We start from the raw sequence: 57671 nt of genomic DNA on the forward strand, positions 1-57671 counted from the left end.
GTCTTTTCTGACCCAGGTTGGGACGGTCTACCACTTCTTCTAACATACCTCTAAGATACAAGGTTGGGTAGAAAGAAGTGAAACCCAATCTACAACTTTTTTGAACCTTGTAGAATGAATTTTGGAGTAACAAATGCTAAATCTTGAATATCTTACCAACACAGAAGGAAATACGATTGCAGTTGTAATTCCTATTGACATCTGGAGACAATTACTACCTACAGAAAATGCTTCTTTGGATGAACTTGCTGAAGCAGTAGAAGACTATTGTATGAACAAAGCTATGAATGAATCTATGAATACACCATTACTAAATCGAGCTAAAGCCTTAGCTTATCTTGAGGAACAATTATCTTGACAAGTTAAAACTCTCTGCGACTCTGCGCCTCTGCGTGCAAAAAAATCACTTTTCTACTCAACAAAATTCCAAAACTTCTCACTCAAAAGCGCATCAACATTCAGACTAAAATCCCACACATCAGGAAATTGAAAACTAGGATAATCTTCCCTAACTTCCATCAGCGCCTCTTCCCAAGCTTGATCTAATACTGCTGTAAAATATCGCTTCAAACTAGGGGATTGTTTGAGAAGAATTCTTAACTGACGACGTTGTTCTCGAATTGTCACTTCCCATCCACGATTATCATATTCACTATTAACATAAATCCGTTTTAATAAATGCACCCATAGTACAATTAGGCGGCTTTCAACCTCAGCCCTATCCCTACTCGCCAAGATTTCCATCTCCTCAATTAAATGTTCCACATCCAAACCGTGAAAATCTCGCGCCTTGAGTTTTAGGATTGTCTCCTCTAACCAGAGGTACTGATCTCGATTATAAAGACCTGTTTTAGCCAATTGAATTTCAGTCATTGATTTAACAGTACGTCTAACACCTTATTTTAAATCATCGGGGAGACAAAGAAAAACGTTTCAATCTACTCAATCCTAAGCATAAGATTTATTTAGGTATATATTCTCCTATGCTAAACTGAGGTAAAAACTTATAAAGAAATTGTTAAAAAGTTTAGTACAATAACATCATTAACCAATAAGTATTTTTTCCTATTGACATGATAGCGGCTCAATTTCCTTGGCTTACCGCGATTGTCCTATTTCCACTTGTAGCATCTTTTCTCATCCCTGTATTGCCAGATAAAGATGGCAAACTCGTCAGATGGTATGCACTGGGCGTAGGTATTGCCGACTTTATTTTAATGTGTTGTGCCTTTTGGCAACATTACGATGCCAGTAATGCGAATTTTCAACTGGTAGAAAATTATGTCTGGATGCCCCAATTGGGCTTAAACTGGGCTGTTTCTGTGGATGGTATTTCCGCCCCGTTGGTACTTTTAGCGGGCTTTGTTACCACACTGGCGATGTTTTCAGCTTGGCAAGTTGACCGCAGACCAAAGCTTTTCTATTTTCTCATGCTTGTGTTGTATTCTGCACAGGTTGGGGTATTTGTCGCCCAAGACTTGCTGTTATTTTTCATTATGTGGGAAGTCGAACTAATCCCCGTATATTTACTAGTTTGTATTTGGGGTGGACAACGACGACGCTACGCAGCTACAAAATTTTTACTTTATACCGCAGCAGCTTCTATATTTATCTTGGTAGCAGCCCTAGCAATGGGGCTATATGGCGGCGGAAATGTCACTTTTGATATTGCAGAACTCGCACAGAAAGAATATCCTCTCACTCTGCAACTCCTACTATATGCGGGTTTGTTAATTGCCTTTGGCGTAAAATTGGCGATTTTCCCCTTGCATACTTGGCTACCGGATGCTCACGGTGAAGCATCTTCTCCAGTATCCATGATTTTGGCGGGTGTGCTGTTGAAAATGGGCGGTTATGGACTAATTCGCCTGAATCTTGACTTACTTGCCGATGCTCACGTTTACTTTGCGCCGGTTCTGGCTATTCTCGGTGTTGTCAACATTATCTATGGTGCTTTAAATTCCTTCGCCCAAAGGAATATGAAACGGCGTTTGGCTTATTCGTCAATTTCCCATATGGGTTTTGTATTAATAGGAATTGCTTCTTTCACCGATTTGGGTATCAACGGTGCAATGTTGCAGATGATATCACATGGTTTAATTGCTTCCGTGTTATTCTTCTTGGCTGGTGTAACTTACGATCGCTCCCACACGATGATGATGGCAGAAATGGGCGGTATTGGTCAAGCCATGCCAAAAGTGTTTGCCCTGTTTACAATGGGGGCTATGGCATCTTTGGCTTTACCGGGAATGAGTGGCTTTGTTGGTGAACTTTCGGTTTTCGTGGGAATAGCAACTAGTGATGTTTACACCTCTACATTCTGCACCGTCACAGTTTTCCTAGCGGCTGTGGGAGTTATCCTCACACCTATTTATCTACTTTCTATGCTGCGTGAAGTATTTTATGGTTCTAGTGCAGCCCTGATTTGCGATATTAACAATGCTGATTTAGAAAATCAGGAAGATGAAGGAACGGCTTGTTTTGGTACAGATTGCCTTTTACCAACGGAAACTGTATATAGTGATGCCAGACCCCGTGAAGTGTTTATTGCTGCCTGTTTTCTGGTGTTGATTATTGGTATTGGTTTCTACCCCAAGGCGGCTATGCAAATGTATGATGCAAAAACTGTAGCTGTCAATGCTCATGTTCGTCAATCTTATACGATTATTTCCCAAACCAATCCTCATATTTATGCGAGTGGATTCTTAAATCCGCAGATTCCAGCGACTGAGTTAACACCTGTTTTGGGAACTTTAAAATAGGTAATTGACGACTAACAAAAAGTATGGAGAATATATCCTCTAGTAGTCTGTCAAATTTATTTTGACGGGTAATGATCGGAAAAAACTTCTGTTCTTCCCTCCCCCACCTCCCCCACCTCCCCCACCTCCCCTACCTCCCTTGCCCCCTACTTGCCTTCACCCGTCATTTTTGGGTTGACAGACTACTAGCGGTAGTTGGGGGTTCTTTTTAGGAACTACGGTCAGAAACGGTAAGTTCTACCGAGATTGTCTGTGGAGCGGGCAAAACCTCTTGGAAGTCATTCTAAGACCGCGATGAAGCAGGAAATAAACACTAAGAGACTTCCAAATAAAAAAATGTCCCAAAACTGATGCAGAAATTCTCTCTCTGTGTACTCTGTGCCTCTGTGGTTCGTTTCTTAGGATAATTTATTTCTTGGAAGTCTCTAAGATTATCGCTGTCCAGATGTGTCTAGACTTTGGTAATTTTGGGTAAGTTTTATAGAACGGATTTTTTCTTCAGCTTTTGGAATAAGTAATTGGACAAAAATATTTACAGTCATTGCGAGCGAAGGGAAGCAATCACAACCCTGGCGATTGCTTCATTTCACTTCGTTCCATATGGCTAACGCCACGCTGCGCTAACGCAATGACATTGTGTAATTAATTCTCTCTCACTACTTAGTTATCAAGTAACTGACTTTATCTCTAGGACAAAGAGAGTTAAGATACACAAGGTTTCCCAACTTTTTCTATAGAATTGTTGCCCTAATTAAACTCATGAATGCTGCTACCTTAATTCGCTTAACATCTTTATCACTCATAGTATCTTTGGGACTGCTATCACCTACCTATGCTGAAGGGAAAAAGGTATCCAATCCTATTAGTCAAGCCAAACCAAAACCGATTGATACAGATAAACCTAATACTCTTACTCCTACAGGAACAAGCAATAATCTTTTAAGTATAGAGGGGGGCGATCGCTTGATGAAAGAATCAACCGAAGCGGTTTCTAGTCAAAACTACGCCCTAGCAGCCAAAAAACTCCAAGAAGCCCGCCAAGTTTATAATCAATTATCAAGCTTTTACCAAGACCTCAACTCTAGTTTTGCCGGTATTGACATTCGTGCCGCCGATGCCTACCGCAAAAATGCTTTAACAACTGCTCAAAAGCGAGATGAAGCCACCTATCAATTAGCCCTAGTACATCGAGCGCAAAATCAGCCAGAATTAGCCATACCTTTACTAGTGCAAATCATCAAAAGTCAAAACCCCACCAGAGAACTAGGCACAAAAGCATACCAACAATTATTTGAACTAGGTTTTGTAGATGTCCCCTTTCCGCGTCAAGGTAAAAAATAATCGGCAAATGCTAACAGGCAACAGCCAACCCCTACATATCTGTTAATAATAGAGAAGTAAGTTTTTCAGGAATGGCGGTCAGTAACTCAGCCCTAAAGGGACTGAGCTTGTAAGAAATTGCAAGCTGTACTGACCAGTCTAAGTCTTCACTGACTACGTTTTTTGAGTCACGACACCCCGGAATGCGTAGCTAGTTCCCTGCTCTGTCATTTGCAATTAAACAGTTTTAAAGTCACTGAAACAGTGTTGCAAGTCTAAAAAGCTCTTAAAACATTGACGAAGCTAACATTACCCCAGAAATGGGAGGCTCTTCGGAGCAACACATTATGCGTACAGAGTTGGGAATTTTGAATCGGTAATTGTCCCGTTGAAAGTACATTACAAAAGTACACCGAATTTACCAACTCCAAGGCGGTAATGAAAAAATATTCAAGGCGGTTAAAACCGCACGAGTCGTTTCCCTCTCAGCACTGAAGTGTCTGAGTTTCCCACTTACCGGGTATTTTTATGATAAGTCCGCAACAGGTAGAGGCAATGATCAAGGCAGAAATGCCAGATGCCCAAGTGCAAGTACAAGACTTGACAGGTGGTGGTGATCACTATCAAGTAACAGTAGTTTCATCGCAGTTTGCAGGTAAGGGACTAGTGCAACAACACCAACTAGTTTATAGCGCATTGCAAGAAGCCATGTCCACAGAAGCGATTCATGCTTTAGCACTTAAAACCTCCACTCCCTAAGCTTGACAAACAACAAACTAATTTTAGATTTGGGATTTTGGATTCAGAAAACAAAATCTAAAATCGGATCAACTCTTGAATTTCAGTAACATAAGGAAATAACTAATCATGACCCCAGAACTTAAAGAAAGAATTGATACTTTGGTAGAAGAAAACAAAATTATGGTTTTCATGAAGGGCAATAAATTAATGCCCCAATGTGGTTTCTCTAATAACGTTGTCCAAATTCTCAATACCTTGGGAGTTCCCTTTGAAACCATTGACGTACTTGCAGATTCTGAAATTCGTCAAGGCATCAAAGAATATTCCAACTGGCCAACAATTCCCCAAGTATACGTTGCTGGTAAATTCATTGGCGGTTCTGATATTTTGATTGAAATGTACAACAAAGGTGAATTACAGGAAGTGGTAGAAGTAGCACTAGCTTCTTAATATCAACACAAGATAAAGATCCCCGACTTCTTAGAGAAGTCGGGGATCTGATTCCTTATTTATTACAAAAACTATGAATAATAAAACGAAGATAGAAGATTGTGGTTATACATTCATAGGTTCAGCAGTTGATAATTTAGTTCGCCATTTTGAAGGTCAATCATCCCTACAATTATATCCTGACTTTCGAGAACGACGAGAACGTGCCAATGAATTATTATTTGATTTAGTTGGTAAACAACCAGGTTTATTTTATATTCGTCGTCAAGGAACAGGAAAAGAATCAGGAGAAGAGATTTGGGAACTAACTATAGCCACAGACCAAGATAACTTTCAACTCCCAAAAAAATTAAAAAAGCTAGGAAAGACCCTAGCATTTAAAGCTGCTATTCGTCAAGATGGACATGGCGGATTTAAAATTTTATCAGCTTATTTACTACATGAATTGCGAGGAAATATTGATGGCTATGCCTTACCCTATTGGTTGCGACTAAGCCCAAATCATCAACATCATTTGGATATTCCCAAACCATTATTGGCAAAAATAAAAAATATGCCAATTTGCGGAAATCATGTCCCCACAGAAGATCAACTTAAAGCCTGGAAAGCCTTTTTAAAAGTAGAAGAACGTATTGCTAAATCACGCCAATTTTGTGTATCTTTTCTGATTGCTAACAATAGCTCAAATTCTCGACAAATCGCGTTAGAAATTAAAGTTAATTCAGCTACGCTTAACGGTTCTGAAGAGAATATTTTAGGTGTGGAGAATTTCTGGGAACGGGTCAAAAAAGCCAAAAATCAGGAAGTCAACTTTCTCGATTCCGTACCGACAGATAAAAATCGTCGCCACAGTCGTCAATTAGGAACTATTGAAAAAATTGATCAAAAACATAATCTTATTCATATTCGCCTAGAACGAGAACTAATCGAATATATAGCCAAAGGTAATTATCAACTTCCCAATAAAGGCTACTTATTTTTTGATGCTGCTGGAGACATCAAACAAATCGAACGTAAAGAAAAAGCTCTAGAACAATTAAGACAAGGACGCACTCAAAATCCCTATTTAGGTAACTTTTTATTCGACGCTTCCCAAGCCAGACCGATTATCAAAAGGATTAAACTTAACTCAAAAGACTTATTATTATCCTCCGCAAATGCTGGACAAAAAGCCGCAGTTGAAAAAGTCCTGTCCGCAGAGGACTTAGTGCTAATTCAGGGACCACCAGGTACAGGAAAAACTACCGTAATTGCGGAAATTTGCTATCAGGTAGCTTTGCGTGGAGGACGGACATTAATTACCTCTCAAGCCAATTTAGCCGTTGATAACGCCCTCAGTCGCTTAGTACATAATCCCGTTATTCGCGCTATTAGGAAGGGACGAGCCGAAAAAGTTGGTGAAGAAGGACAGCCATTTTTAGAAGATCAAGTAATTGGTACATGGCTACAAAATACCGCCACTGACTGTGAACATAATCTCAGTCAACGTCACGAAAATATCAGAATTCTCAATCAATTATTACTGTTATTACCACGATTCACAGACTATTTTCTGGCAGAAGCAGAAATAAATCAGCAACAGAATGAACTCAAAACCGAAAAACAAAATTTAGAAGCAGCTTATCAAAATCAACAGCTTGAATATCATCAAACTTTAGTCAAGAAAAAAGAAATTGAATATTTAATTACTGGTTTAGAAAACATTCTCAAAAATTCCACAAATATAGACTGGGAATCTTCAGAAATTAACAATTTTTTACCACAAATTAAACCTTATACAGAAAATAACCAACAAGTAGAAGATTTTCGAGAAAATGTGCGTCAAGCTATCAAATTTATTGAAGAACTTGGTTTTGTCCGTCCAGGTTTTGGCGCATTTGGGTTAGCAGTTTGGTTACAGGAAAATATCACAACACATCTTTCTGGATTTAAACCAGGATTAAAAAATGCCAATGATGTAGGTTTAGCTATTTCCGAAGTAGCAAAATTAGTTTATATTTTCCAACAGCATTCTTTATCCTTGGAGAAATTAGAAACAGATTATCAAAAATTTAATAACCAAAACGATTTACAGCCAACAATCCAAATTTGGGAAAATCGCAAACGGGAAATTGATTATATTATTGAAGCTGTTGTCGAATGGAAGTCTACAGCTAACAACAACTTGTATCAAGTCTTAAAAGAATGTCAACAATCTAATTTAGTTTTAACAGAAAACATGGTAGATTTACCATTAGGTTTATTGATGTTTGCTAAGACATTAAAATTAACTATTGTTCCTAAAAACTATCAAATCAGTTTACCAGATTGGGGAGTATTAACAAAAGCCATAGCTTATGAAATAGAAGGTAATTTTATAGATAGGAAAGGTAAAAAACATGATTTTAGTTATTTTTTACAGCAAAGTTTTAGTCAAATTCCGATAGTATTATCAAAACCGGATCAAATTCAATGGCAAACAACCTATCAAAAACTCCAAAATTATCAACTCCTCAATCCTAAACAGCGAAAATTGCTAGTTGAAAATACTCAAGTCTTTTTAATTAGATTGGAAAAAACATACAGTAATTCCTTTGAATGGAACAATGTTGAAGCTACTCTTACCCGCATTACCCAAGAATTACTAGATATTATCTTAGTTCATGCCCGTCAATGTGTTTTAAGAGTTAAAACTGAAGCTGAACAACAATTACAAATTTTAAACCAGCAATTTCAAGAACTTCCGCAAAATGCAATTTCTTCAGAACAAATATCTGAAGCTAAATCTCAGGTAAGAAAAAGCAAAGAAGCTGCTAATTTAAACCTGGCAGAAGTTATTCATAACTTACAATTACTTCATAAACAGCAAAATATCCCTGCGCCATTAAGGATTATAGCAGAAAAATATCTGACTAGACAAGCAAATATTTGGGAACAACCGCAGGAGTTTTCCCAGCAAGTCAAATTTTGGGAAAATCGCGTCAATGAAATGGAAACTCTGATTTCCTCATTAGCACCTTTTACTATTTTAGCAACAATTAAAGACTCTTTAAATCAGGAGTTCATAAATTTGCAAGCAGAAGCTGATATTTATCAACAAGAAATTGCAGAATTACAAATAAAAATAGCTGATTTAGAACAGAAATTACAATTACAGTTATCAGCTAGTTTAATTAGCGAACGGAATTGGTGGCAGTCAATTTGGCAAACAATCCCAGATAAACTCAAACCAGAATTATCTAATGATAATTTATTTGATTCAGACTCTTTATGCAGTATTCAAAATAAATTTAAATCATGGAAACGACAGCTAAAAAGTGAAGAAAATTATCTGCAAAAATATCAAAACTTTGTGCAAGATTGGGTTGCAAAACTTCGTAAACCTTCAGAACAAGATAGTAAAGATTTAAGGGGAATCTATTTAGATAATGCTAACGTTGTTGGTATTACTTGCGTCCAAGCGGCAAATTATAATTTCTCAGAAGAATTTCAATCTTTTGATGTTGTGATTATTGATGAAGTTAGTAAATGCACTCCTCCAGAATTGCTAATTCCGGCTTTGAAAGGTAAAAAATTAGTCATGGTAGGAGATCATCGGCAATTACCACCTATGCTTGATACTAGCACTGTGGAAGAAGTTGCGAAAACAATGGGTAATACCAGAGAAGAATTGCAATTTTTAGAAGAGTCATTATTTAAAAGTCAGTTTGAAACCGCAGATAAAAGCATTAAAAAAATGCTGAATACTCAATATCGAATGCACCCAATGATTATGGGCGCAATCAATCAATTTTATCATGGTAAATTGGAATGTGGGATTTTAGAACCTGATACAAAACGCGCTCATAATTTAGCAGGAGAAATTATTCAACCGTATCATCATCTATGTTGGGTGAAAATGCCTAGAGAAAATGAATTTCAAGAAGAACGAAATGGAACTTCATTTTTGAATACTAAAGAAATTGATGTGATTGAAAGTATCTGTCAGCAATTTGAGCAGGTTTGGGTGCATAAAGTTGCAAATGGAGAACCAAGAAAAGAAATAGCTGTAATTACATTTTATGGCGCTCAATTACGAAAAATTGATGAACGGTTGCAATCTGAATTTTTCCCTTCTTTACAAATCAGAACAGGTACAGTTGATAGATTTCAAGGTATGGAAAGACCAGTAGTAATTGTCAGTATGGTGCGGAATAATCATCAAGGAGATGTGGGATTTGCAAATAAACCAGAACGGGTAAACGTGGCTTTTTCCCGCGCTCAAGAATTATTGGTAATTGTCGGTTGTCACGATTTATTTACCGCTAAACCCGGTACAGTGGGTAATATGTATTCTGAAGTTGCCAACACTGTTAATTATCATGGAGGTTTTATTGATGTTTCCTGCTTCTGTAGTTAAACAGATTGATGAAAATCTAAAATATATAGTTGAGAAAATTGAAACTGAAAATTCTGGTTTGTTAGTTTTAGCTGCACGTCTATTTGGCTATACAGTAACTCAAAATTTCTTAGAATTAACTATTAAAGAATCTCGCAAATTTAATGTCTTAGAAGAGTTTATTATTCGTGCTGGTATGGAGTTTAATCCTCCACCTACCGCTAATGATTTAGCGTCTATCTTAGGACTAGATTCTGTATTTGTTAAAAGCACCATTGCTAATCTGCAATCTTTACAAACTCTAGCAGATACATCTCAAATCACTGTCACAGCAGAGGGGAGTTTATTCTATGCACAGGGTTCTGTACCTAAACCTCCATACTCTATGCAAATTTATGCAATTACTGATAATTTAGCCGGGAAAATTACATTTCAATATGAGTCATTAGAAGATGTTGTAATTAAGCAACCAGACTTAGCAGAATTTGTGAATATAGAAGTGAAAATTACCCCAATTTCTAGGTTACAACTTGCAGATATTCAGGACATTATTCAATCTTGCAATTTACCTCTTCATGTCCCCACAGAAGGTAAATTTGTGACTGATTTTAAGGTGAAAGGTAGTACACAAACTATTGGGAGAAATATATCGCTATTTGTGGTTTTTGATGAAAATCTAAATAAATTAAACATCGAAATCAGAAGTGGTCAGGAAATTTTAGAAGCTGCTACCAAGAAGATTGAAGAATTATACAATGACAAAAAGATATCCCTAGAAGAATTGTGTCAATTATCTGAGGAAACCATCCATTTAAAATCCAATCCAGATTAATGACTTCTTAAATAAGTAGGTTGGCGTTGAAAATTGTCGTTATGGCAAGGGAACAGGGAACAGGGAGAGAGTTTTGGGCGATTTTACGTTTCTTTACACAGTTTGGTTTTATTGTGTTCACCTACTTAGGGAACACCAAAAAATAAATTACCCAATTTTGTGGGATGGGCATCCTGCCCGTCCTTGATGGTTAGCGGGCTTTTCGGCCCGCACCACAAGAAATTTTTGGGTATTTTTTTAATTGGAAGTCCCTTAAGTCAGGTATCTAAGTAGGTTAGCATTGAAAATTGTCGTTTTGGGAAGGCAAGAGGCAAAAGGCAAGAGGCAAGAGTGAAGAAGCTTTAGGCGATTTTACTTTTCTTTACACACTTTGGTTTTATTGTGTTCACCTACTTATATCAGAAATGAGTTTTTCCATTGATACTCGCTTTTGTTTAATCCACCATAAATAAATTGCAAATATTGTAGAAATAACTAAGAGAATAGTAATGAAGCGAAAAGTAATTTGTGTACCTAAAACTAATGATGCAACAGGTGCATTAGTGATATTAATATTTGTGTTTAGTTGAGTATTGTTAAGAGTCACAAATGAAAATATAGCTCCCACTAATGGCACACTTATAGTTTGTCCTAATATTCGTGACAAGGATAATAAACCCGAAGCAATCCCTAAACTATCTTGTGGTGCTGCTCCCATAATGGCGCTATTGTTGGGAGATTGAAACATTCCTATACCCAACCCATAGGGAATAATTGCAATTATATAATTGATTATCGTTAATTCTGCGTTAAATGTGCTGATTAAAAAGCAGCCAATAGCCATTAATAATAATCCTGTTATGCTAATAATCCGTGAGCCAAATTTATCAGAAAGCGTCCCAGCCATAGGTGCGGTTAAAACAATGATAATCGGTGGAATTGCTAATAGAAAACCAGCTTTATTAGTAGGATATTGTTTGACTAGTTTGAAAAAGAAAGGGAGGATAAAGATTGATCCGGCAATCACGAAGTTACCTATAAACCGCAATCCTAAACCTAAACTTAAGTCTAAAGATCTAAAAATTTTCCAATCTAAAATAGGGGTGACAGTCCGCATTTCTATGAAGATGAGAAAAGCTAAACTAATCATAGATAAAAATAGTAAAGCTAGAATGATATTTAAGTCATGATTCTGTTCTTCTAATAAGGTTATTGCCAATATAAAGCAAGTTAATATAAATGTGATAACTATAGTTCCTATGATATCAAACTGTTGTTTTTCTCCATTAACAATAGAAGGGGGGACAAAATAAGCCATAATTAAAATCCCTATAATCCCAATTGGCACATTAATAAAGAAAATTAAAGGCCAATCTCCGATACTAACTAATAAACCTCCTATTGTTGGTCCCAACATCATTCCTAAACCAAATACTCCAGCGCGAATACCTAAACCCAGCCCTCGTTCTTCCACTGGGAAAGCTTCTACAATCATCGCTGTTCCTAGTCCTGAGATAAATGCAGCCCCTACTCCTTGAATGGCACGAAAAGCTATTAAAAAGCCTATATTTGGGGCAAGTCCACATAGCAAAGAACTAATTGTAAACACTATCATACCGATAATGTACAACTTCTTTTTACTCCATATATCGCCTAATTTAGAAGCACTCAAAACAAAAATAGATATTGCTAACAGGTAACTCAATACTACCCATTGACTATTTGCAAAGGTCGTATGTAGTGATTCCAGCATTATTGGTAGAGCTAGATTAACTATATAAACATCTAAGGAAAAGATAAATACACCAATACTAACGCTCAGTATAGTCCACCATTTTGCAGATGGTTTGATTTCAGTTTTGAGACAATTAAATTCAGGTTCTTGAGTTTTTAACATATTGTAAGTAGGTTAGCATTGAAAATCGTCGTTATGGCAAGGCAAGAGGCAAGAGTGAAGAGGGTTTGGGCGATTTTACTTTTCTTTAAGTAGGTTGGTGTTGAAAATTGTCGTTATGGCAAGGCAAAAGGCAAAAGGCAAGAGGCAAGAGGCAAGAGTGAAGAGGGTTTGGGCGATTTTACATTTCTTTACACAGTTTGGTTTTATTGTGTTCACCTACTTACACAGATTGGTTTTATTGTGTTCACCTACTTATATCAGGAGTCAAAAAGAAGCAGTAGGAATAATTAAGACAAAATAAGCAAGGGTGAACTTAATTCTTAATTCATTCCTGAACTCAAACAGATAAATTACAAATATCGTTCCCGAATGGATGTGTTGCTACACTAAATTGTTCTATAATTTTCGGTAGTTCTGCTTCGATATCAATGGGAGTTCCTCTTTTGGCAATTACTTTAATCTCTTGGAGAATTTTATCTACAAGGTCTTTATTTTCAGCTAGTTCTCCTTGACCAATTTGCTTCAGTGCCATTTGCACAGCAGTATATCCTGATTGCATTCCTAATGCAAAACTACTTTGTTTGCCGAGAAGTTGCGGATTTAAACTTTGATAAAGTTCCTCATTTTTGGCTACAGCTTTAACATGAACTCCAGCATAGTGGGTAAAGGCATTTTTTCCGGTGATAGCTTGATGGGGAGGAATGGGAATATGAGAGTGCTGACTCACGAATTTATATAACTCTTCTAGATAGTTAAGTTGCCATTTTTTTTCTTTTTCACCCATATCTATTAAATTGATTAATAGTTCAGCTAAATCAACAATTCCTGCTCTTTCTCCTAATCCCATTGTGGCTACATCAATAATGTCTGCGCCTCCTCTATAGGCATCTAAGGCATTGGCTAAAGCTAAACCTTTATCATTATGACAATGCACCTCTATCTGTGGATATAAACCACGATTTCCTAATTCTTCTTTTAGGGTTTTGACATAAAAATACATACTACGCTGGGGATGGAAAGGTGTGGAGTAGCCAGTTGTATCTGCTATACTAATGATATTCACTCCTGCTTTGACTGCGGCACTGGCTGCGGCAATGACATTTTCTATAGGCGATCGCACTGTATCTTCTGCTGTATATCTAATTAATAAGTCATGCTTCTGTTCTTTGGCAAAAGTAACTACTTCAATAATCTTTTCAATTGCTACATCTAAATCAATATTATAATCTTGTTCTAATCGCTTTTTAGAAACACTAAAAAATATCCCTAAAAAATCAATACCACAATCTAAAGCTTTTTGCACATGATCTATTTTACAAAGAGAATGAGCGCCTATTTTCGCCTTAAGTCCTGCTTGAGAAATGCGCGTGATAGCTAAAGCTATTTCTCGATCTACTGCGGGATTACCCACTTCAATAATATCAACTCCTATCTGATCTAAAAACTGGGCAATTATCATTTTTTTGTCTGGAGAAAAATAAACTCCAGGAGTTTGTTCTCCTTCTCTTAAAGTAGAGTCAAGAATTTGCAACATATTTACCCTAAGTTTCAACCTATTCAATGTCAATTTTACTCAAGAATATTCGTAAACTGTATTCTATTAATGCTCATATACCCCATCCATCTTGAAAACTTGGGTTTTCGCCATAGAAAAACTATAGGTTTCAAGACGCATGGTGTTTAGCTTATACTTTCCATGATTTACCATATTTTATACACAAGTGAAAATTATAGTAATTACCATTCAAGTGAGGTAAAAGAAGAAAGAATTAACCGCAGATGAAAGAGGATAAATTGTACCTCGTTAAATTAAGAAGCGCTATAAAAGAAAGACCATGAAGGGCGTAAAACCGACACCTCTATAGTTTAAGTTAAGTTTCTAGGGGCAAAAAATGCTTAGAGACTTCCAAGAAATAAATTATCCTAAGAAACGAACCACAGAGGCACAGAGTACACAGAGAGAGAATTTCTGCATCAGTTTTGGGACATTTTTTTATTTGGAAGTCTCTTAGAGGATGTTTGAAAAGTTTTTAATGTATAAACAAACCCCTCTGGTAAACCTCTCCCCGCTTCGGGGAGAGGCTTTGAAACCCCCCTTCCCAGCCTTCGGCACGCTGCGCTAACGTAGGGAAGGGAGGCAAGGGGGTTAGGTTTTTGGAGATTATCGGTTTCATCTAAGAGAACTCCACAAAAAGAAATGCCCAATGTCATTCTGTTCGCGCAGCGTGCAAGAGGCATTACGAAACGAAGTGTAGTGAAGAATCTCTTGAGATGCTTCGTTTCGCTATGGCTAACGCCACGCTCCGCGAACGCTACACTCAGCATGACAAAACAGGATCATTTATTTTGTAGCTTACAGAAGTATCCGGTAAGCGTAAAGCTCAGTGGCTTCAGAGAAAGAGATATAAGCGACACGATAGGTTTTAACCTATTTAAATCTTGTACCGCTAAATATCTTGACAATCTTACGCCATGAAGAGTAGTATAAGGTTGGAGGTAAAAGCGATGCTAGTTTTTGAGTTCAAAACTTACGGGAAATCAGTTCAATTTAGCGCAGTAGATGATGCAATTCGCACCGCTCAATTCGTTCGGAATAGCTGTATTCGGCTATGGATGGACGTAAAAGATACGGGCAAAAACGACTTGCAGAAATATTGCGCTGTTTTGGCGGCTAATTTTCCATTCGCTAATGAACTTAACTCAATGGCACGACAAGCCAGCGCCGAACGAGCATGGTCTTCTATTTCTCGGTTTTACGATAACTGTAAAAAGAATATTCCTGGATTAAAGGGATATCCTCAGTTTCAAAAAGACTGCCGTTCTGTCGAATACAAAACATCAGGATGGAAGCTTTCAGAAGATCGTAAATCTATCACATTCACTGATAAAAAAGGTATTGGTAGATTAAAGATCAAAGGGACTCGTGATTTGCATTTTTATCAAATAAATCAAATTAAACGAGTTAGGTTAGTTAAACGGGCTGATGGCTATTATTGTCAGTTTTGCATTGATGTTAATCGCCAAGAAGATATAACTCCATCAGGAAATACAGTTGGATTAGATGTAGGCTTGAAAGAATACTACACTGACTCCAATGGTGTGATGATTGAGAATCCTAAATTTCTGCGTATTGGAGAAAAGATTCTTAAACGTTCACAACGTCGTGTTTCCAGAAAAGTCAAAGGTTCAAAAAATAGAGGCAAAGCTAGACAGATTTTAGGTAAACGTCACCTCAAAATAAGTAGGAAACGTAAAGACCATGCTGTGAAATTAGCACGGTGCGTAGTTCAGTCAAACGACTTGATATCCTACGAAGATTTGAGAATTAAAAATATGGTGAAAAATCATTGTCTAGCCAAGTCTATCAACGACGCATCTTGGTATCACCTGAGTTCGATGTAAGAAAACCAGCTAAAAATGAGTATTCAAAAGGGTTAGAGGCTTTTCTGGAAAGAGCCTATATTCTCAATAAGCCTTAATTATTGAGAATTAATAGGAAACCAGCCTAGATTTAAGTAAATTTTCATAACAAAATCTAAATTTATATTACGAATACTATTTGAATACAAACTCAAAGTACCTCAGATTAGGGACAATAGAAGAGGTTTAATTAAAGAAAATTAATGATTATAACTCATGGAATTAGAAACTATTTTCTGTGAAATTGATGATTTTTGTACCTATTTTGAGCCAATATTTCAAGCTCAACTTATCCCATCCCAAATAAAAAAAAGAATTAGACCCAGCCGATTATGTCTAAGTGAAATTATGACAATAATTGTGTATTTTCATCGCTCTAGTTACCGCAATTTTAAAGATTATTACCTGAAACATATCTTCAAATATTGCCAAGGTGAATTTCCCAATTTAGTGAGTTATCAAAGATTTGTTGAATTAATGCCAAATGCTTTAATTCCCTTGATGTATTATCTGAATACACGAAAAGGACTCAATACAGGTATAAGTTTTATTGATAGTACCTCTATTCCCATTTGTCATTCTAAAAGAGCCAAGACAAATAAGGTCTTTAAAGATTTAGCTGGCTGGGGGAAAAGTTCTATTTGTTGGTATTTTGGGTTTAAACTTCATTTGATTATTAATGATCAAGGAGAGTTACTTGCGTTTCAAATTACTCCTGGAAATACAGATGACCGAAAACCTGTTCCCACTTTGACTAAGAACTTATTTGGGAAAATATTTGGAGACAAAGGATATATTTCTCAAAAACTCTGGCTTGAACTTTGGTCTAATGGACTCAAATTAATCACTCCTTTCAAGAAAAATATGCGGAATAAGCTCTTGTCCCTGGAGGAGAAATTAATGCTCCGAAAACGCTCTTTAATTGAAACTGTTAATGACCAACTCAAAAATATTTCACAACTTGCTCATTCTCGACATCGAAGTGTTACTAATTTCATGGTTAATGTTGTTGCTGCAATAATAGCTTATACTTGGCAACCTAAAAAACCTTCTTTAAGATTTGATGAAAATGAAATTGAAACCTTACCAGTTTTATTAGCTTAATTACCAATTAAATATCAATATTACCTAATAGTAAATACATTTCAAAAAATTAATTTTTTGAGAACTTTTTGGCGTGGGCTTTAATTCTCAATAACCAATACTTATTGACAGAACTGTTGCTGTTACGTACTTTTAGACTTTTTATTTACATCGAACTCAGGTGGTATCAGTTTCGTGTCTGGCTTGAATATTTCGGGAAAGTATTCAAGAGAGTCACAGTAGCGGTCAATCCGCAATATACAAGCCAAGAATGCTCTGGCTGTGGTGAAATTGTCAAAAAATCTCTATCCACCAGAACGCATATTTGTAAATGCGGTTGTGTGATGGATAGAGATGAAAATGCAGCTAGAAATATCCTGAGTCGAGGATTGAGTACGGTAGGGCATACCGGAACTTTCATGCTAGACATGAGCAACGCTTTGGGAGATAAGACCTCTACTTGTGCTGGAGAAATCCTGGACGAGCAAGTCATGTCTTTGATCAAAGAATCTCAGCGGCTTTAGCCCTGAGAGTGTCAATCTAAATAATAATGTATGGTTAATCTGCCTTTAAACATAAAATGTTTTAATTTCTAAATTGACAAATAAACAAAAAAATTCCCCTTGGTGATGTAAAACTAAGGGGTTTGATTTCATATCAATTGCAGTAGTTCCCAAATTTAGTCCCCCATACCCCATTGACCAAGCCAAAAATCGTGCTATGATCATCGGCGGTAATGGGCTAGTTAGTAAAATCCGATAGTACCTTTAGTAGTAGCCATGTTGTTTTTCAGGTTCCGGCTGAACCATTGCGAAGTTAGATACATCATACAAATAACGGCTGGCTTCCTCTTCTAAGCGATGAATCCAATATGGTTCCATGATGTTACTATGTCGAAGTGCGGCAAGGTATCCATCCAAATACATCCGCATATCATCCATACGATAACCGCGATTCCATAATTCGACGAAGGCGTCGGTAAGTCTTTGGTAGTAGCGGATGGTTTGTGTGTCTTGGAGCATAACTGCTGTATTAATCTCTTTGCGATGAGAATTGTAGATGATTATTCACGCTTAATGAAGTATCACTTCCCTCTTCTGTATTAACTTATAAGTTAATATTTTCACCTTGGGTGAGACCCCCCAGCAGCTAAAAACTTAATTAAATCCTACGCCAAAAAATTGGAAATATGCTGATTTTGTAAGGTATTTTTACGATTTTTTGTCAGGATTTTGATCTGATAGCTTGAGTTTAGCTATCTATTTGTAACCACAAGGGTAATTTATTTTTATCCAATTTTTTAGACGTTGTTCACTGGGAATACAAATCTAGCCATTAGTGGATAAATCTGTAAAATCAAGTTTTAGAATTTACTAGTTGTTTCCGGGCTAAATAACAACCTGTCTCTACCTTTGGTTATAATCGGGTGTGATTTTTGTGCTACTCCCTTTGGTAAATGATTGTCCTATTGAGTTTACCATATCTCTTAAGGAGTAAGACAGATTGCTAAAAATAAACTTTAATGATATGGGGTAGGAGTCAGGAATCACTCGATTTTGGATTTTGGATTGATTCCGCCCCCAAGTGTAGAGCTTGAAAATTTGGGATTGACGTTAGCGAAGCGTACGCAGCGCAGCGCAGCGAGGATTTTTCCGTCCTCACGGACGGGGATTTGTACCAAATTTTTTTCATCTAAAATCCAAAATTCCCGGTCAGAAGTCAGAGGTCAGCACTTCGACTTCGCTCAGTGACTAGCAGTTCGTCAAATTTATTTTGATGGGTAATGATCGGAAAAAACTTCTGTTCTTCCCTCCCCCACCTCCCCTACCTCCCCTACCTCCCCCACCTCCCCCACCTCCCCCACCCCTGCCCCCTGCTTGCCTTCACCCGTCATTTTCGGGTTGACAGACTACTAGTTCATGTCGCTACAATTAATAGAAAAGTAATTTTATTTACCTATTATGGATATAATGTAAACGTAATAAAAACTTAATAAAGCTACTAGCTTGGCTGTAAATAAAGTAAAAAATAAATTTTCTGCAAGGTTTTTGAGGGAAATGTGAAGAATATGTCTATTGAAGTAACAAAAACTACAAAACCTTAACCATGAGATTGTTAATTTGAGATTCATCAACGCTAAGGGGTCTTACCACTGTGGGTTCGGTTTGTATAGAAATTGTTGAGGGGAATCCCCATCTGAGGTCGTTGTTGGGTTGGCACTTGCAACAACTAGAATACCGAGTTCATCAAGCTGCCAGTATTTATCAAGCAAAAGAAGTGTTTATCAGCCATCAACCCACTCTAGTCATTCTAGATGCGGATTTATCGGATGGTGATGGGGTCGAGTTTTGCCGCTGGTTACATCGTCAACAACAGCCTTTAATTCTCATGCTATCTGCTCGTACGAATGAAGCCGATATTGTGACGGGATTAAAAGCGGGGGCGGATGATTATTTAAGCAAACCTTTCGGAATGCAGGAATTTTTGGCTAGGGTTGAGGCAATTATCCGCCGTAACCGGACACCTACTGCACCAGCCTATTTAGATTATGGCAGTTTGCAAATTGATTTAGTTCAGCGTCGGGTGCGGTTTCAAGGGGAGTTTATTGATTTAACGCCCCAGGAGTTCAGCTTATTATACGTTTTAGCACAAGCTGGAGGAGTGCCTTTAAGTAGATCGGAATTATTACGTCGTGCTTGGCCTGATGCTATTGATAATCCACGCACCATTGATACTCATGTTTTATCGTTGCGGAAGAAAGTGGAACTTGATCCACGTCAACCCAGTTTAATTCAAACTATCCGCAATGTGGGATACAGGTTTAACATGGAAATCTTGAATGTTAATGTTCCACAAACACAAACAAAATTACCAAGAGAAAGATTTACTAATCAAATTCCTGTACTAACTAAGTAATTGGACAAAAATATTTACAGTCATTGCGAGGGAAGGGAAGCAATCACAGCCCTGGCGATTGCTTCATTTCACTTCGTTCCATATGGCTAACGCCACGCAACGCTTACGCAATGACATTGTGTAATTAATTCTGTCTCACTACTTACTCAAAGTTCATGAGTTACAGCAATTCTCGTTCTTATGAAATACAATGGAGGGCGCAATGGAGGGCGCAATGGAGGAGGGCGCAATGGAGGGCGCAATGGAGGGCGCAATGGAGGGCGCAGACCCTGCGCCCCTACGAGTTCTGCGATAAAAAACTGTACCTCATAACATCAGAATGTGCTTTAAGGGGATGTAGAAACCCCATCTTCAACGAAGTAAGATGGGGTAGTTTATGTCCATTCTGCTAGTGTTTGAGTTTCGGCTTGAATTAAGCTGGTTGCTAAGTTACTCCAATCTATCTCAGCAGCAGGTTGATTGACTACTAATTGACCTTGTTGAAGATGTAAGAGGTGGGTACAAAATGCTTGAGCTAAATCTATTTGGCGATTTACCATCAGAATTGCCGAGGAACGGGGTTGATTTAGGTGAGTTAGTATATTTATTAAGTGAGTGGATGTGGGAGTATCTAAGGCTGATGTAGGCTCATCTAGAAGTAAAATCTGGGGTTCGGTAACTAGGGCGCGAGCGATCGCAATTAACTGTCTTTGTCCAGCAGCAAGTTGTACCTCGGTTCGTCCTAACCATTGTTCAGGAATTTGCAGTTGTTCTTGCCAATAACTGACTTGTTCCTGAATCTTTTGCTTTGGTAGACCACGCAGAACTAAAGGATAAGCTAAGGCTTCCCCAACTGTCATCCCCAATAACTTAGATTCTTGTTGGACAAGCATTACCTGTTGACGGAGTTGGATAACGGGAATTTGCCGATATTCCTGATCTTGAAGATAAATTTTGCCGCTCGTGGGTTCATTTAAACGGTTGATGAGGCGTAATAAAGAAGTTTTCCCAGCACCGGATGTACCGACAATGGCTAGGCGATCGCCCGGTGATACCCTAAAGGAAATATCCTGTAAAATTGGGTATTGGTGTTGATGTTGTAACCGCCGATAAAAATTAACAGATTCTAGCCTCAGCATAGGGAATAGGTAACAATTAATAATTATTTTGATAAGTAGGTTGGCGTTGAAAATTGTCGTTATGGCAGGGCAAGAGGCAAGAGGCAAAAGGCAAGAGTAAAGAGGTTTTGGGCGATTTTACGTTTCTTTACACAGTTTGGTTTTATTGTGTTCACCTACTTACAGCAGATTGGGTACTTAGGAGTTACAAAATCTGGTGTTGCTGATTAAGGGTATGAATTTTAGTCTCACGCAAAGGCGCAATCACGCTTCGTGATCTCGAAGAGTAGACGCACTGAGGTTTGAGTTTTAAAGGTTCAATTTGGGAATTTCATACCTCAATTCAGCAACACCCAAAATCTAAAACCCTTGCCATAATAGATAGGATGAATAACCCAATTAATTATCTGCTTATTTAAGACTGAAAAAACCCTATGTTAGCAGGAACAATTTTACAGAATGGAAAATATACCATCCTCCAGGAAATAGGGCGGGGCGGATTTGGTGTTACCTTCAAAGCTATGCACCACTATTTAAATCAAGAAGTGGTGATGAAAACTATCAATGAAAGGTTGCGGCAACATCCCGATTTTCCCAAATTTCAGCGCCAATTTCAAGATGAAGCCAGGAGATTAGCCGCTTGTGTTCATCCTCATATTGTCCGAGTCAGCGACTTTTTTGAAGAAAACAGTTTACCTTACATGGTAATGGAATACATTCGCGGAGACACTTTAGGTGCAGCATTTGTTTTACCAGGAATCCCCTTACCAGAAGCTACAGCTATTCATTATATCCGCCAAATAGGCGCAGCCTTGCAGGTAGTGCATGATAACGGGTTGCTACACAGAGACATTAAACCAGATAATATTATCCTGCGTCAAGGAACTCAGGAAGTAGTGCTAATTGATTTTGGCATTGCTAGAGAATTTAATAATGGGGCAAAACAGACACATACAGGTTTAGTCAGCGAGGGATATGCACCCATTGAACAGTATTTAACTCAAGCACAGCGCACAGCAGCCACAGATGTTTATGGGTTAGCAGCAACCCTCTATGCACTCTTGACAGCACAAGTTCCCATACCTGCATTATTGCGTGACCGAGAACAAATGCCTTCTCCTCGTGAATTACAACCTCATCTGAGTGCGGCTGTTAATCAAGCAGTTAGCCGAGGAATGGCTGTAGAACCACAATTTCGCCCCACCACAGTAACAGAATGGCTGCAACTTTTACCAGGAAATAGGTTGGCTGTCACATCACCAAGTTTACCTACCCAAGCAATCCCCACCATTAATTTATCGGATTTAAAATCAGAATATTCACCTAAAAAAGCTACTTTTCATCCCCTGTCCACACCATCAAAAATCGCCAACATTGGCAAAAAAACAGGTATACCCAAGGGAGTTATTAGCATTAGTATTGCTTTGGTTGCAGCTACCGCAGGTTTTAGCATGACGCAGATATTATCAAAACCCAATTTACAATCATCACCTAAACCATCTTTTGCACAATCTACTTATCAACCTATTCCACCTAAACCTGTTGTGGAAATATCACCATCATCTGCAAATCAAAAACTTCAAAATTCCTCATTCAATCAATCTGTACCATTACCTCGTTTGCGGAGAAAACGTAAGAATATTCGCGTTTCTCCAAAACCAATTCCTACTAGCGATTCTCAAGAAAAAACGGCTGAGAATCAGAACTCTCAACCCACACCAAATCCCGACAATACAACCAAGAAATCAACACCGGTTGTGACTTCCTCACCATCCTTAATGGATACCCTGCGCGATTCTAAAGAATCCCAAAAAGCTTCTCCACCTCCAGAAAATACAGCACCAGAACCTCCTCCCGTAGTGACTCCACCCCAGGAATCTCAACCAGAAAATTCTTCGGGTGTGGTAGTTCCCACTGTGGAAACCAAGCAGAACCCAGCGCCGGAAATTCAGCAACGAAAGGAAGAAAAGCCGCAGTTATAACATAAATTCAACGGAGAGGGGGGGATTTGAACCCCCGTTGAGTTTCCCCAAAACGCATTTCGAGTGCGTCACCATCAACCACTCGGACACCTCTCCAACATAAACTATGAAGTTTTGCTTCACTAGTAACGTTTATCATTGTAACACAACCTATGGAAAATTCCTGGATGTATCTGAATTTAATCTTCCATAACGTGCCGTCATCAGAGTTTCGGGATGAGATTGATTATATAACCAAGCCCACATTTGATCACCAAAGGAGAAATGCCACCATTCTCTAGGATTGCGTTGAAATCCAGCTTTTAACATGATATCCCGTAAGAGTTGACGGTTAGCATCATACTCTTGATGACTATGAGTATAATATTCTGGATGGGAGCGATCGGACATTTCATCAATAGGTGAACCCATATCTACAACTTCCCCAAGATCATTGACTAGAGTAATATCTACCGCAGCCCCCGTGCTGTGGGGAGGAGGGGTTTTCATATCCAAACTGGGTACAGCCCAAATTTCATAAACCAGCTTCCATACATCTTCCCGTTGCTGGGGTGATAATTCCTTTTCTGTCAAACCCCGTTCTCGCAACGCTTCCCCAAAGCTGTAATCTACCATAAACTGCTGCACAGCCACAGGACGATAAGCATCAAATATTTGAATATACCAATTAGGACATAGTAACTGTAAATTATTTTGCGCCTGAATCAAATTTTCAACAACACTTTGGCGCAAATAATAAGGTGAATGTCCGCCGTAGTTAGCACCTAACTTTTGATAAGGGTGAGGAGACTCCACCGCAAACAATTCTAGAGGAATCTTAACTAAAGGTTCACCACATTCAATAATGGGGATTTGGTAATAAGGTCGCATTTTAAGTAGGTTAGCAGTACTGTTAAAAGGCTGGATTTTTTTATTTATTTTAAATGACTATATATAAATTATTATACAACTACAGCAAATTGTCATCAAACCCGGAACAAGAACCCCACCCCCAACCCCCTCCCCGCAAGCGATGAGGGGGCTAAGATGTACCTTATATGATTGGAAATCGCTGTAAGTACTGAGAGAATCCCTTTAGAACAAGTAGAGGAATCTGTTGTGAAATTGAAACCGCAAGAAATAGAAATTCAAAACATAGACCATCTAGTACATTGAGAATAGGTTTTGATGACATTTTTGGTGATTTACTGTTTCTTAAATGCTTTTTTCACTTTATATGTTTGTTTTGATGCTCCCTTTGATTCATCTCTACGTAATTTCCCTCTGTGACAGTTTGGGGTGCGGAATGTGGGTTATATATAGGCTAAGTTTATTTCAATATGTAAATTTTTATTACGCTATTCAACATTTCTGCTATGATACAAAGAGATAGTGTTTGAAGTTACTTTCATAGTTTGTAGGAGATTAGTGTAGTGGTCCTTGATAGCAAGAAGATCAAAGTTGTCGCAGCCATTGACTTTGGAACATCGCGTTCAGGCTATGCTTATGCCTTTAAAGACGATAAACGGGTTATCGGGCGCTATGAATGGGACAAACAACCCTTTCCGTACATCAAAACTTTGACGCAAAGCCTCTATAACAGCGATCGCAAATTGGAAACATGGGGATATGCGGCCTTATCCCGATTAGCGGAACTGCGTCAAGCCAAAAACGCTAAAGACTACAGCTTTTTTCCTACCTTTAAAATGGCACTGCGAGAAAGCTGTAAACGTACTGATAAAGGTCCCATTGCCACAGCTAACAACGGACAAGAATTTCCAGTCATTAACCTTGTAGCTGATTACCTCCATCAACTAGGTGGATTATTGCGTAAAGAACTGGATAATGCTACCAGTGGTGAACTTAAAGATCACGAAATTCTTTGGTGTTTAACTATTCCTGCCATTTGGAAGGATGAAGAAAAATCTTTCATGCGTCGTGCTGCTATCAAAGCAGGACTAATTACTGGCAGCGATGATGATCGGGAACGCCTGTTACTGGTTCTCGAACCTGAAGCGGCCGCTATTTACTGTCAAGAAAAAGACCAAGCAGAACTAGAAGCTGGTAAACGCTTCATGGTTATAGATTGTGGTGGTGGTACTGTTGATATTACAGTCCATGAGGTTTCCCCGCATGGTGGTCTAGATGAAGTAGCAGAAGGCAGTGGTGGAGCTTATGGTTCAACCTGTGTGGACAAAGAGTTTCGGGAATACTTGGTCACTAAATTGACGGCTCAAGCCTTGATGAGGTATGAAGAAGAAGACCCTATTGGATGGTTAGAACTGATGGCAAACTGGGAACGGAAAAAGTGTGACTTTGACCCTACCACAACAGCCACAACTTATTTTGAAATTCCCAACCGACTCTACAAAATCCTCTCTAAAGAACATCCCCAGGTATTAGAACAACTTGCTGATGAACAGGAAGGTGATGATGAAAAAGTTCATGTTAGTAAAGAAACCATGCAGGGCTTTTTTGAGCCTATATTGGATGGTCTGGTACGAAAAGTAAAAGAACAATTTGCCAGGCTAGATGATCGCGGATGTGACATTCTCTATGTGGTTGGTGGATTTTCTACATCCCCAGTTTTACGTCAACGGATTCAGAAAGAGTTTGGGAGTCGGATTAAGGTTGTTATGCCATCAGATCCGGGTGCTGCTATTGTCCAAGGGGCGGCTTCATTTGGTGTCAATCCAGAAAGCATCCGCTCACGTCGTTCCCATCTTACTTATGGTTGTCAAAGTTGTCAACCATTCGATAAAAACCACGATCGCAATCAAAAAAGCAACCGACAATATTTAGAAGACCAAGGTGGCTGGCATATTTTCAATCGTTTTAGATCTTTTGTATTGGCGGGTGAAAGTATCGGTGTGAATGAAGTTGTCACTCATTCCTTCAACCCTGTAACTGCCGATCAAACAGTCATTAACTTTAAATTTTATGCAACGCGGAAACAGAATCCACGCTATGTCGATGAGTCGGAGATAGAAGAATTAGGTGAATTAGATGTTGATATTTCCTCAACAGTAGGAACACGCGATCGCCCTGTGGAAGTTTCCATGAATTTTGGTAAAACTGAGATTGCTGTCACGGCTATAGATATCAAAACAGGAAAAACTTACAACACTGCTTTGCGATTTTCTTCTACCTACTCGATTGAATAAGGAAGGTTATACATGATGGAATTTCAAGAAACAAATAACTCACAGCCAGAAACAAAAGAACAAGTTGAACAATTTCCAAAAGAGAAAAAAATTGAACTTATAGATCAAGCAAAAAATACATTAAAAAGTATGCTAAGTATGTCTCGAACAAACGAAAAAATATACAACAAACTTCTGCTGGTTTATAACTGGTTATGTGCTATTTACGATGGGCAACCTGACACACAGTTTGAATATTCAGAGATAAAAGTTAGCATCTGTCAAACAAAATACAGTAACTCATTACGATGGAACAAGCGATCGCCCCCAGCATCATGTATTGACAGGTGAATATAAAACTCTCAAAGAGCAATATCTTGATCCTTTAGCAAATAGCTTGTTTACATTGATGGCAACAAGCAACCCAGAACTCAAGCAACAACGTCGAGAAAAAGTCAATGATATTAAAGCTGATATCTCGGCTATTGTTCTGATTGGTGGACAGGCAATCATGCGAGGAGAAAACACAATTTCAATAGAATTACTATCAGGAATGCTAAATGAAATGCTAAACTTGTTTTCTCAGAAGCTAGGAATATTTGATATACAAAGTCAATTATCACAAGTTTCAGAACTGCTGACAAAAGCAGCAAATCTCGCACAGGGAAAAGTTCAATATCCTGTTCCTGGCAAATGGCAAGAAGACGACTTTAAGCAAACTATAAGAGAATTGAGCGATCACCTTTGTCAAAAACTCCACCTTAATTTTACATCTCTAAACCAAGATATTCAAACTGAAATCCAGCAATCAATTAACAACGCTTTAATATTTCTGCAACGTGCTAACCTTGCAGATCCACCAGCTTTTCTGAGTCTCGAAAGTAAAGGTGCGCCTTTCCGTTTCAATTATCACGAAGCCGCAAAAGGGTACGATGATGAGGGAAAAATCATTAAAGCAATTTATCCTGTTTATCTTGTCAATTCTGAAGCAAAAGTGAAAGCAATTGTTCTCACTGAAACAACAATAACAACAACAACAACTGGTCAAAGAAATCCAGATCCTGCACATAATAGTATCAGATATGAAACATTATCCCCAACAGAACCACCATCAAATCCACCTGCATCTGCGACAAAACTTTCGGAGATTAGTGAAGATGAAAAAGAAAAAATGATTGCCCAGGGAATGCTACAAGGAAAACCTGAAACTCTCATTAAAAATGTGAAAACTAGATGGATTGATAATGCCGATTATTCATATTATGGTGGTAATAAATCGTATTATGGTGGTGATAAAGATTCAGATAATGAATTACTAGAAAAGTTAGCAAATATCACCAATATTGAGGTAATTGAACAATTGGAAGATGAATTGATTATAATTAAATATTTTGGCTCTTGCGGTAATTTTATGGTGGAAACTCAAATAACTAAAATTTAGTACCTAAAATTTATATTCATTAAGTCTCAGACTTCAGTACCAGCAAGAGATTACAAGATTTTAAATATGTTCAGATAGCAATGATGATATAATGATAATTATAAAACACAAAATTGCTTATAGTTTGGCTACTATGCTTAAGTAGTCAGTAACCCAGCCCTAAAGGGACTGAGCTTGCAAGAGTAATCAGGCAAGCTGTGCTGACCAGACCACCTTGAGCTTAGTCTCATGGTAGCCGTGAGGCAGAGCCTCATCAACTGCATTCCTAGTCAGAGACTAGGAACGAGATGTGGTAGAGATTTGAGCTTAAATTGACACCAATGAGATTTTGCTTTACCCCTACCTTTAGAATCAAACAATCAAGCCGTTTTGAGTATATTTTTGTCCAATTACTTACCAAAAGCATCCGTGTAATCCAGTAATCCCTTAAATCCGTGATCACTCTTCATGTTCACAACAAGATTTTGCTTTCGCATCTGGAACAGGATCATAACCTCCTGGATGAAAAGGGTGACAGCGTAAAATCCGCATGATAGCCATCCAACCACCCCGAAATACCCCAAACCGTTCAATAGCTTGAATCGCATACATAGAACAAGTAGGTTGAAAGCGACAAGTAGGGGGAAATAAGGGAGAAATAAATAAGCGATAACCCTTAATTAGCCAAATCAATAATATTTCCATATCCAAATCCCATAAAGTAGAATTAAAGTTAAAAATACCCCTATTTCCTCATTGTTTAACACATTCATGAGCTTAGAAACCCTTTCCCCATTGTCGCTGCCAATTGCCACCGCTGCGGCTTGGGTAGGATTGATTATCTGCATTGCTTGGGTAGTTAGTCGTTTTACTGATAGCGAACCAGAAATCATTCGTAAAATCGTGCATATTGGCACAGGTAATGTGATTTTAATTGCTTGGTGGTTAGATATTCCTGCTTATGTGGGAATTACAGCGGCAGTTTTTGCGAGTATCATCACCTTATTATCTTATCAATTCCCCATTCTTCCTGGTATTAATAGTGTTGGTCGTCAAAGTTTGGGAACATTTTTCTATGCTGTGAGTATCGGTGTTTTAGTAGGTGTTTTTTGGCATTTACACCAACCGCAATATGCTGTTTTAGGAATTATGACTATGGCTTGGGGAGATGGATTAGCTGCTTTAATTGGGAAACGGTTTGGCAAACATAAATATATAGTTTTCGGTTCTCAAAAAAGCTGGGAAGGTTCTTTAACAGTGACTTTAATCAGTTATTTTATTTGTGTAACCATTTTACTTGTTACCCAAGGTAGTATTTGGCAAACCTGGATAGTTTCTTTAATTATTGCCTCAATCGCTACGATTTTAGAAGCCTTTTCTTTTCTGGGAATAGATAATTTAACAGTTCCTATCGGTAGTGCCACCTGTGCCTATTTATTGAATCAGTTACTATCGGGTTACTAATTAATTCCTGATATAGCCAAATGATATTTATAAAATTAGAGATAAGTAGGTTGGTGTTGAAAATTGTCGTTATGGCAAGGCAAAAGGCAAGAGGCAAGAGGCAAGAGTGAAGAGGGTTTGGGCGATTTTACATTTCTTTACACAGTTTGGTTCTATTGTGTTCACCTACTTATCTAAAAATATAGATATTTAATTTTTTGTTGATTGTCAAACTTAACGAATATATATATATTCAGAGTTCTCTGGAAAAACAAAAAATAAATACTATGCAGAATCGTGCAGGTTTTATTGAACTAGAATTTATCTTTATTATTAATAATACTATTTTAATAATTACAACCTATTTTGTCTCTACTTTTAGAGGTAAATTTGCAACCTTTACTTTCTACCCGTAGGTTTATGAATTATTAGGCAACAATGCTTATAGTTGAGTTGTTAGGTGATGAAACACCTAATTTTGTAAGTGAGGCTAATAATTGTGTTAAATCAAATGGACGCATCCGATTTGATTGTTGCTTTATCTGATCAGCAGCAAGAAATAGTGACTGGTGGGGCTGACTTTGAACTAGCTGCTAGTAATTACGCTAACAAAGGATCGCTTTTAATGGGATCAAGCGTCTCCGGTCCTCAAGGTAGCAGTGCTACTTCCGCAGGTAAGTCTAATACTATCCTGACTGCGGGACAAGATTTCTTAGGTTTAGGTGCAGAGCTTCCTGCTGGTGTCGGAGCTTTAGGTCCAGCCGTATTACCAGGTGATGGAACAGCAACAACTGCACCCGCAGTAACGACTGTACCCGCAGTTCCCACTCCTCCAGTTACTGGTGGAGTTGGATCTCTAGGGATTCTTGTGTAGATATGGGCTAGTCAGCCTATAAATTACCTAATCTTAAAGCAAGAGTAATCTGGTGCGGCAGAGTGGGATGGAAAAATTGAAACATGAAAACTCAAAAAGCAACTTGCACCAGCTTTTTGTGAGTTTTTAATGGTTAGTTATTTCCACCACTCCGCACGGCTAGTACCGCAAGGCGGAAGTCAAAAGTCAAAAGTCAAAATGAAGACAGTATAGGCTTTTGGAGGATTTAAGTAGGTGAACACAATAAAACCAAACTGTGTAAAGAAACGTAAAATCGTCTAAACCCTCTTCACTCTTGCCTCTTGCCTCTTGCCTCTTGCCTTTTGCCTTGCCATAACGACAATTTTCAACACCCACCTACTTAGAATGGTTGGTTTATTTACGCCAACCTGTACTAGTCAACACCTTTTGCGAGAACAAAAGGGGGTAAGGGAAATGATAAAGGCTTGCTCAATGTAAGTGAGGACTTTGAGAAAGTTTGAGCTTTTCCCTACTTCTTCTTAATGCTTGATCTGCGTTAAAGATTTGAGAAAGCAATTCCCACACAACAGCGGAAGAACTATCTCTACCCCCTTCACTAGATTATAACCTATCATCCAATTATTTTTCATGATGTGAACACAGAAGTTTGCTTGTTTTTATTCCTAATAATTTATTACCTGAGATAGTTGATGTTTGATTGCATGATATTAGCAATTTCTATCTTAGATCAGACTATTTTAGCCCTAATAGAAGGTGTAATACCGTGAACTCCTTACAGAGTCAAAATAACAATTCTCCCTATAATTTAAATAACTCGACTACAGAAGATTTGCATATACTAGAAACTAATGAGTTTCTCCCCCATATTGGTAAATGGATTCATCTTGGTGGGGGAGTGATGATTACGATGTTTGTAGTTGCTGTGAGTCTCACATCTGTTCTCTATTACAACATCACAGTTAAAGTTCCTGCAACTATCCGACCATTGGGAGAATTACGGTTAGTTGAATCTGCAATGACGGGAACTATTAAAAAAATTGTAGCTAAAGAAGATCAGGTAGTAAGCAAGGGAGAAATAATTGCTTATCTTGATGACTCCCAACTCCAATCTCAGAAAAAACAACTGCAAAATACTATTCAGCAAAGTCAATTACAACTTCTTCAAATTGATGCTCAAATTAATCAAATCAATACTCAAATAATTGCTCAGACTAACTTAAATGACCGTACCATTATGGCTGCACAGGCCGAATTAACTGGCACTGAACGCAACTATAAAGATCAGCAAATTAAAACCGGTGCGGAAATGACACAAGCTAAAGTAGCTATAAATTTAGCAAAGGAGCAACTAGCAAGATTACAAAAAGAAAAGGTATTAATAGCCACTGTGGAAGAAGCAGAAGCAGGTTTAAAGCTGGCTATATTACAGCGCGATCGCTTGCAGAATATAGCTCAATCGGGAGCAATATCTCAGAATTTAGTCGAGGAAAAAGAACAGGCTGTTAAGTCTGCTCAAGCCAAATTAGAACAAGCCAAATCTAGTTCTAAAAATCTCCAAGAAGAAAAAGAACAAGCTGTTAAATTAGCACAAATAAACATACAAAAAGCAAAAATTGGCATTAATCCCAGTAATGCAAGTGTAACAGTAGCTTCGGAAAGAATTAGGCAAGAAAAAGCCAGAGGTGATGGCAATTTAGCAGCTTTAAAAAAAGAACGGGAACTATTAATCCAGCAACGTCTAGAGCTGCAAAAACAACAAATTCGCACTCGTCAAGAATTACTACAACTAGAAAATGAGTTGAATAAAAGTGTAATTCGCTCCCCAACAAATGGCACACTAATGCAACTCAAACTCCGCAACTCTGGACAGGTTGTACAACTTAGTGAGGCTCTTGCTCAAATTGCTCCTGTGGATGCCCCTTTAATCATCAAAGCTCACGTTTGGGCTAAAGATATTGACAAAATAAAAACCGGTCAAGCAGTACAAATGCAGGTTTCATCTTGTCCCTATCCAGACTATGGAACTCTTAAAGGAACTGTAAAAACAATTGCACCAGATGTTCTAGCAACTACACAAAATAACTCTATTATCAGCACCCCCCAGGTAGCTACTTACGAAATCAATATTGAACCACAAAGTCTATTTTTAGGAAAAGGTAATCATTTATGTTATCTCAAATCTGGCATGGAAGGACGTGCTGATATTATTTCTCGTCAAGAAACTGTACTACAATTCATCCTCAGAAAAAGCAAATTAATCACCAATTCATAAATTAAATTGTAGACAGAATTAAGCAATAACTCAAGCCAATACAAGTGTTAATTAACCTAAATTTTTCTGAATAATTATGTTTAATATCTTCAAACCTCATCAGAATTATCAGTGTGTTTTACAGTTAAGTGAAGAAGACTGTGGAGCAGCTTGTTTAGTTTCTATTACCAAACACTATGGACGCTTTTTAAGTATGATTAAAAGTCGAGAAGCTGTTGGTACTGGACAATTAGGAACAACATTATTAGGGTTAAAAAGAGGTTCAGAAAATCTTGGTTTTAATGCTAGAGCAGTCAAAGCTTCTCCAGAAATTGTAGACAGAATTACAGAAATTACATTACCTGCAATTATCCATTGGCAAGGCTATCATTGGGTTGTTTTATATGGTAAAAAGGGAAAAAAATACGTTATTGCTGATCCGGCTGTGGGAATTCGTTATCTGACAAAAGAAGAATTAACCAATGCTTGGGATGGGGTAATGCTCTTATTAGAGCCAGATCCAGACCGCTTTTTTGAACAACCCCAAGAAGAATCAAAAGGTGGAATAACGCGCTTTTTTCGCCGGCTTTTACCCTATCGTGGCTTACTAGCTCAGGTTTTAATGATTAATATTGTCCTGGGTTTACTAGCTTTAGGAACTCCGGTTTTGATTCAATTATTAACAGATGATGTTCTCGTGCGTGGAGATGTACAATTACTTACTGTTGTCGTTTCCGCTGTTGTTGTTATGAGTTTATTTGGCGGAGGATTGCAAGTATTTCAAGCCTTAATGATTTCTCATTTTGGACAAAGATTACAACTAGGTTTAGTTCTAGAATTTGGTCGTAAACTTCTCCAATTACCATTAAATTATTATGAATCCCGTCGAAGTGGAGAAATTACTAGCCGACTGCGAGATATCGGCGAAATTAACCAATTAGTATCACAGATTGTGATTGTTTTACCTAGCCAATTTTTTATCGCTGTAATTTCTTTTGGCTTAATGTTATTTTATAGTTGGCAATTAACAATAGCCGTTTTATTTGTTGCTGGTTGCATGACTTTATCTACCTTACCTTTCTTACCCATTCTCCAACAAAAAACCCGCAGTCTTTTAGTCTTAGGAGCAGAAAATCAAGGTGTTTTAGTAGAAACATTTAAAGGCGCACAGGTAATTAAAACTACAAATGCTGCTCCTCAATTTTGGGATGAATTTCAAAGTCGGTTTGGTCGTTTAGCTAATCTGGCTTTTAGCACGGTGCAAATAGCAATTATTAACGGGACTATTGCTAAAATTATCTCTACAATTGGTGGTGTTATCTTACTAGGCTTTGGAAGTATGTTAGTAATTCAAGGCAATTTAAGCATCGGTCAAATGTTAGCTTTTAATGCTTTACAAGTAAATGTTGTAGGTTTAATTAACTCATTAGTTGGCTTTGTTGATGAATATTTTCGTTCCCAAACAGCAGTTTCTCGATTGTTAGAAGTTATTGATGCCACACCAGAAGTAGTCGGAGGAAGTCAAAAACCAACTGCACAAATTTCTAGTGTGGCAGATATTAATTGTTCTCATCTCCAATTTCATCACGCAGGTAGAGTTGACTTATTAGATGATTTTTCTCTTCAGCTTCCTGGGGGAAAAGTCATTGCCTTAATTGGTAAATCTGGTTGTGGTAAAAGCACCTTAGCTAAATTATTAGCTGGGTTATATGTACCAGATTCTGGTAATATCCGCATCGGCTTTTTTAATATCCAAGATATTGCTTTAGATTGTTACCGACAACAAGTAGTTTATGTTCCCCAAGAACCTCATTTTTGGAGTCGGACAATTTTGGAGAACTTCCGTTTAGGTACACCTAATATTTCTTTTGAAGACATAGTTCAAGCTTGTGATATTGCTGATGCTGATGGTTTTATTAGTCAATTACCTAATAAATATCAAACCGTATTAGGGGAGTTTGGGGCGAATCTTTCTGGGGGACAAAGACAAAGATTAGCGATCGCTCGCGGAATTCTCACAAATCCACCTATACTGATTTTAGATGAAGCTACCGCCGGATTAGACCCTATGAGTGAAGCTAATGTTTTAGATCGGCTTTTAGAATATCGCAGAGGTAAAACCACAATTTTAATTACCCATCGTCCCAGCGTTATCCACCGTGCTGATTGGATTGTTCTCATAGAAAAAGGTCAAGTCCAAATTCAAGGAACTCCTGATACTTTCTTATCAAAACCCGGAGAGCATTTACAGTTTTTAACCGTATAAATAAATATTTTTAAAGTTTTTATTTATCTATCACTCAACTTAAACTAAGTAGGTTAGCATTGAAAATTGTCGTTATGGCAAGGCAAGAGGCACTCATGCAAGAGGCAAGAGTGAAGAGGGTTTGGGCGATTTTACTTTTCTTTACACAGATTGGTTTTATTGTGTTCACCTAGTTAGTTGCTTATCTAAGGAGTAATAATATGCTGAAAAATACTCAATTAAATCACCATCAATTATTTAGATATCTTGATGATACAGAACAAGAATCTCTTGTCGGTGGGCAAATTTTACCCATGTTAGGTTTATTCGCTGATGGTAAATTATTCTTCCAAAAAACCGATCTGGAAACTGAGGGCAAAAATGATTTAACTCTCGCTTCAGGTGATTCTACTTCACAAACTACTAAATATAAATTATCCCAAATAACCATAGCACTTTCTTTCACATTTGGATTGCTAAGTAGGTGGATGTGAAATAACCAAAATGTGTAACGATATGTAAATTCACCTCAATGGGTTATTGTCGTTGAGTTTTAGCCATTTCAAAAAACGAAATATATTTTGATTTTCCTCCGCCCACCTACTTAACAATTAGTTCTAGCGGTGATAAATTGAGTAACTGATTACCAGATTTTCTCCATAACTTCCTTTGACAAAATAGATTAAGATAACTCCACAAAAAAGATGATTCAATTTTGTGGGATAGGCATCTTGCCTGTCCTTGTATTATTAGCAGGCAAGATGCCCGCACCACAAGAAAAGTTTCTCAATATAATTTTGGTTGCAAATCAAAATTAAGTATTATCAGGTATGTTACTCTGTCGCCAACGCAGCCTAAGTAGTTTTTTGAGAACCAAACTAGATTGCTATATTTTGTCTAGATAGAACTATAACTCAAGACTAATTTAAGCTATATAAACCTATGACTAAGGGGGCATTTTTTTCTAATTATTAATAGTTATAAAAGAAGTATAGGCAACATTCACTTATTCATAAATTGAGGCTAATAATCATGTTGAATAAAAACATGAAATCTGATTTTATAGTGAAGTTGTCAGCAAATTAAAACCGGAAATAATTCAACTAAGTGAGGCTTATAATGTTAAATCAAGATAATAAATCTACGTTGCTTGTAGAATTATCAGCAGAAGAACAACAACTTTTATCTGGGGGATGTTACCAGTCACCCCCTCCCTGTTGTTGTAAACCTAAAAAATGTGGCAGAGACTATCCACAATATGATCAACCTACACCCTATTCCAGAGAAGATAGCTATCCTGAGCGTAATGACTAGCGTGGTAATGCATACTCTTCCTAAATAAGCAAAATATCTAACTGGACTATTTTTGATAGTCTTAGGGTTTCAATTTTGTAATTATAGGGTGAGGAGAAATTTTCAGATAGATTGCTTGATATCAAATATTAGCAGTATCTTATGCCAAAATTCTGGCTTAATTTTCTCCTCTTTCCTTTTTTATCATCAGGCTTTAAATAAAATTGCATGAGTCTATCTCTAGTTATATAATAAGTTGATTTATTTGCATCAAATGATATAAGTTATCAACTAATATTTCTAACCATAGAATCATTAAATTGATCAGAAATATCTTTATAAAAGTAAACATGGTTGTACAAAACCTAGCAAAAAATTAATTGAGTTCAACAATTATTATGTCAAACCAAAATATTCCATCTCAAAATATCCCATCTGATTTAGTTGTAGAACTATCCGTAGAAGAACAGCAACTTCTATCTGGTGGTCATGGTGGCTGGCGTGGTGGCCGGCGTGGTGGCCGGCATGGTGGCTGGGGTGGTGGCTGGCGTGGTCATCGTCGCCACGGATGGTGGTAAGTTAGCCTAGTCCACAAAATCAGTCTTAATAGTTTAAAGTTAATTTCTCTGAATTTGCTTTTTTTCTGTACTAGTGCCGCCGGGCAATCAACCATTAAAAATTTCTGAAAAGCTTGTGTAATCAGCTTTTTTTATTTTTAATGGTTGATTTTTAATTCCGCCCTACGGTACTAGTAGTTCACCAATCCAATCAAGTAAAATTGGATTTACTAATTCAGGTGCTTCATCTTGAGGACAATGTCCCACACCTTCTAAATGAATAAACTTTTGAACTTGGGGGAAATTGGCTAACTCTCTACCTAAATTAATAGGTTCCCAAGGGTCAGCCGTTCCCCATAAAATAATTACTGGACAAGATATTATAGGTAATAAGTCTTCCGCTAAAGGACCACTGGAATAAGCCGTAAAAGCTAAAAATACAGCCGCAGCCCCAGGATCTTTTGCCGGTGTCATTAAAATATCTACTAACTCATCTGTTACCGTTTCTCCGTTAGCATAGGCTTGTAAAAGAATATTTTTAACTGTTGGTGGTTGAGCTAGACGATTAAAAAAGAAATTACCTACTGGTTTAATTGCTAGAAAGTTTTGTAAAATTGGTGTACCAAATCGCTTAATCCAAGGTAAGCTTGGACGTTTACGATCATGTAATAACCGCAAAGAACAGTTAAGCAAAGCAGTTCCCAAAGCCATATCCGGGTTAATTACCGCCGCTTGCATAGCGACAATACAACCAATAGAATTACCTACCAAAAATGCAGGTTCACCCACCACTTCCCGACAAAAATCTGCTACTTGTTGTCCCCAAGTTTCTAAGGTATAGGTAATTTCTCCTGGTTTGGGTTTAGCTGAACCCCCAAAACCAATTAAATCAATTGCATAAACTCGGCAATTTGCGGCTAAAGCTGGAATATTTTTGCGCCAGTGTCCCCAGGATGCACCAAATCCATGTATCAGAATTACAGCGGGTCCTGTATTCCCTTGAGTTTGGTAACAAATAGGAAAATCTTGCCAAGTCCAAGTTTTCGGAGAATCTGTCATGATAAATGCAGTTTTTTGTTAATTTAATATTAAGGCTTTAAATAAAAATTATGTAACCGCTCAATAAATGGGGACGGACTAAGTAGTGAGACAAAATTAATTACACAATGTCATTGCGTAAGCGTGGCGTTAGCCATATAGAACGAAGTGAAATGAAGCAATTCCAACGGTTGTGATTGCTTCCCTTCGCTCGCAATGACTGTAAGTAGTCGGACAAAATTAAATTCACTCGTTGAGAGAGGGAACAGGAAACACTTCGACAAGCTCAGTGCATCGCAGGGAACAGGGAACAGAAAAATCAATTGTGTAATTAATTCTGTCCCATTACTTAAATATTTTTGTCCAATTACTTACCTGTTCAGGAAAGATTTTACGCCATTTGGGGCTTGTCCTTGAACGATTAACCCCGGATTATTGAGCAGTTACAGATGATCACCCACAAGCAGCATCAGCCCAGGAAGTAGATTATTTAAGAAATGCGGGTTCTTCGGTTCTTTTTATGGAAAACCTGGTTCAAAACCATTGAAAGCCTTATTGTGTAGGCATTTCATTGAAAATATGGTCATAATTGTTTATAACCCTTGCCCCGTAAGGGTTTTGTTATAATCAATCCTCAATTACCATAAAAACAACGCAAGAGCCGAAGTGCGATCGCTAAATTACCCCAAGATATGTTCGAGTGATGGCAAAATCAGCAAATACAGCCAGACCAAACCGAACAAATTGGGACTTTATGCAAATGGCGGACAACCTAAATAGACACAGATAGTCACTCTACTGCTATCTTAAATTGGAGGCAATTGCAACTTTTTTGATAAAGCGGAACTTCATGGGAACGAATTACCGACGGGTTTTACTTAAACTGAGCGGTGAAGCCTTAATGGGCAACTTAGGCTATGGCATTGACCCAGAAGTGGTTGAGGAAATAGCCAAGGAAATAGGAGAGGTGATAGCCACTGGTGTACAGGTGGCTATCGTGGTTGGCGGTGGCAATATTTTTCGAGGCATTAAAGCAGCATCAGCAGGTATGGATCGGGCAACCGCTGACTATATCGGCATGATTGCTACGGTAATGAATGCCATGACCCTGCAAGATTCTCTAGAACGAATGGGAATTCAGACAAGGGTGCAAACCGCCATTGCTATGCAAGAACTAGCAGAACCATATATTCGCCGTCGTGCCATCCGTCATCTTGAAAAAGGACGGGTGGTAATTTTTGGCGCAGGTTCAGGGAATCCCTTCTTTACTACAGATACCACTGCGGCCTTAAGAGCGGCAGAAATTGAAGCAGAAGTGATTTTCAAAGCTACTAAAGTAGACGGCATTTACGATGCTGACCCCAAACTTTATCCTGATGCCAAGCGTTTTACCACCCTTACCTACGCCCACGTTTTGGCTAAAGATTTGCGAGTTATGGATAGTACCGCAATTGCTCTATGTAAAGAAAATAATCTCCCCATTTTAGTATTTGACCTCACGGTGCGAGGTAACATCCACCGGGCAGTCATGGGAGAATCTATTGGCACTCTTGTGGGAGGTTCTTGTGAAATTAGCTGAAGCTGAAAGTACGATGCAAAAAACCGTTGAGTCTACTCAACGGGCTTTTAATACAATTCGTACCGGTCGCGCCAATGCGAGTTTATTAGATAAAGTCCAAGTGGAGTATTACGGTACACCAACATCTTTGAAATCTCTGGCAAACATTAGCACGCCAGACTCTTCAACCATCCTGATTCAGCCCTACGATAAGGGCAGCTTAAATATCATTGAAAAAGCTATCTCTCTGTCTGACGTGGGCTTAACTCCCAGTAACGACGGCGTTGTGATTCGGTTGAATATTCCCCCACTCACCAGCGATCGCCGGAAAGAATTTGTTAAACTTGCGGCTAAGTATGCCGAAGAAGGTCGTGTAGCAATTCGCAATATCCGCCGAGATGCTATCGAGTCCATTCGCAAACAGGAAAAAAGTGCGGAAATCTCCGAAGATGAATCACGAGATCAGCAAGACAAACTCCAAAAACTGACCAACAAGCACACAGAAAAAATAGACCACTTGTTTGCAGAAAAGGAAAAAGAGATCACCACTGTGTAAGGTGACAGGTGACAGGTGACAGGTGACAGGTAAGAATTTTACTAATCACCAATCACCAATCACCAATTCCCAATTCCCAATCTCCATTTACTAAAAATTAATAAAAAAATCATCACCCCTTATATATACTGGACATCTCCAGAAATTAAATATGCGTGTCCTAGAACCCTTGTAGAGACGTTCCATGGAACGTCTCTACATTCTTTTCTGGAGATGTCTACTGAAAAATCAACTAAGTTAAAATAGAACGCAAAAAATTAGTCATTATGTACGATTGTATAATTGTCGGTGCCGGACCTGCCGGTGGAACAGCCGCATATCATCTAGCGAAGAAGGGGCGGTCGGTCTTAGTCTTAGAAAAAGAATCCCTACCCAGATATAAGCCCTGTGGCGGTGGCGTGTCACCTAGCGTAGCTCAATGGTTCGACTTTGACTTTAGTCCTGCTATCTCTACCAAAGCTGACTCTTTGCGCTTTACCTGGCAATTAGGCGATCCTGTAGAAGCAAAAATTGATACCAAAGAACCCGTTTGGATGGTGCGGCGGGATATTTTTGATCATTTCCTGATCCAACAAGCTCAAAATCAAGGGGCTGAACTACGAGACAAAACAGAAGTTAGAGGAATAGAATTTAAAAACGATGCTTGGCAAGTTACCACCACCACAGGGATAGTCGCTGGTCGTTATCTCATCGCCGCTGATGGTGCAAAAGGTTCTATGGCTAAATGGCTAGGTTTTAAAGAACGCAAACGCCGATTAGCCGGAGCATTAGAAGCAGAAATTCCGGCAATTGTCGAGAAAAAAACCACAATTCACTTTGAGTTTGGCTTGGTCAAAAACGGCTATATCTGGAACTTCCCCAAAACTGACTGTCATTCTATCGGAGTCGGCACTTTTATGGGTGGCGAACCCCAAGACTTTAAGAAAATTTTAGATGAATATGCCAAATCTTTTAATTTAGATATCAAAACTAGTAAACAATACGGTCATCCTCTATGTATTTGGGATGGAAACCAAAAACTCCATACCCAAAATGCAGTTTTAGCTGGAGAAGCAGCCTGTCTAGTTGATCCCTTTACCGCCGAAGGTATTCGTCCCTCCATTTTTAGCGCCGTTCTTGCCGCAGGATTTATTCACGATGCTTTAAATGGTGATATTCACGCCCTCGAAAACTATACCAATGCCATTAACGAACAATGGGGAAATGATATGGCTTGGGCGCAAAAACTAGCAGGGGCATTCTATCGCTTCCCTGGTGTTGGCTACAAGGTCGGTGTCAAACGCCCCTCTGGCGCTCAAATCATGGGTAAAATCCTCTGTGGAGAATTACGTTATAGTGATGTCGCTGGTCGCGCCTTAAAGCGGTTAATTCCTGGTTTTGGTTGATACAGCAAGATTCACCTAAGTAGGGGCGCAGGGTCTGCGCCCAGTCAGGAGTCTCAACTTTTACACCTGATCATTGATATCCGAATATTCCTCAACTATAGTTAATTCTGGATGATCTTCTTCATTATTATTCCAATTATCTAACACATCTTTAATTAATACTTCTTGTACCCAAATTTTGGCAACAACCGTCAGAGGAAGTGCTAAAAATAATCCTAAAAATCCAAAAAATGTCACAAAAAATAACTGAGAAATTAAAGTAACTGCTGGTAGTAAAGACACTTGATGTGCCATGACTACAGGTGTGATAAAATTGCTCTCAGTCTGTTGAATAATAAAGTAGAGAATAAACACAGCAACAGCTTTCCAGGGATTATCCAAAAGAGCGATCGCCATTGCTGGGACTACACTCATAGTCGGACCCAAATTAGGAATTAAATTCATAAATCCCGCTAACACGCCCAAAGCTAGTGCAGCCTTCACTCCTAAAATTGATAAACCCACCAAACTCATCAGCCCTACCACCAAAACACCAATAGAAGCACCAGTCACCCATCCTCCTAAAGAAACTTCACATTCCTGTACAATCCCCCCTACCCGCCGCCGATAAAAGGAGGGAAATATGCGAATAAATACTTTTTGATAAGCATCAGGATTAACTAAAAACATTCCTGTTAACACCAGGACTAATAGAATTTTGAGAACAACTTCTAAAGATCCAGAAACAAAAGCAAAAGAGTTACCTAATAGGCGATTAAATAGTGGTTGAGCTTGTTCAATTAAACTATTAAGATCCGGTATATAAGGCAATAATTGTACAGGAATATGACTTCTTTGGACATCAATCCAACTATTAAACCGCCCAAATCCTTGGGGAACTCGATAAGTGAGTTCATGAAATTGCTGGATAAAAGGTGGTACGATTAACCAGAAAAAACAGACAACACCTGCAAAGAAAATCCCTACAGCTAATAAAACTGATAATCCTCGTTTTATTCCTAAACTTTGAAAGCGCCGGGCGAGACGATTTAAAGTCGTCGCTAAAACAACCGCCGCAAATATTAGTAGCAGAACATCACGAAGTTGCCACAATACATATAAAGATATAACTAAGGCAATTAAGCCTATCCATTGACCAAGATTCACAAGCAAGACTCCCAGCTTGGTAAAATGCCTTTTGATGACAATGCAGTTAGGTTAGCTGATTTTAGCAACACGGACTATATTTTTTCTGTTAATTTTGCTTTTGTCTTGGTATTCGCCACAGGAGAACAGTGGCCATAATTATAGTTGGTGATAAAATCATAATTAACACATTTGTCACCGTTGCTGGAATCCCTAAAAACGGAGCAGCATATTTAATTAATACCGATAGCAAAGTCGAAAATAATAGCAGCTTCAGCAAAAATCCCAGTTGATTTTCCATGACAGTGCGGGGAACACATAATTTTATAGGGTATATACCAAATAATAACTGAAAATAATAAATCTTTATCTCGTTTATCTCGTTCCTAGTCTCTGACTAGGAATGCAGTTGACGAGGCTCTGCCTCCATCTTATCTCATTGAAGCCAGAGCCTTATCTTATTCATTCCCAGGTCTCTGACTGGGAACGAGATAAAAATAATAAATATTGTGTTAGCTAAATCTTGCCATCTACCGTTAGGATGGAGTATAGGTATGAATTTCTGTCATATTATCGCTAAAATGGATATTAACCCAGTAATTAGTGCGATCGCTAAAATTGCTCCTGCTACTGCTACCCTGGCTATTAAGCAAACACAACGGAGTGAAACTGTAATTAGAATTAAACAGCAATTTGGGCTTAATCCGATCCAACCGCCAGGTGATACTATTAGCGTTTACGTTTATGCTTTAATAGAATATGGAGTATATAAGCCTGAGCCATTACTGAAACTTTTTAGAGAAAAAGAAATTCAAAAAGCTTTCTGGAAAGATTTTAACGCCGATCATCCCTTGATTTTTACTCCAGAAATAGAACATTTTCTAGATTGGAATATTTTGGGAGATGAAATAAGAGAATTAGAAAATATTAATATTCGTCAAGAATTTGAAGAATTTTATCAAGTTTTTGTTAGCGTAGCCAAACGCACGAGGACACCTGCGGAAGTTTTACGTGATAGAGGTTTAATAGACTGGAAAAATCATGAGAATCAAAAATATGACTATCCACCAGAATTTCAATCATTAATTACAGAAAAAATCAAATCATTCTGCGGTCGCAAATTTGTATTTGATGCCTTTAAAAACTTCATCAACACCAATAAAAAAGGCTATTTTACAGTTATCGGTGATGCGGGAATGGGTAAAAGTACCATCGCTGCAAAATACGTTTTTGAACATAAAACAATTTGTTATTTCAACAACTTACAAGAAAATCGTAATAGTCCTGAATTATTTCTGGAAAGCATTCGTCAACAACTCATTAACCGCTATCAATTAACAAATGTTGACAAGGATGATTTATCAACATTACTGGTAAAAGTTACTGAAAAAATAACCACTAATGAAAAATTAATCATTGTCGTTGATGCACTGGATGAAGTCAAGCAAGAACCAGGAGGAGAAAATATTTTATATTTACCGAAAACCCTACCAGATAATGTTTATTTCTTCCTAACTAGACGACGTTATGAAGCAACTAAAGAACGACTCTATACTGAAGGATTGAAAAAAGAATCTTTAAATTTAACTGATCCTAAATATAACCAAGAAAATCAGCATGATATTCAAGAGTATATTCGCTTCTGTTTAAACAATGATCCAGAACACAAAGACGGATTACAAACTTGGATAAAAACTAAAAATATCACCGATAACGCTTTTGTAAATGAATTAGCAACCAAGAGCGAAAATAATTTTATGTACCTGCGTTATGTTTTACCAGCAATAGCAGAGGGTAAATATAATGATTTGAATTTAACCCAATTACCCCAAGGTTTACAAAATTATTATCAAACTCATTGGGAACGGATGAGAATGAATGATTCATCTAAAAAAATGAAAGTAATGATTCTGTTTATTTTAGTGGAAATTGGTACACCAATATCCGGTGAGATGATGTTTGATATCGTTAATGAAGATGAATGTGATGTGGATGATATTTTAAATGAATGGATTGAATATTTGAAACCGCAAACCATAGATGAAGATATTTGTTATAGCATCTATCATGCTAGTTTCTTAGACTTCTTGAAAGCCAAAAAAGAATTTAAACCAACTCGCAAATTATTTGAAGACGTAAATCAGCGCATTGTTGATTATTGGGAGAGGATACAGGGATGATAATAAAATTTTACGATTTCCGTAGCGACTGTCTTGATTGTCAAGCGATCGTTAAGGAAAAATTTAAAGTCTAGGAAAAAAGTCAGAAAATAGAGGAGAAAAACAGAACAGAACAAAACAGGTAAATTATAGATTGCCATAAATTACCAAACTAGATTGGAGGTATAAAAACGACAGTAGAACTTTATGCAGAAATTGGTTGTGAGTCTTGAGAAATAGACCAAGGAAGATGATCTCGAATCATCGCATTTAAAATAACTAACATTTTATGAACGCAAGCAGTAATGGCCAATTTTTTGGGTTTACCACGTTCAACCAAGCGCTCATAAAAAGTTTTGATAACAGGATTATGACGCATGGCAACAACAGCACCCATATAAAGAATGGCACGAACATGGGCGCGACCACCATTAATCATGCGCTTACCTTTGTGCTGACCACTATCATGATTAATTGGTGCAACACCAACTAAGCGAGAGATTTGTTTGGCAGTTAATTGACCTAATTCTGGTAAGTCAGAAACTAAAGTGGTAGAAATTACTTGACCAATGCCAGGAGTAGTTTTGAGTAGATTGACTTTATCAATCCATTGTTGATTATTTTGGGTCAACGTCTCAATTTCTTGATTGAGTTGTTGAAGATGTTGCTCAAGATAATCAATATGGGATTCAATATCTGTCAAAGCTTTACCACGAGCGCGGTCACGGCGATTCTTTTCCGCTGTAGACATTTCTACTAATTGTCTTCGGCGACTAATTAATTCGCCTAATTGACGTGACATTTCACAATCAAAATGCTAACACCTCCGGTTTCATTGCTTCACCGAAATGCGCCAAAATCTGTGCATCAATGGCATCGGTTTTGGCTAACTTACCTGTAGCTTTAGCAAAGTCTCTTCCCTGACGAGGATTGATTAATGCTACTGGTAAAAGAGCCGCTTGCAATTGAATGATTAATTCTGTTTCTAGTCCTCCTGTTGCTTCCAGTACGATTAGGTTTAAATCGTTAGATTGAAGTTGCTTAACTAGATTAGCTATTTCTGTTTCAGTATTAGCAAATTGAAATGCTTTACCCATTGGACGGATATAAACATCAAGTGTTGCTTTACTTACGTCAATGCCTACCCATTGGGAGATATAATCCATTTTTAACTCTCCAATTTCAATTACTTCTTTTTAATTTGTTTTGTTTTTATTCATCCCCTTGATTTCACTCATCCTTGCACGATACGGGCTATATTATCTATGTCTTTGTTCATAGTTTTTACCCCAGGCGACTGTTCGAGTTCTGTCATGGAGATTGTTGTGGTGATCCTTGCTACAAAGCGGTCTTTTCTGACCCAGGTTGGGACGGTCTACCACTTCTTCTAACATACCTCTAAGATACAAGGTTGGGTTAAGCGAAGCGCAACCCAACATAACATATTGATTCAAAAGGAGAAATTGAGATTGTAGTTAGCGAAGCACAACCACACACCCAATTTAATGTTGGGTTTCCTTACGTCAACCCAACCTACAGATATTAATTTTTATCAAAAATCTTATGCCAGCAACTAACAAAAAATCATTATCAGATAAATCCTATTCCCAAAAAGCTTATTTGGGTAAATTTCCTTATAATTTGGTAAACTCCGGTAACTTAACCAAATATTTCCAAACCCTCACAGATTATCAATTCATATCCGCTAAAATCAATCATCCTGAATTTGGTATCCAAGCATTAATTGAAGATTATGATTTATTAGATGCTACCCAAACCGCAACCCACCCAGACCAAAGCAAAACCTTAAAATATATTCAAAGTGCTTTGCGACTGTCTGCACATATTCTCACCCAGGATAAACAACAATTAGTAAGTCAATTATGGGGAAGGTTACAAACCATTAAGACCCCAGCAATGCAAACCCTATTAACCCAAGCACAAAAAACTCACCCTCACCCTTGGTTGCGTCCCCTCACCCCCAGTCTCACCCAAGCAGGAGGAAGGTTACTCCGCACCCTCACAGGTCATAGTAGTTTTGTACAAGCAGTAGCAGTGACAGCAGACGGAAAACGGGTGATTTCTGGTTCAGTTGACAATACTGTGAAGGTGTGGAATTTAGAGACAGGGGAGGAACAGTTGACCCTCTCAGGTCATAGTGATTCGGTACAAGCAGTAGCAGTGACAGCAGATGGAAAACGGGTGATTTCTGGTTCTTGGGACAATACTGTGAAGGTGTGGAATTTAGAGACTGGGGAGGAACAGTTGACCCTCTCAGGTCATAGTCATTGGGTACAAGCAGTAGCAGTGACAGCAGACGGAAAACGGGTGATTTCTGGTTCTTGGGACGAAACTGTGAAAGTGTGGAATTTAGAGACAGGAGAGGAACTGTTCACCCTCTCAGGTCATAGTAGTTTTGTACAAGCAGTAGCAGTGACAGCAGACGGAAAACGGGTGATTTCTGGTTCAGTTGACAATACTGTGAAGGTGTGGAATTTAGAGACAGGGGAGGAACAGTTGACCCTCTCAGGTCATAGTGATTCGGTACAAGCAGTAGCAGTGACAGCAGATGGAAAACGGGTGATTTCTGGTTCTTGGGACAATACTGTGAAGGTGTGGAATTTAGAGACTGGGGAGGAACAGTTGACCCTCTCAGGTCATAGTGATTCGGTACAAGCAGTAGCAGTGACAGCAGATGGAAAACGGGTGATTTCTGGTTCAGTTGACAATACTGTGAAGGTGTGGAATTTAGAGACAAGGGAGGAACAGTTCACTCTCTCAGGTCATAGTGATTCGGTAAACACAGTAGCAGTGACAGCAGACGGAAAACGGGTGATTTCTGGTTCAGTTGACAATACTGTGAAGGTGTGGAATTTAGAGACAAGGGAGGAACAGTTCACTCTCTCAGGTCATAGTGATTCGGTAAACACAGTAGCAGTGACAGCAGACGGAAAACGGGTGATTTCTGGTTCATTTGACAATACTGTGAAGGTGTGGAATTTAGAGACAAGGGAGGAACAGTTCACTCTCTCAGGTCATAGTGATTCGGTAAACACAGTAGCAGTGACAGCAGACGGAAAACGGGTGATTTCTGGTTCAGTTGACAATACTGTGAAGGTGTGGAATTTAGAGACAAGGGAGGAACAGTTCACTCTCTCAGGTCATAGTGATTCGGTAAACACAGTAGCAGTGACAGCAGACGGAAAACGGGTGATTTCTGGTTCATTTGACAATACTGTGAAGGTGTGGAATTTAGAGACAAGGGAGGAACAGTTCACTCTCTCAGGTCATAGTGATTCGGTAAACACAGTAGCAGTGACAGCAGACGGAAAACGGGTGATTTCTGGTTCATTTGACAATACTGTGAACCTGAGTTCGATGTAAGAAAACCAGCTAAAAATGAGTATTCAAAAGGGTTAGAGGCTTTTCTGGAAAGAGCCTATATTCTCAATAAGCCTTAATTATTGAGAATTAATAGGAAACCAGCCTAGATTTAAGTAAATTTTCATAACAAAATCTAAATTTATATTACGAATACTATTTGAATACAAACTCAAAGTACCTCAGATTAGGGACAATAGAAGAGGTTTAATTAAAGAAAATTAATGATTATAACTCATGGAATTAGAAACTATTTTCTGTGAAATTGATGATTTTTGTACCTATTTTGAGCCAATATTTCAAGCTCAACTTATCCCATCCCAAATAAAAAAAAGAATTAGACCCAGCCGATTATGTCTAAGTGAAATTATGACAATAATTGTGTATTTTCATCGCTCTAGTTACCGCAATTTTAAAGATTATTACCTGAAACATATCTTCAAATATTGCCAAGGTGAATTTCCCAATTTAGTGAGTTATCAAAGATTTGTTGAATTAATGCCAAATGCTTTAATTCCCTTGATGTATTATCTGAATACACGAAAAGGACTCAATACAGGTATAAGTTTTATTGATAGTACCTCTATTCCCATTTGTCATTCTAAAAGAGCCAAGACAAATAAGGTCTTTAAAGATTTAGCTGGCTGGGGGAAAAGTTCTATTTGTTGGTATTTTGGGTTTAAACTTCATTTGATTATTAATGATCAAGGAGAGTTACTTGCGTTTCAAATTACTCCTGGAAATACAGATGACCGAAAACCTGTTCCCACTTTGACTAAGAACTTATTTGGGAAAATATTTGGAGACAAAGGATATATTTCTCAAAAACTCTGGCTTGAACTTTGGTCTAATGGACTCAAATTAATCACTCCTTTCAAGAAAAATATGCGGAATAAGCTCTTGTCCCTGGAGGAGAAATTAATGCTCCGAAAACGCTCTTTAATTGAAACTGTTAATGACCAACTCAAAAATATTTCACAACTTGCTCATTCTCGACATCGAAGTGTTACTAATTTCATGGTTAATGTTGTTGCTGCAATAATAGCTTATACTTGGCAACCTAAAAAACCTTCTTTAAGATTTGATGAAAATGAAATTGAAACCTTACCAGTTTTATTAGCTTAATTACCAATTAAATATCAATATTACCTAATAGTAAATACATTTCAAAAAATTAATTTTTTGAGAACTTTTTGGCGTGGGCTTTAATTCTCAATAACCAATACTTATTGACAGAACTGTTGCTGTTACGTACTTTTAGACTTTTTATTTACATCGAACTCAGGTACTGTGAAGGTGTGGAATTTAGAGACAAGGGAGGAACAGTTGACCCTCTCAGGTCATAGTGGTTGGGTACAAGCAGTAGCAGTGACAGCAGACGGAAAACGGGTGATTTCTGGTTCTTCGGACAATACTGTGAAGGTGTGGAATTTAGAGACTGGGGAGGAACAGTTGACCCTCTCAGGTCATAGTAGTTCGGTACTAGCAGTAGCAGTGACAGCAGACGGAAAACGGGTGATTTCTGGTTCTAGGGACAATACTGTGAAGGTGTGGAATTTAGAGACAGGGGAGGAAATAGCTGCTTTCAGTGGTGATAGTCACTTTCATTCCTGTGCGGTTGCGCCAGATGGGTTAAAAATTGTTGCGGGTGACGCTGGGGGAATGGTGCATTTTTTAAAGTGGGAAAATCCGGGAGCATGAAATTATGAGTTTATCACCCAGACCACCAACTATGAATAATTCCATAGTTAATCACCAAGAATTTGCAGCAATAATTCACCAAAAAAGCGCGAATTTTCTGGGTCGTGATTTCGTGTTTACTGCGATTAATAATTTTCTCAATCGTTACAATCGGGGTTATTTCACAATTATCGGTCTACCCGGTAGCGGTAAAAGTGCAATTATTGCTCAATATATTAATCAAAACAATCCCCCAGAAAATCGCCAGGTAATTTATTACAACGCAGAACTAGAGGGGAAAAATCACGCTGAAGAATTTCTGAAATTTGTTTGTCAGCAATTATTAGATATCACCCCTCCCCAACCCTCCAATATTCAAAGTTTATCCTCTTCTTCCCCCCGTAGCGGGGGGACTGAGGGGGGTGCAGGGAGGGAGAAAAACATCCCCCTGTTTACGGGGGGAATGAGGGGGGTTCTTCCCGACAACGCTACAGAAGGGAGTTGGTTTTTATCCTTGCTTCTCCAACAAATCAGCGACCATCTACAATCAAATCAACCAAATCAAAAATTAATTATTGCTATTGATAGTTTAAATTGCATTAATTCCCAATTACAACCACCAGGAACAAATATTTTTTATCTTCCTCGCTACATTCCCCAAGGGATTTATTTTCTCCTTACCCGTCGTCCGTTTTTATCAGATAATTCTGGTTTATTAATAGAAGCACCGGTGCAAAGTTTGCATTTAGAAGATTATCCACAGGAAAATAAACGAGATATTCAAAATTATATTCGGAGAAACCTAACCCCCCTCACCCCCCTTCCCTACGAGGGAATGGGGGAACAAGATGCTTCTAACTCCCCTTCTCCTATTACAGAAATAGAGGAAAAAAACTTGTCTAACTCCCCTCTCCTCGCAGGAGAGGGGTTGGGGGAGAGGTCAATCAAATCCTGGTTAAATACCCACCAAATAAATGAAGCAGAATTTATAACTAACTTAACCAACCGCAGCGAAAATAATTTTCTGTATATCAGCCAAATTTTAGCTGCTATTACTAATAATTTTTATCCCCAACCTTCCCAAATAGGAACATCATTTCCACCACCATTAGAAACCTATTACCAACAACATTTAGAAAAAATGCTGGGTTCTCAATATCAAGATTTTCCCCTAGCAGTGTTGCAAGTTTTATCCCAGACAACACAACCCATATCAGTTACAGATATTGCCAATTTCCTAAATACTGATGAATATGATATTGAAGAATTATTAGAAAATTGGTTAGAGTTCTTGCAAATAGAAACTATTTCTGACTCAACCACCTACAAATTCTATCATGATAATTTCCGCCAATGGCTCATAAAATCTTTGTTTTGATCCTGTACATCCTTTAATCCTGCACATCCTGATAGCGAAGCATGGCGTATCACTCCTCCGTCGTCACGCAAGCTATAGCCATTTCTGACAATTTACCTAAGAGGATGTTTGAAAAGTGTTATTCCGTAATTTTCATCACATTGCTACCCCCCTTTCCCCTTGTAAAGGGGGGAAACAATAAAAATCCAGTTCCCTCCCCTTTACAAGGGGAGGGTTAGGGTGGGGTAAAAAATATTTGATACATCAACCATAACTTTTCAAACACCCTCTAAGAGACTTCCAAATAAAAAAATGTCCCAAAACTGATGCAGAAATTCTCTCTCTGTGTACTCTGTGCCTCTGTGGTTCGTTTCTTAGGATAATTTATTTCTTGGAAGTCTCTAACTAGTACATCACGGCGTAAATAAAGCAACCATATTCAATCGCCAAAAAGCTTACTGTATATTAGTTTTGACTTTTGACTTTTGACTTCCGCCCTGCGGTACTAGCCACTTAGAGACTTCCAAATAAAAAAATGTCCCAAAACTAACGCAAAAACCCTCCCTATTTCTTCTCTCTCTGTGTACTCTGTGCCTCTGTGGTTCGTTTGTTCATTTATTTATTGGGATAATTTATTTCCTGGAAGTCCCTTAGAGGATGTTTGAAAAGTGGTATTCCGTAATTTTCATCACATTGCTACCCCCCTTTCCCCTTGTAAAGGGGGGAAACAATAAAAATCCAGTTCCCTCCCCTTTACAAGGGGAGGGTTAGGGTGGGGTAAAAAATATTTGATACATCAACCATAACTTTTCAAACACCCTCTAAGAGACTTCCAAATAAAAAAATGTCCCAAAACTGATGCAGAAATTCTCTCTCTGTGTACTCTGTGCCTCTGTGGTTCGTTTCTTAGGATAATTTATTTCTTGGAAGTCTCTAACTAGTACATCACGGCGTAAATAAAGCAACCATATTCAATCGCCAAAAAGCTTACTGTATATTAGTTTTGACTTTTGACTTTTGACTTTTGACTTCCGCCCTGCGGTACTAGCCACTTAGAGACTTCCAAATAAAAAAATGTCCCAAAACTAACGCAAAAACCCTCCCTATTTCTTCTCTCTCTGTGTTCTCTGTGCCTCTGTGGTTCGTTTTTTCATTTATTTATTGGGATAATTTATTTCCTGGAAGTCCCTTAGGAACGCAAATTTAATAACCTGCAATTCTGACTTAACCTGAAATGGTGCGTTACGCTGTCGCTAACACACCCTACTTTTGCACTTTATTTAATTCATATTCCTTAATATTACTAGCAAAAGCGATCGCCTCGAAGGTAAATATAAAGATTTATGTATTCTTTCCTGATTGTATTCATTAAGAATTGAAAATTATGTTTGTGAAAATAAATAAATCATTGTCACATATAGCAAGCAGTTGCACTAATTAAAATTCTTAGGCGTGTTAAGTCTTATAGTAAACCTAAAAATTATGTTGTCAATGAATGGTGAGACACCTTTGATTAATTTTCTCAGATAGTTTAGGATATGGCAGAAATTACAGCAATGTAGATTCAGTTAAGTAGGTGAGCGTTGAAAATTGTCGTTATGGCAAGGCAAAAGGCAAGAGGCAAGAGGCAAGAGTGAAGAGGGTTTGGGCGATTTTACATTTCTTTACACAGTTTGGTTTTATTGTGTTCACCTACTTACTATGATCGCAACGTTACAACTTTTTTCTAGACATAGTTCGCAAAAACTTATACTAACCATCATCCCTGTGCGTTATTGTGCTGATTTTTAAAGAAAACTCTAGTCCGAATAGACATACCTATAGAGCCTTGAATAAGCTACTTTTGACAGGGAAATCTGTGAGGGTTATGGCTTGTCTTCTCCCCTTATTCATCTGGTGGGGGTGCAAGGCAGTACAAAACCAATTTGTACAACCACAAGCAATATTAGTTTTAGGCGGTTCTACTCGCTTACTAGAAAGAGAAAAGTTTACAGCCAAATTAGCTCGTCAGTATCCCAATATACCTATTTGGATTTCTGGAGGCAGTCCGCCGCAGCATACTAAAAAAATATTTGCTAATGCTGGAGTTGATCCCCAACGTTTAAATTTAGACTATGAAGCTGTAGACACAGTTACTAATTTTACTACTACAGTGGATGAATTGCAATCTCGTGGCATCAAAAGTGTTTATTTAATTACATCTGACTTTCATATGCGTCGTGCTTGCATCGTTGGTGAAATTGTTTTAGGTAGTCGAGGCATGAATTTTAAACCCCTATCAGTTCCTTCAGAAAATTCACCAGAACCGATTGAAAAATCTCTTCGGGATGGTGCTAGGGCCGTTATTTGGGTAGCCACAGGTTATACAGGTGCTAATTATGCCAATAAAAATAAACCCTAGAACATCAGAACCGAATTAAAAATCAAAAATTTTCAATTGTTCCCAATTCCCAATATCACCACAATTTGATACCCTAGCTTAAACAGTTTTGAGAAAAGTTAAAGCGTGGAAATTCAACTTGGGCGGGGAAAAGTGGCGCGTCGAGCCTATGGAATTGACGAAATTGCTTTAGTCCCTGGTAACAGAACTCTCGATCCGAGTTTAGCTGATACCAAGTGGCAAATCGGCAATATTGAGCGAGAAATCCCCATTATTGCCAGTGCAATGGATGGTGTGGTTGATGTACAAATGGCTGTTCGCTTGTCCCAGTTGGGAGCATTGGGCGTAATTAATTTAGAGGGTGTCCAAACTCGCTATGCCGACCCCGAACCGATTTTAGATCGGATTGCCTCCGTCGGCAAAGATGAATTTGTCAGCCTGATGCAAGAACTATATGCTGAACCAATAAAGCCGGAATTAATTGAAAAACGTATTCAGGAAATTAAACAACAAGGCGGTATTGCGGCAGTTAGCGCAACTCCAGCAGGTGCAAGCAAATATGGCGAAGTCGTAACTAAAGCTGGAGCAGATCTATTTTTTATCCAAGCTACAGTAGTCTCTACCGATCATATATCTCCAGAAGCTATTACTCCCCTTAATTTAGCGGAGTTTTGCAGTTCTATGGCTATCCCTGTGGCTTTGGGAAATTGCGTTACATATCAAGTCACCTTAGAGTTGATGAAAGCTGGTGCAGCAGCGGTATTGGTAGGTATTGGACCCGGTGCTGCTTGTACTTCTCGTGGAGTGTTGGGCGTGGGCGTACCTCAAGCCACTGCGATCGCCGATTGTACAGCCGCTAGAGACGATTATTATCGGGAAACCGGTAAATATATCCCCATCATCGCTGACGGTGGTTTAATCACCGGAGGAGACATCTGTAAATGTATTGCCTGCGGTGCTGACGCTGTTATGATTGGTTCTCCATTTGCCAGAGCCGCCCAAGCCCCTGGGCGTGGTTATCACTGGGGTATGGCAACTCCTAGCCCAGTCTTACCTCGTGGGACTCGCATTCGCGTGGGTACAACTGGAACTCTAGAACAAATACTCAGAGGACCGGCTGGTTTGGATGATGGTACTCATAATCTTTTAGGAGCTTTAAAGACGAGTATGGGAACTTTAGGGGCTAAAAACATTAAGGAAATGCAGCAGGTTGAAGTTGTCATTGCTCCTTCTTTGTTAACAGAAGGTAAGGTTTACCAAAAAGCCCAACAGTTAGGTATGGGTAAATAAGGGATTGGGGACTGGGGACTGGGGATTGGGGATTGGGGACTGGGGATTGGGCATTGGGCATTGGGCATCGTTAAGGGTTTTCTGCTGACAACTGACCATTGACAACTGACAATTGACAACAACTTTGAGAATGACTGGAAAAATCACATATCTAGCCTACAATAGAGATGGCGGAGACAAAAGTTTCCGTTCACTCCTCACACCACACTCCGCCCGGACTAATGTTCGGGCGGTTCCTTATGGTAGGGATTAGTTTTCTAGTTTCCTGGCAAATGTATATCCTTTATCCTTAATAGGATGTTTTTGCTATGGTAGAATTTTCACCAACCTCGGAAATATCTTATGTAAAGGTTTTTAGGTATGTCAGCAGCAGAACAAGTTACAGATTCTACGTTTAAGCAAGAAGTCCTCGACAGCGAAGTTCCCGTATTAGTTGACTTTTGGGCTCCTTGGTGTGGTCCATGCCGCATGGTAGCCCCTGTTGTGGACGAAATCGCCACTCAGTATGGAGATCAATTAAAAGTTGTGAAAGTTAATACTGATGAAAATCCTCAGATTGCTAGTCAGTATGGTATTCGCAGTATTCCTACATTAATGATTTTCAAAGATGGACAAAAAGTAGATATGGTGGTCGGTGCTGTACCTAAAACCACTTTAGCTAACACTTTGGAAAAGTATCTTTAAGCTGAATAGACAATAAACTTAGCTTAAACAGTAGAAGCCTCTCACCTACCCGATAGGGAGGTGATGAGATGAATACAATACGCGTAAGTGAAGAATTGACCAACGAGCAAAATTGAGCATAGCGAAATCAGCAATGTTGGTCGATGTTAGCGCAGCGGTACGAAGTGCGGAACGAACACTTTTTTCGTTTTTCTCCAAATATCTGATATAACACTCAGTGATAGGTGTAACCCAAATTAAATGCACCAAAAGCAGCCTATTACAAAAGTTAAAAATTATCTCCAAATGTTTGAAAAGTCATGATTGCTGTATCAAATGTTTTACCCCTCCCTAACCCTCCCCTTATAAAGGGGAGGGAACTGGATTTTTATTGTTGGTTGATTTGCGCTTTACTGTATTAGCAACTTTCGTTAAAATATAATGCCATTATTGCGGCAGTAAGTATGACTTCTGAAGCGTCCTTTTCTTCATTAGATTCTCTCCAAGCAGATATTGCTGAACTCATAGACCGTTTACCGACACTAAAACATAGGCAATTTATTCAGCAATCACTCACCACAATTTTGCGTCTTGCTGATAGTGATATTGAGCGTCTCGATTGGAAAATATTATCTGCCGCTTTAGCAGATATGGAATGTGGTTTCCAATTATTTTATAACTACCGCCATGTGCGGAAAATTACTATTTTTGGTTCAGCGCGTCTAGCACCAGATACACCAGCATATCAAATGGCTCTGCAATTTAGTCGGGCTGTTTCCGCGCTAGGATTTATGATTATGACAGGTGGTGGTGGTGGGATTATGCAAGCTGGTCAAGAAGGTGCTGGTAGGGAAAATTCCTTTGGTTTAAATATTCAGTTACCTTTTGAGCAACAAGCTAACCCAATTATTGAAGGTGATGCTAAACTAATTAATTTTAAATACTTTTTCACTCGCAAGTTATTTCTTCTGAAAGAAAGTGATGCTGTGGCTTTGTTTCCTGGTGGTTTTGGCACTCAAGATGAGGCTTTTGAATGTATGACATTGAGCCAAACAGGTAAATTTGGTCCAGTTCCTTTGGTGTTAATTGATCAACCAGGAGGCGATTATTGGCGTTCTTGGAGTCAATATATTGATGAGAAATTGGTAAAAACAGGGCTTGTTAGTGCAGATGATCCGAGTTTGTACACTGTTACAGATAATCTTGAAGTTGCTTGTAATGCCATTACTGGATTTTACCGAATTTATCACTCTAGTCGTTATGTTGGTGATCAGTTGGTGATCCGGTTAAAAGAAGATTTATCCGATGCTCAAGTGGAATTACTTAATACTCATTTTTGTGATATTTTGCTGACAGGTAAAATTGTTAAAAGCCAAGCATTACCGCAGGAGGAACAAGATGAAACATCTAGTTTACCCCGGTTAGTTTTAAATTTTAATCAACGAGATTTAGGGCGTTTATATCAAATGATTGGAGTAATTAATCAGGTGGGTGTTCCCACTCCAGAGGAATTGGCACATCCAGAAAGGAAGTAAGTAGGTTGGCGTTGAAAATTGTCGTTATGGCAAGGCAAAAGGCAAGAGGCAAGAGGCAAGAGTGAAGAGGGTTTGGGCGATTTTACGTTTCTTTACACAGTTTGGTTTTATTGTGTTCACCTACTTAACCTATCCAATTTATTAATTAGGAATGTGAATTAAATAAACTGCAAAAGTCAAAAAGTAGGGTGTGTTAGCGACAGCGTAACGCACCATTCCACAGACTTGCACTATGGGAAATATTATGTAGGGCTTGCTGATAGCGTAGCGTGGTGTTAACCATATAAACATAAAACTGTTACAAGTTAATGATTTGATGGGGATAGAAGGTGAATTAGGTGCAAGGAATAAGCGTTAAAATTGTTCATTTACCAAACTGACAAGTCAGCACTGACGCTATCACTTTCCCAGATTTAATCTTTTTTATAATCGTCTTTAGCCAGGGGAGTGTCAACAATACTGATAAATATAATCAGGCTCGTATATTAGTATAAGTTGCTAGGAAAAGAGGGAATTAAAAGTTAAAAATAGTTTCAGAATACAGCACTTCCCGATGTTATCAGGTACAAGAACCCCACCCCCCACCCCCTCCAGTATCAAAAGCTTATCCTTTTCTTCCCTCCGCTGCGGGGGGATTGAGGGGGGTGTGATGAGGGGGCTAAGATGTACCTCATAAGAGCGGAAACCGCTGTATCAATACCTTGTCCAAATTGGAAAAAGCCTTGATTTGTAGGTTGGATATCAGCTTAAGGGACTTCCAAGAAATAAATTATCCTGATTAACGAACCACAGAGGCGCAGAGGACACAGAGGAATAAGGGTTTGAGAGATTTTTGCGTTAGGTGGTTGAGTATTTTTTTATTTGGAAGTCCCTAAAAAATATGAAACCCAACAAATGCGCTGGGTTGCGCTGTCGCTTAACCCAAACTACAGAAAATAGACAAGGTATTGAATATAGTTTACGCTTACGAAATTAAAGAAAACTCTTACCAATTAACGAATAAAGGAATTTGAATATGCTGGAATTATTAGGATCAGGTTTGTTTTCTATCTGGCTAGAAGTGGCTAAGGCGCAGATTCAACCGTTAGAAGCTTTGAGTGTGTTGGCTTGGCAAGGTAGTTCTAATTTGATTCTTGTCCCTGATCCAAGCCCAGCAGGCGCTATTACGGTTCACGAATATCTTAATGGGTTAATTACGTCAAAATTAATTGACCAAAATCTCATGTCCTCTCAGGGGATTTGGTTACAGTCGGGACCAATGCTGATGGCTAATCATCAAGGTACTATACCTTTACCCGCTGCTTCTTTAACTAAGGTTGCTACTTCATTGGTGGCTTTGAAAGCTTGGGGACCAGATCACCAATTTGAGACTTTAGTTAGTAGCACTGGACCTTTAGTAAATGGGGTGGTGCAGGGTGATTTAGTGATTACTGGTAGTGGTGATCCTATGTTTGTGGGGGAGGAAGCGATCGCTCTGGGAAATACTCTGAATAAAATAGGTATTAAGCAAGTTAAGGGAAATCTGGTAATTACTGGGGCTT

Annotated in this window: 46 protein-coding genes, 1 tRNA gene and 3 pseudogenes (1 of these 50 running past the window's edge); 36 read left to right on the forward strand and 14 right to left on the reverse strand. The window is 38.4% G+C overall.

Annotation, left to right across the window (positions count from 1 at the left end):
- The first annotated feature begins 133 nt into the window (after positions 1 to 133).
- On the forward strand, positions 134 to 358 hold the full coding sequence (locus tag HEQ36_RS21895) for a hypothetical protein (RefSeq protein ID WP_168635734.1): 225 nt from the start codon (positions 134 to 136) through the stop codon (positions 356 to 358).
- Positions 359 to 411: 53 nt separating this feature from the next.
- On the opposite strand, the gene HEQ36_RS21900 is transcribed toward HEQ36_RS21895, so the two are convergent.
- The gene (locus HEQ36_RS21900; RefSeq protein ID WP_168635735.1) at positions 412 to 873 is read right to left on the reverse strand and encodes a DUF29 domain-containing protein; all 462 of its coding nucleotides are present in this window, start codon (positions 871 to 873) and stop codon (positions 412 to 414) included.
- A 200-nt stretch (positions 874 to 1073) separates the two neighbouring features.
- Between HEQ36_RS21900 and HEQ36_RS21905 the strand changes: the two genes are divergently transcribed.
- The 6 genes from HEQ36_RS21905 (at position 1074) to HEQ36_RS21930 (ending at position 10462) form a co-directional block, all read left to right on the forward strand.
- Positions 1074 to 2762: an NAD(P)H-quinone oxidoreductase subunit 4 gene (locus tag HEQ36_RS21905; RefSeq protein ID WP_168635736.1), complete on the forward strand. Its 1689-nt coding sequence runs from the start codon at positions 1074 to 1076 to the stop codon at positions 2760 to 2762.
- Positions 2763 to 3521: 759 nt separating this feature from the next.
- On the forward strand, positions 3522 to 4103 hold the full coding sequence (locus HEQ36_RS21910) for a hypothetical protein (RefSeq protein ID WP_053537934.1): 582 nt from the start codon (positions 3522 to 3524) through the stop codon (positions 4101 to 4103).
- A gap of 507 nt (positions 4104 to 4610) precedes the next feature.
- Complete coding sequence (locus HEQ36_RS21915) at positions 4611 to 4841, forward strand: BolA family protein (RefSeq protein ID WP_039199300.1); 231 nt, start codon at positions 4611 to 4613, stop codon at positions 4839 to 4841.
- A 108-nt stretch (positions 4842 to 4949) separates the two neighbouring features.
- On the forward strand, positions 4950 to 5273 hold the full coding sequence (gene grxD, locus HEQ36_RS21920; RefSeq protein ID WP_168635737.1) for a Grx4 family monothiol glutaredoxin: 324 nt from the start codon (positions 4950 to 4952) through the stop codon (positions 5271 to 5273).
- Positions 5274 to 5346: 73 nt separating this feature from the next.
- Positions 5347 to 9651, forward strand: a complete 4305-nt coding sequence (locus tag HEQ36_RS21925) for an AAA domain-containing protein (RefSeq protein WP_168635738.1) — start codon at positions 5347 to 5349, stop codon at positions 9649 to 9651.
- Entirely contained in the window at positions 9629 to 10462 is an 834-nt protein-coding gene (locus HEQ36_RS21930; RefSeq protein ID WP_205748490.1) for a hypothetical protein, read from the forward strand. Before HEQ36_RS21925 ends, HEQ36_RS21930 begins: the two co-directional genes overlap by 23 nt.
- Positions 10463 to 10847: 385 nt before the next feature.
- Here the strand turns inward: HEQ36_RS21930 and HEQ36_RS21935 are convergent, their stop codons facing one another.
- The gene (locus HEQ36_RS21935; RefSeq protein ID WP_053537931.1) at positions 10848 to 12338 is read right to left on the reverse strand and encodes an MFS transporter; all 1491 of its coding nucleotides are present in this window, start codon (positions 12336 to 12338) and stop codon (positions 10848 to 10850) included.
- 337 nt (positions 12339 to 12675) lie between these two features.
- The gene (locus HEQ36_RS21940; RefSeq protein WP_053537929.1) at positions 12676 to 13872 is read right to left on the reverse strand and encodes a LeuA family protein; all 1197 of its coding nucleotides are present in this window, start codon (positions 13870 to 13872) and stop codon (positions 12676 to 12678) included.
- 971 nt (positions 13873 to 14843) lie between these two features.
- On the opposite strand from HEQ36_RS21940, the pseudogene HEQ36_RS21945 reads away from it, so the two are divergent.
- The 3 genes and pseudogenes from HEQ36_RS21945 to HEQ36_RS21955 all read left to right on the forward strand — a co-directional run.
- Positions 14844 to 15722: pseudogene (locus tag HEQ36_RS21945) on the forward strand (RNA-guided endonuclease InsQ/TnpB family protein); the annotation flags it as partial.
- Positions 15723 to 15974: 252 nt separating this feature from the next.
- Positions 15975 to 16862 (forward strand): IS982 family transposase, encoded by an 888-nt coding sequence (locus HEQ36_RS21950; protein ID WP_168634808.1) that lies wholly within the window; start codon positions 15975 to 15977, stop codon positions 16860 to 16862.
- Between the two features lie 161 nt (positions 16863 to 17023).
- Positions 17024 to 17365 (forward strand): annotated as a pseudogene (locus tag HEQ36_RS21955) (zinc ribbon domain-containing protein); the annotation flags it as partial.
- A gap of 45 nt (positions 17366 to 17410) precedes the next feature.
- Here HEQ36_RS21955 and HEQ36_RS21960 read toward each other — a convergent pair.
- Positions 17411 to 17569: a hypothetical protein gene (locus HEQ36_RS21960; protein WP_205748491.1), complete on the reverse strand. Its 159-nt coding sequence runs from the start codon at positions 17567 to 17569 to the stop codon at positions 17411 to 17413.
- A gap of 39 nt (positions 17570 to 17608) precedes the next feature.
- Entirely contained in the window at positions 17609 to 17863 is a 255-nt protein-coding gene (locus HEQ36_RS21965) for a DUF6761 family protein (protein WP_053537928.1), read from the reverse strand.
- Positions 17864 to 18995: 1132 nt separating this feature from the next.
- Between HEQ36_RS21965 and HEQ36_RS21970 the strand changes: the two genes are divergently transcribed.
- A complete protein-coding gene (locus tag HEQ36_RS21970) occupies positions 18996 to 19757 on the forward strand; it encodes a response regulator transcription factor (RefSeq protein ID WP_027403339.1) in 762 nt (253 codons plus the stop codon).
- Between the two features lie 374 nt (positions 19758 to 20131).
- On the opposite strand, the gene HEQ36_RS21975 is transcribed toward HEQ36_RS21970, so the two are convergent.
- Positions 20132 to 20875, reverse strand: coding sequence for an ATP-binding cassette domain-containing protein (locus HEQ36_RS21975; protein ID WP_053537927.1), 744 nt, complete (start codon positions 20873 to 20875; stop codon positions 20132 to 20134).
- A 413-nt stretch (positions 20876 to 21288) separates the two neighbouring features.
- Here HEQ36_RS21975 and HEQ36_RS21980 point away from each other — a divergent pair, with 413 nt between their 5' ends.
- Positions 21289 to 22836 (forward strand): serine/threonine-protein kinase, encoded by a 1548-nt coding sequence (locus tag HEQ36_RS21980; RefSeq protein ID WP_168635739.1) that lies wholly within the window; start codon positions 21289 to 21291, stop codon positions 22834 to 22836.
- A gap of 11 nt (positions 22837 to 22847) precedes the next feature.
- On the opposite strand, the gene HEQ36_RS21985 is transcribed toward HEQ36_RS21980, so the two are convergent.
- Both HEQ36_RS21985 and HEQ36_RS21990 read right to left on the reverse strand, forming a co-directional pair.
- Positions 22848 to 22932: transfer RNA gene (locus tag HEQ36_RS21985), tRNA-Ser, on the reverse strand.
- A gap of 54 nt (positions 22933 to 22986) precedes the next feature.
- Positions 22987 to 23706 (reverse strand): M15 family metallopeptidase, encoded by a 720-nt coding sequence (locus HEQ36_RS21990; RefSeq protein WP_168635740.1) that lies wholly within the window; start codon positions 23704 to 23706, stop codon positions 22987 to 22989.
- A gap of 542 nt (positions 23707 to 24248) precedes the next feature.
- Between HEQ36_RS21990 and HEQ36_RS21995 the strand changes: the two genes are divergently transcribed.
- The 3 genes from HEQ36_RS21995 to HEQ36_RS22005 are packed head-to-tail and all read left to right on the forward strand — an operon-like array spanning position 24249 to position 27399.
- Positions 24249 to 25979 (forward strand): Hsp70 family protein, encoded by a 1731-nt coding sequence (locus HEQ36_RS21995; RefSeq protein ID WP_053537924.1) that lies wholly within the window; start codon positions 24249 to 24251, stop codon positions 25977 to 25979.
- Between the two features lie 15 nt (positions 25980 to 25994).
- Positions 25995 to 26309: a hypothetical protein gene (locus tag HEQ36_RS22000; RefSeq protein ID WP_290708448.1), complete on the forward strand. Its 315-nt coding sequence runs from the start codon at positions 25995 to 25997 to the stop codon at positions 26307 to 26309.
- Positions 26299 to 27399, forward strand: coding sequence for a hypothetical protein (locus HEQ36_RS22005; RefSeq protein WP_290708450.1), 1101 nt, complete (start codon positions 26299 to 26301; stop codon positions 27397 to 27399). The genes HEQ36_RS22000 and HEQ36_RS22005 overlap by 11 nt, the downstream gene beginning before the upstream one ends.
- Positions 27400 to 27837: 438 nt before the next feature.
- Here the strand turns inward: HEQ36_RS22005 and yidD are convergent, their stop codons facing one another.
- Positions 27838 to 28083 carry a membrane protein insertion efficiency factor YidD gene (gene yidD / locus HEQ36_RS22010; protein ID WP_053537922.1) on the reverse strand — a complete coding sequence of 82 codons (246 nt, stop codon included), beginning with the start codon at positions 28081 to 28083 and terminating at the stop codon, positions 27838 to 27840.
- A gap of 66 nt (positions 28084 to 28149) precedes the next feature.
- On the opposite strand from yidD, the gene HEQ36_RS22015 reads away from it, so the two are divergent.
- From HEQ36_RS22015 to HEQ36_RS22045, 7 genes are all read left to right on the forward strand, one after another.
- Positions 28150 to 28842 (forward strand): diacylglycerol/polyprenol kinase family protein, encoded by a 693-nt coding sequence (locus HEQ36_RS22015; protein ID WP_053537921.1) that lies wholly within the window; start codon positions 28150 to 28152, stop codon positions 28840 to 28842.
- Between the two features lie 490 nt (positions 28843 to 29332).
- On the forward strand, positions 29333 to 29695 hold the full coding sequence (locus HEQ36_RS22020) for a CTB family bacteriocin (protein ID WP_205748492.1): 363 nt from the start codon (positions 29333 to 29335) through the stop codon (positions 29693 to 29695).
- A gap of 745 nt (positions 29696 to 30440) precedes the next feature.
- Positions 30441 to 31949: an HlyD family efflux transporter periplasmic adaptor subunit gene (locus HEQ36_RS22025; protein WP_053537919.1), complete on the forward strand. Its 1509-nt coding sequence runs from the start codon at positions 30441 to 30443 to the stop codon at positions 31947 to 31949.
- Between the two features lie 76 nt (positions 31950 to 32025).
- The gene (locus HEQ36_RS22030; RefSeq protein ID WP_053537918.1) at positions 32026 to 34194 is read left to right on the forward strand and encodes a peptidase domain-containing ABC transporter; all 2169 of its coding nucleotides are present in this window, start codon (positions 32026 to 32028) and stop codon (positions 34192 to 34194) included.
- Between the two features lie 200 nt (positions 34195 to 34394).
- Positions 34395 to 34667: a hypothetical protein gene (locus HEQ36_RS22035; RefSeq protein ID WP_168635742.1), complete on the forward strand. Its 273-nt coding sequence runs from the start codon at positions 34395 to 34397 to the stop codon at positions 34665 to 34667.
- Positions 34668 to 35292: 625 nt separating this feature from the next.
- On the forward strand, positions 35293 to 35487 hold the full coding sequence (locus HEQ36_RS22040) for a hypothetical protein (RefSeq protein ID WP_053537916.1): 195 nt from the start codon (positions 35293 to 35295) through the stop codon (positions 35485 to 35487).
- Positions 35488 to 35864: 377 nt separating this feature from the next.
- Complete coding sequence (locus HEQ36_RS22045; RefSeq protein ID WP_053537915.1) at positions 35865 to 36044, forward strand: hypothetical protein; 180 nt, start codon at positions 35865 to 35867, stop codon at positions 36042 to 36044.
- Positions 36045 to 36206: 162 nt separating this feature from the next.
- Here HEQ36_RS22045 and HEQ36_RS22050 read toward each other — a convergent pair whose 3' ends face one another.
- On the reverse strand, positions 36207 to 37082 hold the full coding sequence (locus tag HEQ36_RS22050) for an alpha/beta fold hydrolase (RefSeq protein WP_168635743.1): 876 nt from the start codon (positions 37080 to 37082) through the stop codon (positions 36207 to 36209).
- 829 nt (positions 37083 to 37911) lie between these two features.
- Between HEQ36_RS22050 and pyrH the strand changes: the two genes are divergently transcribed.
- From pyrH to HEQ36_RS22065, 3 genes are all read left to right on the forward strand, one after another.
- Positions 37912 to 38640, forward strand: a complete 729-nt coding sequence (pyrH, locus tag HEQ36_RS22055; protein ID WP_027403325.1) for a UMP kinase — start codon at positions 37912 to 37914, stop codon at positions 38638 to 38640.
- Positions 38627 to 39175, forward strand: coding sequence for a ribosome recycling factor (gene frr, locus HEQ36_RS22060; protein WP_053537913.1), 549 nt, complete (start codon positions 38627 to 38629; stop codon positions 39173 to 39175). The genes pyrH and frr overlap by 14 nt, the downstream gene beginning before the upstream one ends.
- Before the next feature lie 266 nt (positions 39176 to 39441).
- Positions 39442 to 40560 (forward strand): geranylgeranyl reductase family protein, encoded by a 1119-nt coding sequence (locus HEQ36_RS22065; protein WP_053537912.1) that lies wholly within the window; start codon positions 39442 to 39444, stop codon positions 40558 to 40560.
- Positions 40561 to 40620: 60 nt separating this feature from the next.
- Here HEQ36_RS22065 and HEQ36_RS22070 read toward each other — a convergent pair whose 3' ends face one another.
- Together HEQ36_RS22070 and HEQ36_RS22075 are read right to left on the reverse strand one after the other, a co-directional pair.
- The gene (locus HEQ36_RS22070) at positions 40621 to 41706 is read right to left on the reverse strand and encodes an AI-2E family transporter (protein ID WP_168635744.1); all 1086 of its coding nucleotides are present in this window, start codon (positions 41704 to 41706) and stop codon (positions 40621 to 40623) included.
- Positions 41707 to 41794: 88 nt separating this feature from the next.
- A complete protein-coding gene (locus HEQ36_RS22075) occupies positions 41795 to 41986 on the reverse strand; it encodes a hypothetical protein (RefSeq protein ID WP_168635745.1) in 192 nt (63 codons plus the stop codon).
- 208 nt (positions 41987 to 42194) lie between these two features.
- Between HEQ36_RS22075 and HEQ36_RS22080 the strand changes: the two genes are divergently transcribed.
- Positions 42195 to 43865, forward strand: coding sequence for an NACHT domain protein (locus HEQ36_RS22080; RefSeq protein ID WP_325064597.1), 1671 nt, complete (start codon positions 42195 to 42197; stop codon positions 43863 to 43865).
- Positions 43866 to 44049: 184 nt separating this feature from the next.
- On the opposite strand, the pseudogene HEQ36_RS22085 reads toward HEQ36_RS22080, so the two are convergent.
- Positions 44050 to 45010 (reverse strand): annotated as a pseudogene (locus tag HEQ36_RS22085) (IS110 family transposase).
- Positions 45011 to 45407: 397 nt separating this feature from the next.
- Here HEQ36_RS22085 and HEQ36_RS22090 point away from each other — a divergent pair.
- From HEQ36_RS22090 to HEQ36_RS22130, 9 genes are all read left to right on the forward strand, one after another.
- Complete coding sequence (locus HEQ36_RS22090) at positions 45408 to 47228, forward strand: WD40 repeat domain-containing protein (RefSeq protein ID WP_290708456.1); 1821 nt, start codon at positions 45408 to 45410, stop codon at positions 47226 to 47228.
- Between the two features lie 234 nt (positions 47229 to 47462).
- On the forward strand, positions 47463 to 48350 hold the full coding sequence (locus HEQ36_RS22095) for an IS982 family transposase (RefSeq protein WP_168634808.1): 888 nt from the start codon (positions 47463 to 47465) through the stop codon (positions 48348 to 48350).
- Between the two features lie 171 nt (positions 48351 to 48521).
- On the forward strand, positions 48522 to 48926 hold the full coding sequence (locus HEQ36_RS22100; protein ID WP_290708457.1) for a hypothetical protein: 405 nt from the start codon (positions 48522 to 48524) through the stop codon (positions 48924 to 48926).
- A 4-nt stretch (positions 48927 to 48930) separates the two neighbouring features.
- Positions 48931 to 50283, forward strand: coding sequence for an ATP-binding protein (locus HEQ36_RS22105; protein WP_168635747.1), 1353 nt, complete (start codon positions 48931 to 48933; stop codon positions 50281 to 50283).
- Positions 50284 to 52129: 1846 nt separating this feature from the next.
- On the forward strand, positions 52130 to 52663 hold the full coding sequence (locus HEQ36_RS22110) for a YdcF family protein (RefSeq protein ID WP_039205153.1): 534 nt from the start codon (positions 52130 to 52132) through the stop codon (positions 52661 to 52663).
- Between the two features lie 105 nt (positions 52664 to 52768).
- On the forward strand, positions 52769 to 53932 hold the full coding sequence (locus HEQ36_RS22115) for a GuaB3 family IMP dehydrogenase-related protein (protein ID WP_053537907.1): 1164 nt from the start codon (positions 52769 to 52771) through the stop codon (positions 53930 to 53932).
- Positions 53933 to 54044: 112 nt separating this feature from the next.
- On the forward strand, positions 54045 to 54185 hold the full coding sequence (locus tag HEQ36_RS22120) for a hypothetical protein (RefSeq protein ID WP_290708460.1): 141 nt from the start codon (positions 54045 to 54047) through the stop codon (positions 54183 to 54185).
- A 107-nt stretch (positions 54186 to 54292) separates the two neighbouring features.
- On the forward strand, positions 54293 to 54616 hold the full coding sequence (gene trxA / locus HEQ36_RS22125) for a thioredoxin (RefSeq protein ID WP_027403318.1): 324 nt from the start codon (positions 54293 to 54295) through the stop codon (positions 54614 to 54616).
- Positions 54617 to 55059: 443 nt separating this feature from the next.
- Positions 55060 to 56130, forward strand: a complete 1071-nt coding sequence (locus HEQ36_RS22130; protein ID WP_053537906.1) for an LOG family protein — start codon at positions 55060 to 55062, stop codon at positions 56128 to 56130.
- 141 nt (positions 56131 to 56271) lie between these two features.
- Here HEQ36_RS22130 and HEQ36_RS22135 read toward each other — a convergent pair whose 3' ends face one another.
- The gene (locus HEQ36_RS22135; RefSeq protein ID WP_199924369.1) at positions 56272 to 56421 is read right to left on the reverse strand and encodes a hypothetical protein; all 150 of its coding nucleotides are present in this window, start codon (positions 56419 to 56421) and stop codon (positions 56272 to 56274) included.
- A gap of 724 nt (positions 56422 to 57145) precedes the next feature.
- Between HEQ36_RS22135 and HEQ36_RS22140 the strand changes: the two genes are divergently transcribed.
- A protein-coding gene (locus HEQ36_RS22140; protein WP_053537905.1) for a D-alanyl-D-alanine carboxypeptidase crosses the window boundary here: on the forward strand, positions 57146 to 57671 show its 5' end (the start). It continues 797 nt past the right edge of the window; only the first 526 of its 1323 coding nucleotides appear in the window; the start codon lies at positions 57146 to 57148; its stop codon lies beyond the right edge, outside the window.

This window comes from Anabaena sp. 54 (assembly GCF_017355725.1).
Taxonomy (GTDB): Bacteria; Cyanobacteriota; Cyanobacteriia; order Cyanobacteriales; family Nostocaceae; genus Dolichospermum; species Dolichospermum heterosporum.

What these genes read in the sequence shown, in the direction of transcription:
- yidD (WP_053537922.1), bottom strand. Translation starts at nt 28,083, where the DNA reads ATGGAAATATTATTGATTTGGCTAATTAAGGGTTATCGCTTATTTATT.
- HEQ36_RS21940 (WP_053537929.1), bottom strand. Translation starts at nt 13,872, where the DNA reads ATGTTGCAAATTCTTGACTCTACTTTAAGAGAAGGAGAACAAACTCCT.
- HEQ36_RS21990 (WP_168635740.1), bottom strand. Translation starts at nt 23,706, where the DNA reads ATGCGACCTTATTACCAAATCCCCATTATTGAATGTGGTGAACCTTTA.
- HEQ36_RS21915 (WP_039199300.1), top strand. Translation starts at nt 4,611, where the DNA reads ATGATAAGTCCGCAACAGGTAGAGGCAATGATCAAGGCAGAAATGCCA.
- HEQ36_RS21980 (WP_168635739.1), top strand. Translation starts at nt 21,289, where the DNA reads ATGTTAGCAGGAACAATTTTACAGAATGGAAAATATACCATCCTCCAG.
- HEQ36_RS22065 (WP_053537912.1), top strand. Translation starts at nt 39,442, where the DNA reads ATGTACGATTGTATAATTGTCGGTGCCGGACCTGCCGGTGGAACAGCC.
- HEQ36_RS22015 (WP_053537921.1), top strand. Translation starts at nt 28,150, where the DNA reads ATGAGCTTAGAAACCCTTTCCCCATTGTCGCTGCCAATTGCCACCGCT.
- HEQ36_RS21905 (WP_168635736.1), top strand. Translation starts at nt 1,074, where the DNA reads ATGATAGCGGCTCAATTTCCTTGGCTTACCGCGATTGTCCTATTTCCA.
- HEQ36_RS22110 (WP_039205153.1), top strand. Translation starts at nt 52,130, where the DNA reads ATGGCTTGTCTTCTCCCCTTATTCATCTGGTGGGGGTGCAAGGCAGTA.
- HEQ36_RS22105 (WP_168635747.1), top strand. Translation starts at nt 48,931, where the DNA reads ATGAGTTTATCACCCAGACCACCAACTATGAATAATTCCATAGTTAAT.
- HEQ36_RS22040 (WP_053537916.1), top strand. Translation starts at nt 35,293, where the DNA reads ATGTTAAATCAAGATAATAAATCTACGTTGCTTGTAGAATTATCAGCA.
- HEQ36_RS22135 (WP_199924369.1), bottom strand. Translation starts at nt 56,421, where the DNA reads ATGTTTATATGGTTAACACCACGCTACGCTATCAGCAAGCCCTACATA.
- trxA (WP_027403318.1), top strand. Translation starts at nt 54,293, where the DNA reads ATGTCAGCAGCAGAACAAGTTACAGATTCTACGTTTAAGCAAGAAGTC.
- HEQ36_RS21965 (WP_053537928.1), bottom strand. Translation starts at nt 17,863, where the DNA reads ATGCTCCAAGACACACAAACCATCCGCTACTACCAAAGACTTACCGAC.
- HEQ36_RS22045 (WP_053537915.1), top strand. Translation starts at nt 35,865, where the DNA reads ATGTCAAACCAAAATATTCCATCTCAAAATATCCCATCTGATTTAGTT.
- HEQ36_RS21935 (WP_053537931.1), bottom strand. Translation starts at nt 12,338, where the DNA reads ATGTTAAAAACTCAAGAACCTGAATTTAATTGTCTCAAAACTGAAATC.
- HEQ36_RS22000 (WP_290708448.1), top strand. Translation starts at nt 25,995, where the DNA reads ATGGAATTTCAAGAAACAAATAACTCACAGCCAGAAACAAAAGAACAA.
- HEQ36_RS22050 (WP_168635743.1), bottom strand. Translation starts at nt 37,082, where the DNA reads ATGACAGATTCTCCGAAAACTTGGACTTGGCAAGATTTTCCTATTTGT.
- HEQ36_RS21950 (WP_168634808.1), top strand. Translation starts at nt 15,975, where the DNA reads ATGGAATTAGAAACTATTTTCTGTGAAATTGATGATTTTTGTACCTAT.
- HEQ36_RS21910 (WP_053537934.1), top strand. Translation starts at nt 3,522, where the DNA reads ATGAATGCTGCTACCTTAATTCGCTTAACATCTTTATCACTCATAGTA.
- HEQ36_RS21960 (WP_205748491.1), bottom strand. Translation starts at nt 17,569, where the DNA reads ATGATCATAGCACGATTTTTGGCTTGGTCAATGGGGTATGGGGGACTA.
- HEQ36_RS22130 (WP_053537906.1), top strand. Translation starts at nt 55,060, where the DNA reads ATGACTTCTGAAGCGTCCTTTTCTTCATTAGATTCTCTCCAAGCAGAT.
- pyrH (WP_027403325.1), top strand. Translation starts at nt 37,912, where the DNA reads ATGGGAACGAATTACCGACGGGTTTTACTTAAACTGAGCGGTGAAGCC.
- HEQ36_RS22090 (WP_290708456.1), top strand. Translation starts at nt 45,408, where the DNA reads ATGCCAGCAACTAACAAAAAATCATTATCAGATAAATCCTATTCCCAA.
- HEQ36_RS22075 (WP_168635745.1), bottom strand. Translation starts at nt 41,986, where the DNA reads ATGGAAAATCAACTGGGATTTTTGCTGAAGCTGCTATTATTTTCGACT.
- HEQ36_RS21975 (WP_053537927.1), bottom strand. Translation starts at nt 20,875, where the DNA reads ATGCTGAGGCTAGAATCTGTTAATTTTTATCGGCGGTTACAACATCAA.
- HEQ36_RS22095 (WP_168634808.1), top strand. Translation starts at nt 47,463, where the DNA reads ATGGAATTAGAAACTATTTTCTGTGAAATTGATGATTTTTGTACCTAT.
- HEQ36_RS21930 (WP_205748490.1), top strand. Translation starts at nt 9,629, where the DNA reads ATGTTTCCTGCTTCTGTAGTTAAACAGATTGATGAAAATCTAAAATAT.
- HEQ36_RS22020 (WP_205748492.1), top strand. Translation starts at nt 29,333, where the DNA reads ATGGACGCATCCGATTTGATTGTTGCTTTATCTGATCAGCAGCAAGAA.
- HEQ36_RS21895 (WP_168635734.1), top strand. Translation starts at nt 134, where the DNA reads ATGCTAAATCTTGAATATCTTACCAACACAGAAGGAAATACGATTGCA.
- HEQ36_RS21900 (WP_168635735.1), bottom strand. Translation starts at nt 873, where the DNA reads ATGACTGAAATTCAATTGGCTAAAACAGGTCTTTATAATCGAGATCAG.
- HEQ36_RS22035 (WP_168635742.1), top strand. Translation starts at nt 34,395, where the DNA reads ATGCTGAAAAATACTCAATTAAATCACCATCAATTATTTAGATATCTT.
- HEQ36_RS22030 (WP_053537918.1), top strand. Translation starts at nt 32,026, where the DNA reads ATGTTTAATATCTTCAAACCTCATCAGAATTATCAGTGTGTTTTACAG.
- HEQ36_RS21925 (WP_168635738.1), top strand. Translation starts at nt 5,347, where the DNA reads ATGAATAATAAAACGAAGATAGAAGATTGTGGTTATACATTCATAGGT.
- grxD (WP_168635737.1), top strand. Translation starts at nt 4,950, where the DNA reads ATGACCCCAGAACTTAAAGAAAGAATTGATACTTTGGTAGAAGAAAAC.